Annotated in this window: 50 protein-coding genes (1 of these 50 cut by a window edge); 18 read left to right on the top strand and 32 right to left on the bottom strand. The window is 40.5% G+C overall.

What is annotated here, in order from left to right; all coding sequences use genetic code 11:
* Window positions 1-1,440 precede the first annotated feature (1,440 nt).
* Window positions 1,441-3,579, bottom strand: coding sequence for a thioredoxin domain-containing protein (locus HCN54_RS05740; RefSeq protein WP_167596919.1), 2,139 nt, complete (start codon window positions 3,577-3,579; stop codon window positions 1,441-1,443).
* Between the two features lie 200 nt (window positions 3,580-3,779).
* Here HCN54_RS05740 and HCN54_RS05745 point away from each other — a divergent pair, with 200 nt between their 5' ends.
* The 3 genes from HCN54_RS05745 to HCN54_RS05755 all read left to right on the top strand — a co-directional run bounded on the left by HCN54_RS05745 (window position 3,780) and on the right by HCN54_RS05755 (window position 7,846).
* Window positions 3,780-4,580, top strand: coding sequence for a 2Fe-2S iron-sulfur cluster-binding protein (locus HCN54_RS05745; protein ID WP_167596920.1), 801 nt, complete (start codon window positions 3,780-3,782; stop codon window positions 4,578-4,580).
* 98 nt (window positions 4,581-4,678) lie between these two features.
* Window positions 4,679-5,671, top strand: a complete 993-nt coding sequence (locus HCN54_RS05750) for an FAD binding domain-containing protein (RefSeq protein ID WP_167596921.1) — start codon at window positions 4,679-4,681, stop codon at window positions 5,669-5,671.
* 15 nt (window positions 5,672-5,686) lie between these two features.
* Entirely contained in the window at window positions 5,687-7,846 is a 2,160-nt protein-coding gene (locus HCN54_RS05755; RefSeq protein ID WP_167596922.1) for a xanthine dehydrogenase family protein molybdopterin-binding subunit, read from the top strand.
* A gap of 205 nt (window positions 7,847-8,051) precedes the next feature.
* On the opposite strand, the gene HCN54_RS05760 is transcribed toward HCN54_RS05755, so the two are convergent.
* The gene (locus tag HCN54_RS05760; RefSeq protein WP_167596923.1) at window positions 8,052-9,080 is read right to left on the bottom strand and encodes an XdhC family protein; all 1,029 of its coding nucleotides are present in this window, start codon (window positions 9,078-9,080) and stop codon (window positions 8,052-8,054) included.
* Between the two features lie 215 nt (window positions 9,081-9,295).
* On the opposite strand from HCN54_RS05760, the gene HCN54_RS05765 reads away from it, so the two are divergent.
* From HCN54_RS05765 to HCN54_RS05780, 4 genes are all read left to right on the top strand, one after another.
* On the top strand, window positions 9,296-11,137 hold the full coding sequence (locus HCN54_RS05765) for a glycoside hydrolase family 15 protein (protein ID WP_167596924.1): 1,842 nt from the start codon (window positions 9,296-9,298) through the stop codon (window positions 11,135-11,137).
* Between the two features lie 64 nt (window positions 11,138-11,201).
* Window positions 11,202-12,323, top strand: a complete 1,122-nt coding sequence (locus HCN54_RS05770; protein ID WP_167596925.1) for a formylglycine-generating enzyme family protein — start codon at window positions 11,202-11,204, stop codon at window positions 12,321-12,323.
* 92 nt (window positions 12,324-12,415) lie between these two features.
* Window positions 12,416-13,465 (top strand): family 43 glycosylhydrolase, encoded by a 1,050-nt coding sequence (locus HCN54_RS05775; RefSeq protein WP_167596926.1) that lies wholly within the window; start codon window positions 12,416-12,418, stop codon window positions 13,463-13,465.
* A gap of 93 nt (window positions 13,466-13,558) precedes the next feature.
* A complete protein-coding gene (locus HCN54_RS05780; protein WP_167596927.1) occupies window positions 13,559-14,776 on the top strand; it encodes a multidrug effflux MFS transporter in 1,218 nt (405 codons plus the stop codon).
* Window positions 14,777-14,825: 49 nt separating this feature from the next.
* On the opposite strand, the gene HCN54_RS05785 is transcribed toward HCN54_RS05780, so the two are convergent.
* The 3 genes from HCN54_RS05785 to HCN54_RS05795 form a co-directional block, all read right to left on the bottom strand.
* On the bottom strand, window positions 14,826-17,348 hold the full coding sequence (locus HCN54_RS05785) for a M14 family zinc carboxypeptidase (RefSeq protein WP_167596928.1): 2,523 nt from the start codon (window positions 17,346-17,348) through the stop codon (window positions 14,826-14,828).
* A gap of 195 nt (window positions 17,349-17,543) precedes the next feature.
* On the bottom strand, window positions 17,544-17,918 hold the full coding sequence (locus HCN54_RS05790) for a PUR family DNA/RNA-binding protein (protein WP_072982319.1): 375 nt from the start codon (window positions 17,916-17,918) through the stop codon (window positions 17,544-17,546).
* 67 nt (window positions 17,919-17,985) lie between these two features.
* Window positions 17,986-19,743, bottom strand: coding sequence for an ABC transporter ATP-binding protein (locus tag HCN54_RS05795; protein ID WP_167596929.1), 1,758 nt, complete (start codon window positions 19,741-19,743; stop codon window positions 17,986-17,988).
* A gap of 235 nt (window positions 19,744-19,978) precedes the next feature.
* On the opposite strand from HCN54_RS05795, the gene nusB reads away from it, so the two are divergent.
* The 3 genes from nusB (at window position 19,979) to yajC (ending at window position 21,843) form a co-directional block, all read left to right on the top strand.
* Complete coding sequence (gene nusB / locus HCN54_RS05800) at window positions 19,979-20,926, top strand: transcription antitermination factor NusB (RefSeq protein ID WP_072982315.1); 948 nt, start codon at window positions 19,979-19,981, stop codon at window positions 20,924-20,926.
* A gap of 148 nt (window positions 20,927-21,074) precedes the next feature.
* Complete coding sequence (locus HCN54_RS05805; RefSeq protein WP_072982313.1) at window positions 21,075-21,539, top strand: DUF1573 domain-containing protein; 465 nt, start codon at window positions 21,075-21,077, stop codon at window positions 21,537-21,539.
* A gap of 10 nt (window positions 21,540-21,549) precedes the next feature.
* Window positions 21,550-21,843 (top strand): preprotein translocase subunit YajC, encoded by a 294-nt coding sequence (yajC, locus tag HCN54_RS05810; RefSeq protein WP_167596930.1) that lies wholly within the window; start codon window positions 21,550-21,552, stop codon window positions 21,841-21,843.
* Window positions 21,844-21,969: 126 nt separating this feature from the next.
* Here yajC and HCN54_RS05815 read toward each other — a convergent pair whose 3' ends face one another.
* The 5 genes from HCN54_RS05815 to HCN54_RS05835 all read right to left on the bottom strand — a co-directional run bounded on the left by HCN54_RS05815 (window position 21,970) and on the right by HCN54_RS05835 (window position 25,542).
* Window positions 21,970-22,800, bottom strand: coding sequence for a ferritin-like domain-containing protein (locus HCN54_RS05815; RefSeq protein ID WP_167596931.1), 831 nt, complete (start codon window positions 22,798-22,800; stop codon window positions 21,970-21,972).
* Window positions 22,801-22,826: 26 nt separating this feature from the next.
* Complete coding sequence (locus HCN54_RS05820) at window positions 22,827-23,555, bottom strand: ferritin-like domain-containing protein (protein ID WP_167596932.1); 729 nt, start codon at window positions 23,553-23,555, stop codon at window positions 22,827-22,829.
* A 320-nt stretch (window positions 23,556-23,875) separates the two neighbouring features.
* Window positions 23,876-24,490, bottom strand: coding sequence for a M15 family metallopeptidase (locus HCN54_RS05825; protein WP_167596933.1), 615 nt, complete (start codon window positions 24,488-24,490; stop codon window positions 23,876-23,878).
* Between the two features lie 14 nt (window positions 24,491-24,504).
* Entirely contained in the window at window positions 24,505-24,786 is a 282-nt protein-coding gene (locus HCN54_RS05830; protein ID WP_072982305.1) for a DUF3817 domain-containing protein, read from the bottom strand.
* A complete protein-coding gene (locus tag HCN54_RS05835) occupies window positions 24,787-25,542 on the bottom strand; it encodes a YqaA family protein (RefSeq protein WP_410503580.1) in 756 nt (251 codons plus the stop codon).
* Here HCN54_RS05835 and HCN54_RS05840 point away from each other — a divergent pair, their 5' ends adjacent.
* A complete protein-coding gene (locus HCN54_RS05840; protein ID WP_167596934.1) occupies window positions 25,543-26,262 on the top strand; it encodes an SDR family oxidoreductase in 720 nt (239 codons plus the stop codon). It abuts the gene before it with no gap.
* Window positions 26,263-26,422: 160 nt separating this feature from the next.
* On the opposite strand, the gene HCN54_RS05845 is transcribed toward HCN54_RS05840, so the two are convergent.
* On the bottom strand, window positions 26,423-26,803 hold the full coding sequence (locus HCN54_RS05845; RefSeq protein ID WP_167596935.1) for a hypothetical protein: 381 nt from the start codon (window positions 26,801-26,803) through the stop codon (window positions 26,423-26,425).
* A 253-nt stretch (window positions 26,804-27,056) separates the two neighbouring features.
* On the opposite strand from HCN54_RS05845, the gene HCN54_RS05850 reads away from it, so the two are divergent.
* The 5 genes from HCN54_RS05850 (at window position 27,057) to HCN54_RS05870 (ending at window position 32,964) form a co-directional block, all read left to right on the top strand.
* Entirely contained in the window at window positions 27,057-28,586 is a 1,530-nt protein-coding gene (locus tag HCN54_RS05850; RefSeq protein WP_072982860.1) for a DEAD/DEAH box helicase, read from the top strand.
* A 122-nt stretch (window positions 28,587-28,708) separates the two neighbouring features.
* Complete coding sequence (locus HCN54_RS05855; RefSeq protein WP_167596936.1) at window positions 28,709-29,425, top strand: DUF2490 domain-containing protein; 717 nt, start codon at window positions 28,709-28,711, stop codon at window positions 29,423-29,425.
* 24 nt (window positions 29,426-29,449) lie between these two features.
* Window positions 29,450-29,770: a hypothetical protein gene (locus tag HCN54_RS05860; RefSeq protein WP_167596937.1), complete on the top strand. Its 321-nt coding sequence runs from the start codon at window positions 29,450-29,452 to the stop codon at window positions 29,768-29,770.
* 179 nt (window positions 29,771-29,949) lie between these two features.
* Window positions 29,950-32,358 carry a TonB-dependent receptor gene (locus HCN54_RS05865; protein ID WP_167596938.1) on the top strand — a complete coding sequence of 803 codons (2,409 nt, stop codon included), beginning with the start codon at window positions 29,950-29,952 and terminating at the stop codon, window positions 32,356-32,358.
* Window positions 32,359-32,376: 18 nt separating this feature from the next.
* Window positions 32,377-32,964 carry a type 1 periplasmic binding fold superfamily protein gene (locus tag HCN54_RS05870; RefSeq protein WP_167596939.1) on the top strand — a complete coding sequence of 196 codons (588 nt, stop codon included), beginning with the start codon at window positions 32,377-32,379 and terminating at the stop codon, window positions 32,962-32,964.
* A 121-nt stretch (window positions 32,965-33,085) separates the two neighbouring features.
* Here the strand turns inward: HCN54_RS05870 and HCN54_RS05875 are convergent, their stop codons facing one another.
* The 3 genes from HCN54_RS05875 to HCN54_RS05885 all read right to left on the bottom strand — a co-directional run bounded on the left by HCN54_RS05875 (window position 33,086) and on the right by HCN54_RS05885 (window position 38,831).
* Window positions 33,086-33,952, bottom strand: a complete 867-nt coding sequence (locus HCN54_RS05875) for an RNA polymerase sigma factor RpoD/SigA (protein WP_009780064.1) — start codon at window positions 33,950-33,952, stop codon at window positions 33,086-33,088.
* 137 nt (window positions 33,953-34,089) lie between these two features.
* Window positions 34,090-36,609, bottom strand: coding sequence for a transglycosylase domain-containing protein (locus HCN54_RS05880; protein ID WP_167596940.1), 2,520 nt, complete (start codon window positions 36,607-36,609; stop codon window positions 34,090-34,092).
* A 386-nt stretch (window positions 36,610-36,995) separates the two neighbouring features.
* Window positions 36,996-38,831 carry an SLC13 family permease gene (locus HCN54_RS05885; protein WP_167596941.1) on the bottom strand — a complete coding sequence of 612 codons (1,836 nt, stop codon included), beginning with the start codon at window positions 38,829-38,831 and terminating at the stop codon, window positions 36,996-36,998.
* Window positions 38,832-38,972: 141 nt separating this feature from the next.
* Here HCN54_RS05885 and HCN54_RS05890 point away from each other — a divergent pair, with 141 nt between their 5' ends.
* Together HCN54_RS05890 and HCN54_RS05895 are read left to right on the top strand one after the other, a co-directional pair.
* On the top strand, window positions 38,973-39,572 hold the full coding sequence (locus HCN54_RS05890; RefSeq protein ID WP_167596942.1) for a Crp/Fnr family transcriptional regulator: 600 nt from the start codon (window positions 38,973-38,975) through the stop codon (window positions 39,570-39,572).
* 91 nt (window positions 39,573-39,663) lie between these two features.
* Entirely contained in the window at window positions 39,664-40,407 is a 744-nt protein-coding gene (locus HCN54_RS05895; protein ID WP_167596943.1) for an SDR family oxidoreductase, read from the top strand.
* Window positions 40,408-40,548: 141 nt separating this feature from the next.
* On the opposite strand, the gene HCN54_RS05900 is transcribed toward HCN54_RS05895, so the two are convergent.
* The 18 genes from HCN54_RS05900 to HCN54_RS05985 form a co-directional block, all read right to left on the bottom strand.
* The gene (locus HCN54_RS05900) at window positions 40,549-40,923 is read right to left on the bottom strand and encodes a DUF308 domain-containing protein (protein WP_167596944.1); all 375 of its coding nucleotides are present in this window, start codon (window positions 40,921-40,923) and stop codon (window positions 40,549-40,551) included.
* A complete protein-coding gene (locus tag HCN54_RS05905) occupies window positions 40,907-41,368 on the bottom strand; it encodes a hypothetical protein (protein WP_167596945.1) in 462 nt (153 codons plus the stop codon). Before HCN54_RS05905 ends, HCN54_RS05900 begins: the two co-directional genes overlap by 17 nt.
* 128 nt (window positions 41,369-41,496) lie before the next feature.
* Window positions 41,497-42,336 carry a flagellar motor protein MotB gene (locus HCN54_RS05910; RefSeq protein WP_072982283.1) on the bottom strand — a complete coding sequence of 280 codons (840 nt, stop codon included), beginning with the start codon at window positions 42,334-42,336 and terminating at the stop codon, window positions 41,497-41,499.
* Window positions 42,337-42,588: 252 nt separating this feature from the next.
* The gene (locus HCN54_RS05915; RefSeq protein ID WP_072982281.1) at window positions 42,589-43,041 is read right to left on the bottom strand and encodes a peptidylprolyl isomerase; all 453 of its coding nucleotides are present in this window, start codon (window positions 43,039-43,041) and stop codon (window positions 42,589-42,591) included.
* Between the two features lie 131 nt (window positions 43,042-43,172).
* Window positions 43,173-44,744, bottom strand: a complete 1,572-nt coding sequence (lepB, locus tag HCN54_RS05920) for a signal peptidase I (protein WP_167596946.1) — start codon at window positions 44,742-44,744, stop codon at window positions 43,173-43,175.
* A gap of 51 nt (window positions 44,745-44,795) precedes the next feature.
* Window positions 44,796-45,494 (bottom strand): 4-hydroxy-tetrahydrodipicolinate reductase, encoded by a 699-nt coding sequence (gene dapB, locus HCN54_RS05925; protein ID WP_167596947.1) that lies wholly within the window; start codon window positions 45,492-45,494, stop codon window positions 44,796-44,798.
* A 3-nt stretch (window positions 45,495-45,497) separates the two neighbouring features.
* The gene (locus HCN54_RS05930; protein ID WP_167596948.1) at window positions 45,498-46,088 is read right to left on the bottom strand and encodes a DUF5683 domain-containing protein; all 591 of its coding nucleotides are present in this window, start codon (window positions 46,086-46,088) and stop codon (window positions 45,498-45,500) included.
* Window positions 46,078-46,983, bottom strand: coding sequence for a ParB/RepB/Spo0J family partition protein (locus HCN54_RS05935; protein ID WP_167596949.1), 906 nt, complete (start codon window positions 46,981-46,983; stop codon window positions 46,078-46,080). Before HCN54_RS05935 ends, HCN54_RS05930 begins: the two co-directional genes overlap by 11 nt.
* 2 nt (window positions 46,984-46,985) lie before the next feature.
* Window positions 46,986-47,753, bottom strand: a complete 768-nt coding sequence (locus tag HCN54_RS05940) for a ParA family protein (protein ID WP_072982271.1) — start codon at window positions 47,751-47,753, stop codon at window positions 46,986-46,988.
* 274 nt (window positions 47,754-48,027) lie between these two features.
* Window positions 48,028-48,912 (bottom strand): SDR family oxidoreductase, encoded by an 885-nt coding sequence (locus HCN54_RS05945; RefSeq protein ID WP_167596950.1) that lies wholly within the window; start codon window positions 48,910-48,912, stop codon window positions 48,028-48,030.
* 21 nt (window positions 48,913-48,933) lie between these two features.
* A complete protein-coding gene (scpA, locus tag HCN54_RS05950; protein WP_167596951.1) occupies window positions 48,934-51,021 on the bottom strand; it encodes a methylmalonyl-CoA mutase in 2,088 nt (695 codons plus the stop codon).
* A complete protein-coding gene (locus HCN54_RS05955) occupies window positions 51,014-52,375 on the bottom strand; it encodes a methylmalonyl-CoA mutase subunit beta (RefSeq protein ID WP_167596952.1) in 1,362 nt (453 codons plus the stop codon). The genes scpA and HCN54_RS05955 overlap by 8 nt, the downstream gene beginning before the upstream one ends.
* The gene (locus HCN54_RS05960) at window positions 52,368-52,658 is read right to left on the bottom strand and encodes an FtsB family cell division protein (RefSeq protein ID WP_072982858.1); all 291 of its coding nucleotides are present in this window, start codon (window positions 52,656-52,658) and stop codon (window positions 52,368-52,370) included. The genes HCN54_RS05955 and HCN54_RS05960 overlap by 8 nt, the downstream gene beginning before the upstream one ends.
* Before the next feature lie 61 nt (window positions 52,659-52,719).
* The gene (gene udk / locus HCN54_RS05965; RefSeq protein WP_167596953.1) at window positions 52,720-53,328 is read right to left on the bottom strand and encodes a uridine kinase; all 609 of its coding nucleotides are present in this window, start codon (window positions 53,326-53,328) and stop codon (window positions 52,720-52,722) included.
* Between the two features lie 217 nt (window positions 53,329-53,545).
* The gene (locus HCN54_RS05970; RefSeq protein WP_167596954.1) at window positions 53,546-53,959 is read right to left on the bottom strand and encodes a DUF6691 family protein; all 414 of its coding nucleotides are present in this window, start codon (window positions 53,957-53,959) and stop codon (window positions 53,546-53,548) included.
* Window positions 53,959-54,516 (bottom strand): YeeE/YedE family protein, encoded by a 558-nt coding sequence (locus tag HCN54_RS05975; RefSeq protein WP_167596955.1) that lies wholly within the window; start codon window positions 54,514-54,516, stop codon window positions 53,959-53,961. The genes HCN54_RS05970 and HCN54_RS05975 overlap by 1 nt, the downstream gene beginning before the upstream one ends.
* A 154-nt stretch (window positions 54,517-54,670) precedes the next feature.
* Window positions 54,671-56,809, bottom strand: a complete 2,139-nt coding sequence (locus HCN54_RS05980; RefSeq protein WP_167596956.1) for a glycoside hydrolase family 97 protein — start codon at window positions 56,807-56,809, stop codon at window positions 54,671-54,673.
* Between the two features lie 168 nt (window positions 56,810-56,977).
* Window positions 56,978-57,671 carry the 3' portion of a DUF1593 domain-containing protein gene (locus HCN54_RS05985; RefSeq protein WP_167596957.1) on the bottom strand. The gene runs 731 nt beyond the window's last position, so 694 of the gene's 1,425 nt are visible here — the last part of the coding sequence; its start codon lies beyond the right edge, outside the window; its stop codon occupies window positions 56,978-56,980.

Consider the following 57,671-nt stretch of genomic DNA (forward strand, 5'->3'; position numbering starts at 1 on the left):
GCAAGCCTATGCAAACTCTTCTCGAACTATGCCAAACCCTGCAATTCTATGCACAAACAGCTGATTTTTTGTAAGGGGTTTCGGGTTAAAGTTTGAGAGAGGGGTTGTACAAGATTGCGGGATTGTGTGAATGTCCTAGCGTTGAATTGAGTAGTATTAGGTTTTAATGGTGTTCCTTACTTTTCTTTGCTTGTCCAAAGAAAAGTAACAAAAGAAAAGACCCCCTTGCTTAGGAATTTTTTGCCTTATCAGGCAAAAACCGCTTTGTCAGCTCCGCGTCGCTATCGCTCCTGTCCTTCGGAGCTTCTGGCAGCTATTCTGAACCAAGGGAGTTTTGGATTCGTGTAACCCTTCGGGTATGAGTAATTTGTCTTTTCCCTTTATTCTATCCTCTTTTTTTCTCCCGTCTATCCACCGCAAATTGAAGACTGCTACTGCAAACTGTTACTGCTTACTGAATAAGAACCGGCCTACTTTTTACATCTGTAGTAAAACAAGCAAAGCCTGCAGCGATGGGTGCGGAGGATAGCCTAGCGCAGCGGTTTGCTATCCGCGGGATAAAGGATTTGCGTAGTTTTCAAGGATGTAAAAATAAGCCTAGACTTTTTTGTTTCTTTTTTGGGCGATGCAAAAAAGAAAGGAAAGTTGAATAGAAGTTTATTTTTTCAATTCATGTTTGTTCATTTTCTTTACTCGTCTAAAGAAAACGAACCAAAAGAAACGACGCCTTTTGGATAGGTATTTTTTGCTATCGCAAAAACCTCAAGCGCATCCCTAAATTTCTTCCAAGGCTTCAGAAATTCTTAACGGGATGCCCTTGCTATACTGACCAAAAGGAAATTAAACCCTTCGGGTATGGGTGTTGTGATTTTTAAATGGAAGAGGAATCAAACTCCCTTCTCTTGCGGGAGAAGGGTTGGGGATGAGGGGTTTTGATGCAGTGCGCACCAGATGCGATTTCTCGACTGCGCTCGAAATGACAAATGGGTTCAAAATGATAAATGGATTCAAAAGCTACTTTTCTGTGTAACCCTTCGGGTATGTAAATGCTCAGTCATCTCGAATAGTCTCGACAACTATCGGGAAGATCACACAACAAGCTAACAGAAGGGCTGGGGATGAGGGCTTTTGATGCAGTGCGCTTCAGATGCGATTTCTCGACTGCGCTCGAAATGACAATACGTACTACTAACACGCGATACAATTCCCAATCTTCATTGGGACAAGCAGCGCGAAAACATTGGGAGAGGTAACTTGATCGAAATAACAAAAGCGTCATGCTGAACTAGTTTCAGCATCACATCACAGGGAGAAATACTGAAAACAGTAAACCACAAACAAAAAACTGCAAACTGCTACTGCCAACTGTTGATCCGTCTTTCCTCTCTGTTCTATTCTCTTTATTCTAACATCTAACGTCTCAAATCTAAAGTCTAGAATCTAAAACCCAAACCCCTCCACAACTTCTAATTGTTCTAAAGCTTGTGCTACGGTGGTGACGGGAAGTTTACAGGCGCGGCCTTCGCAGACGTAGATATAGGTTTTTTCGGGTACAAAGCGTGATTCAAACAGTGCGAGCTCGCTATCTACGGTAGTGCCTATGAGCAGGCGGTTGGCCACCGGTTGTCTGCTAAATTCGTCAATGCGTTGTACGGCATCAGGACCTACTACGGCAATTTCATAAAAAGGATAACTATGCTGTACGGCCAGGGCAAGCCATTGGGTATAACTCCAGGGCTGCTCTTTTAGGTTGTCGTGCATTGCCAGAAGCATCGCTTTGGCCTGCTCAAGATAGGCGGTGTTGTAATTGAGATGCCCCAGTTTAAACAGTAATTGCGCCAGCAAGGCATTGGCCGAGGGTTGCACGCCATCATTGGTCGTGATGATGTTCGTGATGAGTTCGTCGCCGGTGTTAAAGGTATAAAAGGGCGAATTCGCGTCTTTAAAATTTGTTTGGATATCGTTGATGAGTTGGTTTAGGTTTTCCAGATACTCCGTATTTGTGGTACTGCTATATAGGTCCAGGGCAGCTTGACTCATAAACACATAATCATCAAGAAATGCCGGTGCTATATCGCTATGGGCTTTATACGAATGCATTAAGGTTCCGTTTTTGAAAGCATTTTGCATTAAAACCGAGTAAAGCGCTTCAGCTTGTTTAAGATAATCGGGTTGCTCAAAACTATGGGCTGCGGCCACCAAACCGGAGATCATCATCGCATTCCAGGGAACGATGATCTTATCATCGGCACGCGGCAGGCTTCGGGTACTGCGCATCTGTTGCAATTCGCTTTTCCATTGGGTGATGAGTTGGGCTAAATGTGCAGCAGAAAGCTTATGCGTTTCGGCAAAGGCTGCATCGGTTTGTGTAGGGAAGAGGTGTAGAATATCGGTCTCAAATCGAGAGAGCGGCTCTTTGGTATAATAGGCGTCAAAAAGTTCCTTTTCGGTAGTAATGTCGCTCTCCAGTTGATTGGCATTATACAGGTAATAGCCTCCTTCTTTGCCATCACTGTCGGCATCCAGAGCGGCGATAAAGCTGCCTTCTTTCGTTTTGAATTGGTTGTTGAGAAAAGTGATGGTTTCTTCTGCGCGTTGGCGGTAGATGGGTTTGTCAAACAAGGTATAGGCTCTGGCATATACGCTTATAAGTTGGGCGTTGTCTGACAGCATTTTCTCAAAATGCGGAATCTTCCACAGCGGGTCTACGCTGTATCTAAAAAAACCTCCGGAAACGTGATCATACACGCCGCGCATTGCAATGGCATCAAGGGTTTGCTCTAAAAAGGCTTTAGATTTCGCATCTTGAGTAAGGCTCACATAATCGAGCAACAGGCTGAGATGCGCAGGAAGCATAAACTTTTCAAAACCCTTACGCCCTCCATTTTCCATATCCCATTCTTGTTGGTAGGTGTTGAACAGAGTTTCTATAAGCTGCGGCCGGTACTGCACGCTGGTATTTGCCGCAGCCTGCTGTTGTTCTTCTTGAATTCCGGTAGTGAGGCGCTGCGCAAAAGCAGCCGCTTGTTCGGGTTTTTCGGCATAGGTTTTTGATAAGCTGTTGAGCAGCTGCAGCCATTCTTCTTTTTTATGGTAGGTGCCGCCATACAAAGGTTTTCCATCGGGTAACACGATCACGTTCAGCGGCCAACCTCCTTTGCCCGTGATGAGTTGTACCGCTTTCATATAAACTTGATCTACATCAGGTCGCTCTTCGCGATCTACTTTGATATTGATAAAGTTCTGGTTCATCACCTGCGCCACATCTTCCTGCGAAAAGGTTTCTTCTTCCATCACGTGACACCAGTGGCACGACGAGTAGCCTATACTCACCACGACCAGTTTGTTTTCTTTTTTGGCTTGGGCAAACGCCGCATCACTCCACGGTTGCCAGTCTACCGGATTGTGCGCGTGTTGCAACAAATACGGACTCGTTTCTTCTATAAGTTTGTTGGTGTATTTATGGGTTTCCTGAGCTGTAAGTATAGAAGTAGCCAGCAGCACAATGAGCAATGGAAGAAAGAAACAGCGACGCATAGGTTTACGATTAAGATTTAAAATTTCCGTATTAAAACTCATTTAGGCAAATCTTTAGGCTTGAAAGTTTATGACTTTTTAGGGATTTTCTTAAGAATGTTTTGGGAGCAGTGTAAAGGCCGGTGGCGACTATTATTGATATCTTGAAGACTTAAGGCTCGAAAACTGGCGTATTTAAAGGTGTACCGAATCTTTTGGTCTTCTTGATCACGCTAAAAACCGAAAAACTTCAACAGTAAACTATGAAAAAACAAAAAGTACATCAACCGCTAAAGGAAGCTCAACTCACTGATGATGAAGTAGAAATTCTAGATCAGCTGGGCATCTTTGGCGATTCGCGCCGAAAGTTCTTAGGGCAGATCTCTGCTGCCAGTATGAGCGTTATGGCTACGCCGTATTTCTCTTCAGAATTGCTTGCGCAAACCCAAGCCGGAACCTCAAAAGACGATTTAGACGCCTTATTGAACAAGGTTGAAGTGAATCTACAAGTTAACGGAAAGCAAAATCCATTAACACTAGATTCCCGTACTACCTTGCTTGATGCCTTGCGCGAGCATTTACAACTTACCGGGACCAAAAAAGGTTGTGATCACGGACAATGTGGAGCGTGTACGGTAATGATAGATGGAAAGCGTAAACTCTCTTGCTTGACGCTTGCAGCAACGTGTAAAGACAAAAAGATCAAGACCGTTGAAGGTCTGGCCAATACTGCCGGTTTACACCCTATGCAAAAAGCCTTTTTAAAGCATGATGGCTTTCAATGTGGCTATTGCACCCCGGGACAGTTGTGTTCATCGGTGGCTTTATTAGACGAGGCTAAACAAGGAGAGGCCAGTTATGTCACCAGAGATTTTACAAAAGTGACCACCAACCTAGACCTTAGCGAAGAAGAGATCAGAGAGCGGATGTCTGGTAATATCTGTCGTTGTGGGGCTTATAACAACATTGTACAGGCTGTGAAAGAAGTGCAAAGCGGGGTTGAGGAGCAACCGAAATGGCGCTTTGCTAGTCTGGCTGAATTAAAAGAAGCCGGAGAACAGTAAATGAGTTCGTATACGCATACGAGAGATTTACAATCAAATTTTAGGTGGAGCCCTAGAGCAGTATTCCTTCGGTTACGCCAACAAACTAAAAAGTATTTATGAGACCTTTTAATTATATAGAAGCTAAAACAAGACAACAAGCCTTAGCAGCCGTACAGGAACAAGAGCACGCCAAATATCTGGGTGGAGGAACCAATCTGGTTGACCTGATGAAAGAGGATGTAGAACGCCCTGAATATTTGATCGAGGTGGCCGATCTTGATAATGATACCATCACCTCAAATGCCGTGGGCGGACTCACACTTGGGGCGGCCCGAAGCAATGCTGCAACTGCAAATCATCCTGAGGTACGCAAGCAGTACCCATTGCTATCGATGGCGATGCTTTCGGCAGCAACTGCACAGATACGCAATATGGCCACCAATGGTGGGAATCTGTTACAGCGCACGCGCTGTCCTTATTTCTTTGAGACTTCCATGCCGTGCAATAAACGCGAACCGGGAAGCGGTTGCGGTGCACTGGATGGAGCCAATGCGCAGCATGCGATATTTGGTTGGAGCAAAAGCTGCGTTGCGACACACCCTTCAGATATGTGCGTGGCACTTGCCGCGCTGGAAGCTATGGTAACTGTGCAAACCCCAGACGGTAGCGAGCGGACTATTGATTTTTCAGATTTTCACCGTTTACCGGGCAAACAACCGGAATTAGACAATACCCTTGAACCTGGCGAACTCATCACAGCGATCGAACTGCCTAAACCCCAGTTTACGCAACACTATCATTATTTAAAGATCCGGGAGCGCTCTAGTTATGCTTTTGCGATTCTTTCGGTAGCGGCAGGTTTAAAAATAAGAGGTGGTGTGATCACCGATGTTGTTCTGGCGATGGGTGGCGTGGCACATAAACCCTGGAAGCTTACCGCAGCAGAAGATTATTTAATAGGAAAAGAGCCTACTACGGAGAATTTTGAGGAAGCCGCACAATTGGCACTTGCCGATGCCCGCACACTAGAACACAACGCGTATAAAGTCCCTATGGGAATTAAAGCCATTGTACGTACCCTAGAACAAGCCTATTCAAAAGAAGCCTAACCGAAAAACAACATTATGAATTTAGATACATCAAAAGGAACCGGAAACCCAATAGATCGGGTAGAAGGGAAGCTTAAAGTTACCGGAATGGCGAAATATGCCTCGGAATTTAAGGTCAAGAATCTGGTCTATGCACAAGGGATCAACAGTACGATTGCTAAAGGTCGCATTACTGGCATTGATACCGCGGAGGCCGAAGCACAACCGGGCGTGCTTGCCGTGATCACCTATAAGAATGCAGAACGCTTGGCACAATACGATAAAGATTTACACCCGTTATCTACTACAAGTATTCAACCGGTATTGCAAAGTGATCAGGTGCATTACTACGGAGAATATGTAGGACTTGTGGTTGCTGAAACCTTTGAACAAGCGCAATACGCCGCAAGATTGCTAAAGTATACGTATTCGCAAGAAACGCCGGATATTGACTTTGAAGATTCAAAAGGAAAGGCATATACTCCCACGGAGCAGTCTGATTACAGCAGAGGTAATGTTGCTGAAGGTCTTGCGGAGGCTGATGTTACGTTAGATGAAACCTATATTACGCCCATAGAACATCACCATCCTATGGAACTGCACGCGATCATTGGTTCGTGGAATGGCGGCAATGTACAAGCCTACGCCAGTCAGCAAATGATCGATAACGCAGCAACCACCATTGCCGACACCTTTCAGATCGATAAAAAGAACGTACGGGTAATGTCGCCTTATGTAGGTGGTGGCTTTGGTTCTAAACTCGCAGCCAAGCAGCACGTGATTTTGGCGCTTATGGCCTCTAAAGCTATTAATCGCCCCGTGCAACTGACGGTTTCGCGTAATCAAATGTTTACGAATACTAATTTGCGTCAGCGTAATGAACAACGCATTAAAATAGGTGCAAAAAGCGACGGAACCTTAACTGCGCTTTCGCACGATACGCTTTCGCACACCTCAACCTATGAGCAATATCAGGAGGCCTGCGGGACGGTTACTAAGATGTTATATAAAACGCCTAACAACAGTGTAACGCACCGCTTGATGCCAATGAACCTGCAAACCCCCTTTGCAATGCGGGCTCCGGGAGAGGCTACAGGAAGCTTCGCACTCGAGTCAGCTATGGATGAAATGGCTTTCAAATTAAATATGGATCCCATTGCCTTTAGAATCAAAAATGATACGCAGGTAGACCCCAGTAACGGCAAACCTTTTTCCTCACGCTTGCTGAACGAATGTTTGCGTCTGGGGGCTAAAGAATTTGGATGGGAAAACCGCCCTCAGAAACCCGCATCAAAGTCTGAAGGTAATTGGCTGGTAGGTTACGGGGTCAGCGCAGCTTCCCGACGCGCACCTTATATGAAAACTTCGGCGAAAGTCATACTGGAGTTGAAGAACGATACCGTTTGGGCCACCTTACAAATGGATGCTACCGATATAGGTACCGGTAGCTATACGATCTTGGCGCAGACCGTTTCAGAATATTTGGATATTCCGGTGGAGCAGGTAGATGTGGAATTAGGAGATTCTGAATACCCCGTAACGCCCGGTTCGGGAGGTTCTTGGGGAGCTGCTTCGTTTGCTAATGGGGCTCGTGCCGCGTGCGAACAAGCACTAAAAGACTTAAAAGATAAAGCCGGTGAAACTGCCGCCACGACTACTGTTGCTTTAATGAAAGCCGCGCAATTAAGCACTTTGGAAGCCGAAGGCACTGCAGAACCAGACGAAGAGTATAAAGCGCACAGTGTGTTTTCTTTTGGAGCCAATTTTACCGAAGTGTGGGTTGATAAAGATACAGGTGTTTTTCGCATCAAGCGTATGCTTAACGTTGCAAGCTGCGGAAAAATCCTAAACCCTAAAACGGCATTCGGGCAGATCATAGGAGGTTGTGTGATGGGGGCAGGAATGGCAATTGCCGAGCGTACAGAAGTGGAGCCTAATTTTGGGAACTTTATCACCCGGTCGTTTGCAGATTACCATGTACCGGTAAATCTAGATATGGCAAATATTGATGTGGTGTATCTTCCCGAAGAAGATAAGATCGCTAATAAAATGGGGATCAAAGGTATAGGCGAACTTGGGATCACGAGTGTTGCGGCTTCTATTGCAAATGCAGTGTTCAATGCAACCGGAAAGCGTATGCGCGACCTTCCGTTAACGCCGGAGAAGATGATTGTAAAAAAAGAAGAAGCAGCTTAACGCTTTCTAATTTCAATATTGAAACGTCCTGTAGCTTAATTGTTGCAGGGCGTTTTTTTGACTGCACTATATGCTAAACTTTGTGAGATTCGGCGTGAGATTAAAGGTTTACCTTCAGCGCAAATCGCATAGGTTTGCAACGAAGTTGTTTATGAGCTATGCCCAAACCAATACGAGTTTAAGGCAGCTTGTTAAGTTCGACAATTTAAACTTCTTTATGAATACTTCCTATTTTATCACGCAAAGAAGAAACCTCGCGTTTGCGTTTTACAGCGAGTATTTCTGCGAGTACCGATAATGCAATTTCTTGCGGAGTGATGGCACCAATATCTATTCCCGCAGGGCCGTAGATGCGATCAAGTACCGTGGCATCCAGATCTGGCTTGTAGTCTATGAGTTCGTTAAACAACTTTTCTCTACGCTTTGAACTACCTAAAATGCCTATATACTGCGGCTGCTTATCCAAAATATTAACTAAGAAGTTGAGGTCTGTTGCATAATTATGGTTCATCAGCACCACAGCAGATTCAGCATCGATGTGTAAACCCGATGCTTGTTCCGGAAGCAGATGCAATACTTCTTGTACATCCGGAAAATTCGCTTTGGTTTTGGGATCTTTAGGAGAGGCGATCACACGCACATCCCACCCCATCTGAGCACCTAACGTACCCAGTTGTACCGCATCGTGTTCGGCACCAAATAAAAACAACTGAAAAACCGCAGGCAAAACCTGAGTAAAGGTCTCAACCTTTGTTGTGGATTGCACCTTTTCTTCAATAGAAGATAAGGCTAAGGTTTCCTCGTTCGCTTTTACAACAGTACCTAAGGTTTGTACAACAGCTTCGGTATCTTTAACAAAATAGGAAGTGAGCTGTAGGTCCTTACGTTGTTTAAGAATATTAGTCAGCTTGTTGTAAATGCTTTCATTGATCTGTAAGGGTTCTATAAGAATATAAAGAATCCCTTCACAGCCCAGCCGGTACCTACCGTCGTAGGTCATCATTTTGGCTTTGCCGGTTTCAAATACCTCTTGTGCTTGAAAAAGCACTTCCTTTTCAACACACCCGCCACTAACGGCACCGGTCATTGTACCATTTTCAGCAATGAGCATACGCACACCCGGTTTACGATAAGATGAACCGTCAAGAGCCACCACACTGGCCATAACACAAGCCGTGTTGGTTTGAAAATACGTATAAGCGGTTTGAATAATGGTACGGAATTCGTGTGTCATAGCTAAGGCTGAAATACAAAGTTAGGCATAAAGTATGCTTTAAACGTAAATGAGCATTGTCCACGAGTGCTAAACTTATATTAATTGCAAGTCCGGGCATTCTAAAGTGCCACGCGGTCTAAGTTTTACCTTTATTTTAATAAAAAGCCCTGCGTTTATCTGTAAATTTTCAGATTGAGAATGATTCCAACAAAAAAATAAGCAGTACAAGTTTTATGAAAGAGCACAGCGGTTATCCCGGTATAGAAAGTTATGGTGTAATAGGAAATTGCCAGACCTGCGCGTTGATCCAGCGGGAGGGCAGTATCGACTTTATGAGTTTTCCGGAATATGATTCGCACTCGGTTTTTGCAGCTCTTTTAGATCAGCGCAAAGGCGGAAGTTTTAATACGCCTCCGCAAGCGCCTTATGCAAAGTGTTTTCAGGAATATATACTTGATACCAGTTTGCTTACCACACGCTTTCTTTCTGATGATTATAATGTGGAGTTTACAGACTTTATGCCTATTCAAGCAGATGGCAGTGCTGAGGTCAATCAGTTAGTTCGTAAAATCAGCCTTATTCGCGGAAACCTTGATTTTGATCTTATTCTTGAGGTGCTGATAAACTATGGCAAACTCACTACCCACGTTGAGGTTATTGATGAGTATACCCTGATTTTTAAAAATCAAGAACACGCCGATGCCTTGAAAGTACGGGCAACGCTGCCCATTACAGCGCAAGGAAGTATTAAAAAAAGCTTTGCCTTAAGCGAAGGGCAGGATGCTTATTTTATCATAGAGAGCGCCGATGCCCCAGCTTTAGATCATACGGTTGAAGATGAAATAGCATGTTTGGAAAACAAGTTGCACGCAACGCTAAAATTCTGGCATCAGTGGATCAAGACGTGTAACTATCACGGCGATTTTGCCGAACATATGAAACGCTCGGCCATTACCTTAAAATTATTGACCAGTGCCAAATACGGTTCGACGGTGGCGGCACCTACTTATGCGTTGCCCGAGGAAATAGGCGGTGATAAAAACTGGGATTACCGGTATGCCTGGGTGCGGGATGCCGCATTCACGATGTACGCTTTTATGCGTCTAGGCTTTCTGGAAGAAGCATCACAATTTATGAAATGGATTTACGACCGTATAGATATCGACATCAACGGCGGGGTAGAATTACAAATTATGTACCGAATAGACGGAAGTCGGGACCTTGAAGAAGAGGAGCTGGATCTGGAAGGGTACAAAGGCTCGAAGCCTGTGCGCATTGGGAATGCGGCCACCAGCCAAATACAATTAGACGTTTTTGGGGAGTTGATGGATACCATTTATCTGTTTGATAAGTACGGTCAAAATGTGATGTACAGCTTTTGGCAGAATGTAGAAAAGCTGATTGATTATGTGTGTAAAAACTGGCAAAATGCAGATCACGGTATTTGGGAAGTGCGTGAGGTAAAACGCCATTACCTTTTTTCAAGGTTGATGTGCTGGGTGGCTTTAGACCGCGCGATTCGCTTGGTGCGTAAGCGATCCTTACCAACCGATGTCAGCACTTGGGAGAAGAACAGAAACCTTATTTTTCAAGATATTTATGAAAATTTCTGGGATGAGGAATTGCAAAGCTATGTGCACTTTAAAGGAGCCAAAACTGTAGATTCATCACTATTGATGATGCCTTTAATGAAATTTATTAGTCCGTATGACAAGCGCTGGGTAAAAACCTTAAAAGTTATCGAAGAGCAGCTGATCGTTGATGATGTTTTGGTATACCGAAACTTGCACGATAGCATTCCGCATAAGGGAGATTCCGCAGAAGGATCTTTTACCATTGGTTCTTTTTGGTATATCGAGTGTCTTTCTCGAGGGGGAGAGATCGCGAGAGCAGAACGCTATTTTCAAAAGCTGATGAGTTACGGGAATCACCTCAAACTCTTTTCGGAGGAATTGAGTCCGTCTGGCGCGCAGCTGGGGAACTTTCCGCAGGGATTTTCACATCTAGGATTGATCAGTACGCTGTTTTCAATAGATCGTCAAAAAGGTCAAAATACATTTGTTTTAAAGCAATAAGTCTACCTGAATTGACCAATGAGCACACTTTACGAATGCTTAAAAACTCGTACTTTTGGTTACTATGAAAGACCTCAAAGTAAGAGCTTGTATTGCGATGACCATTGCAGTTCTCGTAGTATCCTGTAAAGAGCGGGCAAGCGATAAAATAAATGCCGCAACAACTTCAAAAGAAGTTACTCAGAAACCACATCAACTTCTCGTAGCCCAACCCGATAGTCTAAAAACTCCGGAAGGCATGGTTTGGGTTTCGGGAGTAGAATTTACTCAAGGAGCTGGTGCAGGAGATGCTTTGGCTCTGCCTCGTGAAAAGCCCGCTCATCCTGTGGCAGTAGATGGTTTTTTTATAGACCAAACCGAAGTCACCAATGCAAAATTTCAAAAATTTGTGGACGCAACCGGCTACGTTACCCTAGCAGAACGCCCGGTAGATTGGGAAGCGATGAAAAAGACCTTACCACCGGGAACGCCAAAACCGGCAGACAGCTTGCTTCAGCCGGGCTCGCTGATCTTTGACCGCAGCGTGCAACAGGTTACAGACCTAAACAATTATACCCAATGGTGGGAGTGGAAGATAGGAGCAAATTGGAAGCATCCGCAAGGACCGGAGAGTACTATTGAAGGAAAAGCAAATTATCCTGTGGTTCACATAAGTTATGAGGATGCTTTGGCGTATTGCAAATGGGCCAACAGGCGCCTGCCTACCGAAACCGAATGGGAAGCTGCGGCACACGGTAAACTGCCCGGCGGAATATATACTTGGGGAGATGATGCAAGCGCCTTACCAGAAAAAGCCAATACCTGGCAAGGAACTTTTCCTACTAGAAATTCAGATGAAGACGGGTATGCTTACGCGGCTCCGGTAGCTTCGTACGCTCCCAATTCTTTAGGCATTTATGATCTGTCTGGGAATGTTTGGGAGCTTACTCAAGATTGGTTTTCTACACGCTATTATCAAGAAGTAGCGGGAAGCAAAAGTATCAATCCGCAAGGTCCGGTGGAAAGCTACAACCCCGAAAATCCTTACCAACCCGAAAAAGTAATTAAAGGTGGTTCGTTTTTATGTGACGATTCCTATTGCGCCAGTTATCGTATCTCTGCGCGTATGGGCCAAGCCTTAGAGTCGTCTTCAGATCATTGCGGTTTTAGAACGGTAGCGGATGTACGGATGCTTCAAGCTGATTAAGATATACACAGCGGTGGCGTTTATTATTTAAGAAAATGATTTCGTATACTTGTAAGTTAAATGTAGAATTAACACTTTTAATTATACTTAATATGCGATCTATTTATACATTGTCCTTGACCCTTTTGCTGCTCATCGTGAGTTCTTGTAAAGAATCACAAGAAATGACCGAAGCAGAAACGCTTTCAGAAGAAAAAACTACTTGTACCGAAATGCTCTATAATAATCCCATAGTGGGGCAGCGTGCTGATCCTTGGGTTTACAAGGATAGCGATGGAACTTATTATTTTATAGCCACTGCACCCGAATATGATCGTATTGAGATCAGAAAAGCCAATACCATTAATGCTCTGGGTACCGCTGAACCGCAAGTGATCTGGACGAAGCACGAGACCGGTAAAATGGGACATCACATTTGGGCACCTGAATTACACAAAATAGATGGAAAATGGTATGTTTATTTTGCTGCGGGTGAAGCCGAAAATGTTTGGAACATCAGGATGTTTGCGCTTTCTACCAATGCTGCAGATCCTACACAAGGCAATTGGGTAGAAGAGGGGCAGATCGCTACGAAGCGGGATTCGTTCTCTCTTGATGCGACCACTTTTGAACATAAGGGAACCCGTTACTTGATCTGGGCCCAAAACGTACGAGAAGGTGAGAACACTTCGCTGGTAATGTCTGCGATGGAAAACCCAACGACCTTAACTGGTCCTGAAATTATTATCACCGATCCTGAATACGACTGGGAACGTATAGGCTATAAAGTAAATGAAGGTCCGGCAGTATTGAAGCGCAACGGAAAGATCTTTGTAACCTATTCAGCAAGTGCTACAGATGCTAATTATGCAGTGGGTTTGCTCTGGGCTGATGAAGATGCAGACCTTATGGATGAGGCCTCCTGGAATAAATCAGAAACTCCGGTTTTTACTACCAATGCAGACGCACGACGTTTTGGTCCCGGCCACAACTCGTTTACTAAAGCCGAAGATGATACTACCGATGTGATGATCTATCACGCCCGAGTTTATGAGCAAATACGCGGAAACTCGCTATACGATTTTAACCGTCACACCCGCGCAAGAGTCCTAAAATGGGATGAAAAAGGCTTCCCTGATTTTAGACAAGACCAGCGCGACTAACTTTTTTGATATAAATCAAGGCATTCCTATGCCTCGCAGGAGTTTGTTTCTCTTGCGAGGCTTAACTTTGCGCACTTATTTAATTTTAATTTTATGAGTGAAGTAAAGACAAGAAAATCCCCCGGCTTAATATTAATTCTTGGTTTACTTACGGCTTTAGGCCCTATCGCAACGGATATTTACTTACCGGCCTTTGAAGATATCGCGGTAAAGCTTAATACACACATCAGCACGATTTCTTATACGCTCTCGAGCTTTTTTATCGGGCTTTCTATCGGGCAACTCATCTACGGCCCGATGCTAGAACGTTTTGGCCGCAAAAAGCCCATATACATAGGTCTTGTTATTTATTTTCTCGCTTCTTTAGGTTGTGCATTATCTGCTGATATTTATATTTTAATCGGTTTGCGATTCTTTCAAGCAGTAGGTGCCTGCGCGGGAATGGTAGCTGCTCGTGCTCTTGTACGCGATCTTTTTGAAGATAAAGAAGTCGCTCAGGTATTTTCTCTGTTGATGGTCGTTGTGGCTGTATCGCCTATAATAGCACCAACTTTAGGCGGATTGATCACCATTCAGCTGGGATGGCGTTGGGTTTTTGCCAGCTTGAGTATTCTAACGCTCTTGGTTTTTATAGGTTCGTATTTTAAACTTCCGCACGGAAAACCTGCAAATCCACAACATTCTTTACGCTTGAAGCCGGTTTTGAAGAATTATAGAGAAGTACTACTTGATAAACAATTTGCTGTATATGCGATCTCGGGCTCTATTGCTTATGCAGGAATCTATTCTTATCTCAGCGGGTCGCCCCACATTTATTTAGAATTGTTTGCGGTCAGTAAAACTGAATATAGTATCATTTTTGCGATCATCGCTGCGGGTCTAATCGGTTCGAGTCAAATAAATAATCTGATCTTAAAGAAGAAGGAAACCGCGCAGGTGGTACCTTTGGCTCAAGTTTTTCAGTGCTTACTATCAGTGGCACTAGTTGCGATTAGCTATTTTGAAGTAGGTGGATTGTACTTAACCACTGTTTTGATCTTTCTGTATATGTGCTGTTTGGGCTTTATCTTTCCTAACGCATCGGCCTTATCGCTTGTGCGCTTGGGCCATACCGCCGGAAATGCTTCGGCGATGTTAGGAGCGATACAAATGGTAATGGGTGCTATCGGTTCGGCTTTAGTGAGTTATTTTCAAGCACGTACAGATCTTGCGATGTATTTGGTGATGTGTAGTGTGGCATTCTTAGCCTTCGCACTGCTGATTTCAGGAACCAAAAGTTTAAAGTCGGCTTACCATCTGGCGGAAAAATAAAAGCCCCGTTTTCACGAGGCTTTGTCTTTCAATTATTTCAGTAGAAGAATTACATCTGATTACTGAAGAAAATACCATTCATTAAAAGCTTAGAAGTCCCGTACCAGAAGGCTCTAAAGTTGGTGTTGTCTGTAAAGATCAGCACTTCACCACGTCCTGAAGATTGGTGTACAAAAGGGCGTGTGCCTTTGATGGCTTCGTAGTTGATGGGACTAATGTATCCCGCTGCAAGCGGCTCTTCGGTATATAAAATAGGGTTCTTATAACTAGTCTCGTCAGCTTCGATAAACAAGGTGGTGTCTCTAAACAAACTGATGGCTGCATTATCATACCCAAAAGCGATAGGGTGAGAGCGATCAAGCTTGGCGCTAAAGATCGCACCGCCAATCACCTGAGCACCATTAAAGTCACTGCGTTGCTCAAAAGTGACCTCTTTCGCCGGATTTTCGGTTTCTACTTCTCTAAAATCAACTAATCCCTGACGTTTGATCCAGCGCGCGGCATTTTTAAAGCCTATAAGCGTTCCGCCATTGCGCACCCAAGCAGCGATTTTATTTCCTGCCGACTCGTCTAAACCGCCACCCCAGCCGCTGGTAGGCATAATAAGCGTGGTGTATCGTGAAAGGTCTGTTCTGCTAAAATTACGGGTATCGAGTTTAGTAATGCTGATGTCAAAACGGGTGTCGAGCAGGTGCCAGATTTCGCCCGCATCATAGGATCTGATGCCATCGCCCACGAGCAACGCGATCTTTTGAGGCTTTAAAGCTTCAAATTTGCGACTTCCAAGATCGATACCTTCGGTCAAACCGGTTTTTACAGGATCAATACTTAAGTGTGAGGCTTTAGCGACATCATCTAAAAATGCCTGAAGGTCGGCTGCATTCAAACTTTGATTTTGAACAGGAATCATCACGCTTCCGTAGTCATAATCGATTCCACCAACGCTAAAGGGTTGTAAGGCCACTTTAGCACGGATCCCTTTATTCAAGATCTTATTAAGGGCTTTAGGCGCATAATAATTTCCCCACGGCAATATATATGCATACTCGCTGCGAGATAAGCTAAGCGGTGTTTGCAAGGCAACGCTGTCTATTTTTGTACCTGCAATACTCGCCGGAGCGCTGTCGCTAAAATCTAAGTTGAAGGCTAGAGGAAAACTCCAAGCCGAAATATCATAAAACAAGCTGTCTTCAAAAGTGGTACGTTTTTCAAACATTCCCTTTAATAACCGGCTGTGTTTTTGTGTTTTGGGAACCACATAACTACTCTCAGTATCAAAACTCAAGTCTTTAGTAGTATAGTTTTCTGAAGGTTTGTACACTGCAATTTTATGGCGCTGTAAAAGTTGTGCAAGATGAGCAGCCCGCGCCGGATCGTTTTTACTCCCGAAGATATAAGCGTCTTTTCCTGCTTCATTTCTGCTATTTACATAAAAGTCACGTTGATAATCCAGCATCTTTTTACGCATACCTTGTGCGGCGGCAATGGTAGAAAGAAAAGCGGTAAACTGATTGCGTATCGTAAACGGAAAAGTTAGGAGTCCGTTATCAGTTTCCTGAACGTGACCTCGCGAACTTGCTTGCTCAAAAAGAATTCCTACACTCCCGTTGATATCCGGAAAAGTAGAGCCTTTACCGTAGTAAAAGTCGTCATAATCCTCTTCTGTATAGTAAAATGAACCGATCTTATCAAAAGCGGCGGCGTGGTATTTACCAATTTCTGCAGTGAGCTCTTGATTGAGTTTTGGTGTCAAAGGATGCGTACGGCTTTGAATCCCCGGCTGAAAGAAAAACGAGGAGTTGCTTCCCATCTCGTGATGATCTGTCAAAATATTAGGGTACCACTCGTGAAAGGTTTTAATGCGCACTTGAGATTCCGGTAATTCTGCCGGAAGCCAGTCTCTATTAAGGTCAAACCAATAATGATTGGTACGACCGCCCGGCCAGATCTCGCTGTATTCGCGATCTTGAGGATCGGTGGTTAAGTTTTGGTTTTTATTGGTATTTGCCCAATATGAAAAACGCTGTAGCCCATCAGGATTAAAGGAAGGATCAAATAGAATAACCACATCTTGGAGCATTGCATCAATTTTAGCTCCTTGCGCCGCTGCCAGATAATAAACGGCAAGCAAACCGGCATTAGAACCGCTGGGCTCATTACCGTGAATACTCATACCCTGGTAGGTTACAATTGGCATCGTTTCGGTATCCAGATTGGCGGCGCCACTTTCGGTAAGGGCGTGATGTTCTTTTTTAATTTGTGCTAGATTGGCGTGATTTTCAGGAGAAGTGATCGTGAGCAGCAACAAAGGTCTGCCTTCATAGGTAGTGCCTCTGTTCTCAATAGTTATACGATCTGAAGCCGCTGCCATCGCGCGCATATAACTCGCTAAAGCGTCGTGGCTCACGTGCCATTCTCCCGGCACATAGCCTAAAATCTCCTGCGGTTTTGGGATCTCAGGATCGTAGGTAACATCATCAGGCAAGTAGTAATCCAGCGATGGGTGCATCACCTGCGCGGTGGACTGAAAAATTGTAAAAACTAAGAAAAGATGGAGTAGGAGTTGTTTCATAGAATAGTATATAACTTTTAGTATGGTTTTAAATATATCATTTTTTAAAAGAACTGCTTTTGATAACCACTGTACACAAGATTTAAATTAAGCGGATTTCTTCTCGCTACAAATCGTGTATTTTACGATATTCTTAAAATCAGGGTATAAAAAAAGCCGCAAACTATGCGGCTTTAAAATCTTGGGATTTGATTTTTAAATATCGTCAAAACTTACATCAGTAAAAGCTTTTGCCGATTTGCCTTCTAATACAGGCTCTTTATCTTCTTCTTTAACGTAATCACTCTGGTGACGCTCGCTGATGACTTCTTCTCCTTTTTCATCAAGAATGTAAGCAGTCATTTCATTTAAGATCTCAGAGAATCCTTCAAAATCTTCTTTATAAAGGTAGATTTTATGTTTTTTGTAGTGAAAGGAACCATCATCATTTGTGAACTTTTTACTCTCAGTAATGGTTAAGTAGTAATCTCCCGCACGTGTAGAACGTACATCAAAAAAGTAGGTGCGACGACCTGCTCTTAACACTTTCGAGAATATTTCATCATTCCCCTTCATTTCATTATTGCTCATAATCTATGTTTAGTTAATACGCTTTATACTTTCAAAAATGGAAAAAAATTAAATGGTGTACAAAATTTTATTCCATTTCTTTTTCGTCTAATTGTTTTCGGTAGAGTTCTTGATAATATCCCTCTTCTGCGATAAGATCTGCGTGGGTTCCGCGTTGAATGATCTCACCTTCTTCTAGAATGATAATTTTATCTGCATTTTTTGCGGAAGAAATACGGTGGCTTACTAAAATCGTGGTTTTGGTTGCAGCCACTTTTTTGAGATTGCTCAGGATTTCTTCTTCGGTTTCAGTATCAACTGCCGAAAGGCTATCGTCAAAAAGTAAGATCTGCGGATCTTTAATAATTGCTCTAGCAATTGAAACACGTTGCTTTTGACCGCCACTGAGCGTAATACCTCGTTCTCCTAAAATAGTATCATATCCTTTTGAAAAATCTACGATATTGTTGTGTACCACAGCATCTTTTGCAGCCTGAATCACTTGCGTATCAGTAGCATTGTTATTACCAAACTTGATGTTCTCTTTGATACTGTCGCTAAACAAAAAGGCTTCTTGCGGTACATAACCTATGCTGGTACGCAGGTCTTTAAGATTCAATTGATCAATAGGCGTGTCATCTACGGTGATCACTCCGCTTGTAGTGTCGTACAAGCGACCAATAAGCTCTAGAATAGTTGATTTTCCTGAACCGGTCTTACCGATGATCGCTAGCGTCTCGCCTTGATTTACTTCAAAAGAAACTTCTTTAAGAGCAGTTATGTTGGTATCCTCGTAGGTGAAAGTAACCTTATCAAACTTGATGCTTCCGTTTACCGGTGTGTGGGCTTCGGTTTTGTTTACGATTTCGGGCTTTTCTTTTAGGAATTCGTTGATGCGTTTCTGAGAAGCTTCGGCTTGTTGCACCAAAGAAGTGATCCAGCCCACAGAAGCTACCGGCCACGTCAACATATTGACGTAGATCAGAAACTCAACAATGACTCCCAGGTCAGGAATGCTTCCGTCTATATATTTTTTTCCACCTATATAAATAACCAGCAAGTTGCTGACCCCAATAAGAGCGATCATCAACGGAAAGAAGAAGGCTTGCACTTTGACAAGATCTAAGTTCTTTTCTTTGTTGGTTTCGCTGAGCTTTTCAAAATTCTCATAGGTTTGAGGCTCGATACCGTAAGCTTTGATCACACCGATACCGCTGAAAGATTCTTGCGTAAATGTACTTAAATGCGACAGGTATTGCTGTACGATGGTACTGCGTTTATGAATAAGTCGGCTCAATTGATAAATTGCCACAGAAAGAATAGGCAAGGGGATGAGCACGTATAACGTAAGTTCCGGGGCCGTATAAAACATATACGGAATCACGGTTGCAAAAAGAATGACAGTAGTTACGCCATACATAATAGCGGGACCTAAGTACATACGAACTTTGCTGACATCTTCACTAATACGGTTCATCAAATCTCCTGTACGATTCTTTTTGTAGAAGCTAAGCGACAGATTTTGGTATTGATCGTACACTTCGTTTTTGAGATCAGCTTCCATATAACGTGAAACCACGATAAACATCTGGCGCATCAAAAAGGTAAAAAAGGCCGAAAGCAGCGCCGCACCCAGAAGTAAAAACAGCGTCATCAGGAGTTGCTGCTTGAGTTCGCTTAAATCCCCACCATCACTAATGTAATTCTCCACATATTTGATCATATCGCCCGAAAACTTAGGCGTGAGAATGGCAAATATGCGTGCCACAAGTACGATGAAAAAGCCTAGAATAAGCTTCCATTTATACTTTTTAAAATACTTATTGAGATGCTGAAGTTCTTTCATAGTATGCAATTGGGACTGCGCTAAAAAGCTGAAAAGGAGATTAGCTTAGCGAAGCCGCGCAAAGATAAGCGATTCGGCTTGAATAGCACGGTTTAGATTTTTTATATAAAAGTCTAATTATGCTGTTAGAAAAATCATTTAAAATGTATTTTTGCATCGATTTTGTCCAAACGGGCAAACTGGCTGGTTAGCTTGAATAATACGAAACCCAAATAACCAAAAGTTCTTTTGAATTATGCTTAACAGAAGGCACATTCGCGTAAAAGTTATGCAGGCATTGTATGCGCTGCATCAATCAGAACAACCTGATCTACTAAAGGAAGAAAAGTTTTTAAACGCGAGTACTGCTCAAATGTATGAGCTGTATCTTACGATCGTAGATCTGCTTGTAGAGATACATGCACACGCTAAAGACATTCTGGAGCGCTCTCAGCAAAAAATGCTGGCCACAGAATCTGAGAAGAATCCTAATCTTAAATTTGTAAACAATCCGGTGCTGGTTAAGCTTTCGGAAAACGAATTACTGCAAAAAGAACTTAAAAAAGCTAAACTCAATAACTGGAGGTTAGATAATGAGTATGTTGTGTTGCTTTACAACGAACTCATCGCAAGTGATTTTTATGCGGAATATATGGCCTCTGAAACTAGCGATTTTAAAACAGATCGTGATTTTGTAATCGACTTTTTTACTGAATTTGTAGCGCCTAATGATAAGCTCTATGATTATTTGGAAGACTACCGTTTAACCTGGGTAGATGATCTTCCTGTGGTTAATACCACAATTGTAAAGCGTCTGGGTAAGATCAAGCCTAATTCTCCTGAAAGCACCATTTTGCCTAAACTGTATAAAGATGAAGAAGACCGTCAGTTCGCAAAAGATTTATTATTGCGTACTGCCCGTAATGACGAGGAGTACGAAGCTGAAATTTTAGGTAATACGCCAAACTGGGATCAGGACCGTATTGCGACACTTGATAAAATATTGATCAAGATGGCTTTGTGTGAATTTCTAAGATTCTCTTCGATCCCTGTGAAGGTTACTATCAATGAATATTTAGAATTGTCTAAAGAATACTCAACGCCTAAGAGTAGCATTTTTGTAAATGGTGTTCTGGATCGCTTGGTTAAAAAGTATAAAAAAGACAATAGGCTCAATAAAGCCGGTAGAGGTCTTATTGAATAAACTTGAATAAACGATTTATACAATATCTAGATCAACTATAATTAGGCTTGTTGGCATACGTACACTGCACCTATTTTCCTGATAAAGCCGGCATACTAGGGTATGGATTAAAATTGTATTTTTGGAACTCTAAAAAAGTAATAGAATTATGAAAAAAGTATTTTTAGCAGTAGGTCTTGTTGCTGCAGTAGCATTTACGTCTTGTAAAGACAATGCTTCAGACAAAGTAAAAGGAGAAAATGTAGAGATGGCTGCAACTCGTGATGCAGATGCTACTGTTTTCCCAACTATGGAATTTGAAGAGAGCGCTTATGACTTTGGTAATATCGCGCGCGGTACTGCTGTAGAGCACGTTTTTAAATTTAAAAATACCGGTAAAGCACCCTTAGTAATTGTAGATGCTACAAGTACTTGCGGTTGTACAGTACCTAGTTATCCTAAAGAGCCTATTCAGCCAGGAGAGACCGGAGAGCTTTTAGTAAAATATAATGGAAGTGGTCTTAACGCTGTAACTAAAATTGTTACTGTAAAATCAAACACTGAAAAAGGATCTGAAACCGTAAAAATTACCGCATTTGTACAATCGGCTGAAGGACCGGCTGTAAACGGATAAGCATTTATAAATGGAACAAATTACAAGTTTTTTACCTATTCTTTTGATGATCGCCGTGGTTTATCTTTTTATGATACGCCCGCAGATGAAACGTCAAAAGGAAGAGAAAAAATTCGCTGAAGAATTAAAAAGAGGAGATCGTGTCATTACCAAGAGCGGTCTTCACGGAAAAATTTTAGATTTAAATGATGCTACGGTGATCTTAGAATCAGGAGCCGGTAAGATGAAGTTTGAGCGTACTGCACTCTCTCTGGAACTTACCAAGAAACTGAACGAGCCCGCCAAGGTTGAAAAGAAAAAGTAATAGTTATACAATACTGTATACATAAAAAACCTGATGGAAACCCATCAGGTTTTTTTATGCGCTAAACTAAAAATCCCTTACCGTATGACCGGTAAGGGATTGGTATTTATAAAAAGAAACTAAGTCTTATGATTCTATAAATAAGCTTGCAATTGTAACCGCTTCGTCCCTCGTTAAGATTTCGTCATAGGCTTGTGTTGCAGCATCCATTGTGAATGGAGATCCAGAACCTAAGGTCGTTACATCTACACCGCCTTGTGAGATATTATCTTCACCGTTATATACAGCTTGTGTAGCTTCCGGCATACCGGCACCTCTTTGATTACCAGTGATCCATCCTTCAAGACCTCTTAACCTTCTGATCTCAGAAGCGTGACGTGCTTCAACAGAATGTATTTGTAAAGCTGCTGTTAATACGCCGGCGCTTCCCATTAGGTTTGCAGCCTGCCCTTTATAAGCACGTACTCCTGTATCTTCAAAGGCTTGCGCTAAGGCTAGTAATTGAGCATATGCAGTAGCTTGCCCGGCACCGTTTTCATTAAATGGGTCAAATGCACCACCAACAGTAAAATCAAAAGAAGGTTTAGCTACAGGATCTGCGCCTGCACCTTCAATAGCTGCTGTTAAAAAGTCTACGTGTTGCGATTCGTGCTTAGAGATCTGTTGATAAATTGCCTCTGCTTTAGCATTGCTAGAAAGTACCCCAGAGTCTAAAGCCATTGCATAAAATTCGTCTTCAAGATATTCTAAGGTAAGTGCTAAATTAAGTACACCAACAACATCACCAGAACTTTGTGCCATCGCTTTATTAGAAGCGGTAGCAAGCCCAAATGGAACTGCGGCAAGTGCTGCTTTTTTACCAATGCTTCCTAACTGGCCAAACATAGCCCGTCTCGAAGTCATAGGTTCTTGCATTTTATCTGTAGTAAATTCGTCTAGAAATTTTATTAAATTCATTGTAGTAAGTTTTTAATGGTTAGTAATTACGCTCCCGGATTGTTATAAGTAAACGGCGTTACGAAGAATCCGCCTGCTGCAGAAATAACTTCCTCAGGTGAAGCTGCTAAGTCTAGGCCGTTGCTATCGATGATATCGTCTCCGGCAAAAGCAGTATAATCTGCGCTTCCGTTTATAATAGAGCGAATTGCCGCCGCGTGGCGTGCTTCAACAGAAACAATTTTTCCTGCTAAGGTAAGATACACCGCAGTCTGAATGTATTGACCAGCACCATTGTATGCGCTTACTCCTGTATCTTCAAGAACTCTTGCAGTTCCTAAAACAGAGTCTCTATCGCCAAAATCTACACTGCTAAAATCAAATTCTAGATCAGCAGTCAATTGCTGCTCCGTAGGTACATTTGCACCAATTGCAGCTTTAAAGAACTCACGGTGATTTACCTCGTGATTATAAAGGTCTAATAAGATGGCTTTTTCGTCTGCTGAAGCGCTGGCATAAAATGAACCATTAACAACATTAGTATAAAATGCAGCCTCTAATTGTTCTAGAGCGTATGCGTAGTTTAAAACACCAACGTCACCAGTACCTAGGTCAAAGGTTCCGCCGCCCATCATATTGCCATTGTCATCATCATCGCTACAAGCAGCTAATAATAAACTAGAACCGGCTAATGCAAGACCGCTTACTTTTAAAAAGTTTCTGCGGTTTCTACCAACAGTTTGAGTTTTTACCTCAATCGATTTTTTCTTTTTCATAATTTGAGTTTCTTTGGTTATTAATACTTATTGAAACTTACGTGGAAAAAGAGAGTAGGGTTTTCCTAATGTATTTCTTTAACAAAGATTTGGGAGTAATGCTACCAAATAGTCTATGTTTTAAGAATAATTATGGATGTTGAATAAAGCTACGTAAACACTTCATTAAGAGAAAAATGTGAAGAATATGTTGGCTTATTAGAAGAATTAAAATTTATCAATGTAAAAATTGAAAATTTTAAAATAAAAAAACCGAATCATTGTAAAATCATTCGGTTTTTTTAATCTATGTGTTTTCAGCTTTTGGAGAAAGATCGTGATCAATCACATTCAAAGTCAAAATCTATGATCTCAAATCCATAATTCTTTTTGTAGTTAAAATGCCACCATTCTGTACGAATCGTTTGAAAGCCAAAACGCGTCATTCCTTCCTGTAACAATTTGCGATTGTCTAACACTTCTTGCGGCAAAGAGGTATTGTCTATATGTGCTTCCCTACCGAAGAAATCAAAATCGGTACCCATGTTAAGCGGTGTGCCATCTAATTTTTCAAGACTGAGGTCAACCGCGGCACCGCGATTATGTACGGAGCCCGAAGTATAAGGGTTGGCAACATATTGCGCGTTAGGATAGACCGCCCACATTTTCTTTTGAGCGCTAACGGGTCTATAGCAATCGTATAAAACAATGCGATATCCTTTTTCGCAGAAATAATGATTAGCTTCCTTGAGCGCGGCTGCTACTTCAGGTCTGAGATAGCACGAAGCACAATCGTAAAAAGCTTCTTTTAAAAAATTATTGTCTGTTGCGTAGCGTATGTCGTATGTAAAACCATCAGCGAGGGTATCAATTTTAATAAGAGGAACTTCAGCTTGCTGTGCAAATGCAAAACTTCCTAATAGAAAAAATACCGAAGCTAAATATGATTTTACCATAACAGAACTAGATTTTAAGCTTGATTTTTAAGATACTTACGTTCCATCCAGAAGGTGCCAAATGGGATTACAGAACAGATCAAAACAATAAATAGCGTTTTAAAGTTCCATTTTAATTCAAATTTGACAAGTATCGCCATAACGACATAGAGAAGAAACAAAATGCCGTGAGCCATACCAATAATCTGGTTAGGACCCGTTTGATCAAAAATATACTTCAAAGGCATTGTAACAAAAAGAATAAGAAGAAGAGAAACACCCTCTAGTATACTTAAAATCTGAAAAGCTTTAATCATTTAAACTAAATTAAAAATAGCTGCACCATAAATGGCAAAACGCACAAAACGCAGCAAACCAAATAAAAGGTAATTGATAAATGGGTATTTAATCATCCCCGCAGCCATACTGCTGATCGCAAAAGGAACAGGTAGCACAGCACCTACAATGATAAGAAATCCGCCCCATTTACGGGCATTTTTAAGATGCTTTGCCATCTTTACTTCTAAATAATCGTGTACTGCAGGAATACGCGTTGAAGCACGGCCCATAAAATAACTGATGATTCCGCCGGCATAAGATAATATCGCGATAAGTGACAAATAGAGAATAGGATCTGGCATTTTATCACTCCATGCAATAAAGATCTCCGGTGGAATCAGGCCTAAAATACTTTCTGAAATAAAAAATACGGTGAGTACCCAAAAAGGAGGGAAGGTATCGGTCATTTTGACCAGCAGCGCGTTGATATCGATAACAAAATAATGTATCGCTAATAAAGCAGCTACAAATATGATAACCGGCGTAAGTGCTTTTTTTAAACTTCCGCCTATAAAAGAATAGAATCCGGTAAATTTATAGTACTGGTGTAACAGACGGATTCTTGATTTTTTCTTTGTTTTGCTCTCTTGCGCCATTAATTTTTTTGCAAATATACCGCTTGAAAAACCTGTTGAAAAATTGTTTCTGCTAATATTTTTATAAATAGCCAGATTTAGCAAAATTTTAAAGAAAGCTGCGTGGGTGTTGGGCTGAATAAGCCTTATTTTTAACATATGGAGAAATTTAAAAACAAAGTCGCCCTCATTACCGGAGGGACCAAAGGAATAGGTAAAGGAGTTGCTGAAGCTCTTCTAGAATTAGGAATGAATGTAGCCATTACCAGTAGAACACTTACTGCTGCAGAAAAAGCAGCAGAAGAACTAAACAAAAGCGGAAAAGGTAAAGCGCTTGGTGTAAAAGCTGATGTGCGCTCGATGGAAAGTCAGGTGCAAGCAGTAGATGCTGTTTTAAAAGAATTTGGCCAAATTGATGTATTGGTCGCTAATGCCGGTTTAGGTCATTTTGCGAGTATTACTGATTTGACTGCAGATGAATGGCAAGAAACCATTGATACCAACTTGACCGGAGTTTTCTATAGTGTGAAAGCTTGTCTCAACGAACTCAAGCGTTCTAAGGGGTATATTTTTACCATATCTAGTCTGGCAGGAACGAATTTCTTTGCAAATGGCTCTGCTTATAACGCGAGTAAATTTGGTTTAACCGGCTTTACCCAAGCTATTATGCTAGACCTGCGTCAGGATGATGTTAAGGTGTCAACCATTATGCCGGGATCTGTGGCGACGCATTTTAACGGTAATGAACCTACTAAAGAAGATGCTTGGAAGATTCAAAGCGAAGATATCGGGGAGCTGGTTGTAGACTTATTGAAAATGAATCCGCGTACGTTGCCAAGTAAGATTGAAGTTCGCCCTTCAAAACCACCCAAAAAGTAAACGAGATTCTATAGCAATAGGTTTTAAGCGTGCAACTTTAGTAGGTGCGCAAATTCAACTGAGATAGATTCAATAAAAAATCGGGAGTGTTTTAAACACTCCCGATTTTTTTATTGGTACAGTCAAAGGGTTATGACTAAGATATAAGTTTTCAATACGATTAATGCTCTTCAGCATATTCTTGCATTGCTTCAACGTAGGCTCTTAGATCTAAACGATTGACCTTATTTTCTGGTTCAGCAAGCAAGTTTAAAAGATATAGCAAACTCTCTGCAGGACTTGAGGTCACTTCGGTTTCTTCAAACTCATCTTCATATCCTTCTACCGGCTCCTCGTCAGGAATCGCGATGTCAAAGGTTTGATATGCTTCGATATGTTCAAAAACAAGACGTATTGTTTTTGCTAATAACGGGCGCTTTTCTTCAACTGCATAGGGTCTAAGATTTTGTAAATCTTCGACAACAGTATTGGTAATAATACCATTTTGCTCAACGTCGCCTATGAGCTTGTTTATAAGTTTTATCGCTTTTGGATTCTTCAAAATGATGTTTTTTATGTTGCCACAAAGGTAACAGATTAGGTATTTTTTACTGAAAGACTTTGCTAATTTTTTTCAGTTTTAAGAGGGCATAATTGGTGTTTTTATGAGCCTTTTAAAATTAAGAGTAATACTAAGCGTATTTTTTTAAAACTTATAATCTAAATTATCAATCATGTAATTCTTAAATCAAACTTTCGATAAGCCCTTAAAATGCCTTATTTTTGCAAAATTGAACCTTAAACAAACTTCACTTTTGAGCGAAAAAGCATCAGCGCAAGATAACGGCAACGGAAAAGAACTGTATAACTATCAATTAAATGACCTTGATAAGATCTTTAATTGTATGGAGGAGGAGTCTGATGACTTCAATCTCCTGTACCAGCTGCCTACCGGTGGTGGAAAAACAGTGATCTTTTCTGAAATCGTACGTCGCTATATTAAAGAAAAACAGAAAAAAGTAGTCATTCTTACACATAGAATTGAGCTTTCTTCTCAAACTTCAAAAATGCTTAAAAGTTTTGATGTGCCTAATATGGTCATCAATAGTAAGGTAAAAACCCTTGAAGGCAACGAGGATTACATGTGTTATGTAGCGATGGTAGAAACGCTTAATAACCGTCTTCAAGATGAGCAAATTGATATCAACGATATTGGGCTTGTAATTATAGATGAGGCGCATTATAATTCGTTTAGAAAGCTATTTAGTTACTTTAAAGATGCTTTTATTCTTGGAGTGACAGCTACACCTTTAAGTTCTAACGTTAAGTTGCCGATGAAGGATAACTACCGTAAGCTTATTATAGGTGAAAGTATAGGCTCTCTTATTGAAAAAGGCTTTTTGGCTAAAGCCAATATGCATACGTATGATGTAGGTTTAAAAACGCTACAAGTAGGGATCAATGGGGATTACACGGTAAAGTCTTCAGAAATTCTTTATACCAATCACAGCATGCAAGAGAAGCTTCTTGCAGCGTATGAAGAACGCGCCAAGGGTACAAAAACGCTTATTTTTAATAACGGGATCAATACCTCACGCTACGTTTATGAAACCTTTAGAGAGGCGGGTTATGATGTAAAGCATTTAGACAATACGCACACCAATAAAGAACGAAAGGAAATTTTAAAATGGTTTAAAAATACTCCCGATGCTATTTTAACTTCGGTAAGTATTTTGACAACCGGTTTTGATGAACCTAGCGTTGAAACCATTATTCTCAATCGTGCGACACGTTCGTTGACACTTTATTTTCAGATGATCGGTCGTGGTTCGCGTGTTCTACCAGACAAGAAGACCTTTGAAGTTATTGATCTGGGGAACAATATGGCACGTTTCGGGTTATGGGATGCTCCAATGGATTGGAATGATATTTTCTTATACCCTGATTTCTATCTTGAAAATTTGGTGAGCGACGAGGAAATTGAGCGCAATTTTGAATACGTGATGCCACCTGAACTTCGTGCTCAGTTCAGTAATAGTGAGTCCATTGAATTTGATATCAAAAAGGAATACGAAGATGTTTTTGCCAAAGGTCTGAAATCAAAAGAAGCGCTTGAGCGTTCTATTGATCAGCATGCGCGTATTATTTTTGAGAATACTGAAGATGTTTTTGATGCACGTATTCTTGCCCGCGAACTTAAGGAAGAGATTCAATACCGTATTCGCTTGTATTCTTACTGCATTATGAAGAATACTAAAAATTACAAAGATTGGTTAGAAGAAGATTATATGCGTAAATTGAGACTCAAACTCAGTCAGATGTATGCTAATATTCCTGCTCAGTAAACTACCTCTGGGCAAGCTCACGAGGATTATTTTACACACTGATTTTTAATTTTGAGGCATTTTGATGGCTTTTGGGAAGATGTATTTTTTCCATTTGCATCGCTGAAAAAGCACCAATTCTTATGCACAGCAGTACGCAAAGCTATTATCTGACATTTCTTTTAGTTATTACCTCTTTTTTGCTTTCTTCGGAAAGTAATGCGCAACGTGGGAATCACGAACTGGGCGGGTGGTATATGTACTTTTTTGAGACAGATTTCGGCCAAAGCAACTTTGGAATTATGGGAGATGTGCAGCATCGTAGTTTTAATGTTGCTCATGATTTTCAACAATTCATTCTACGGGCAGGTTTATCTTATAAGTTTAAGAATTCATCTTTAAGAGCTGTCGCGGGTTATTCTTTTTTCAATAGCGGAACTTTAGGCCCCAGCAATGCTCAACTCATTGAAAATCGCTTGTATCAAGATCTAATTTGGACCAACGCCTTATTTGAAGGTCGCATCGCGCTGTTGCATCGCATCAGGATCGAAGAACGCTTTATAGAAAATCAGGACTTTAGATCCCGATACCGTTATTTTCTAAATGCAAAGCTTCCGCTGAACGCCCAAAAAATGGGACCTAAAACTTTTTTCGCCTGGACGGCTGCCGAGATATTCGTGAATGGCGAGAAAAATATAGGCAATGGTCAATCTGTAAACCTCTATGATCGCACGTGGTTATTTGGTGGTTTAGGATACCAGTTTAGCAAAAGTTTACGGTCAGAACTCTCTTATATGCGTGAAATCACCGAAAACCGGACTAAAGGACAGTTAATTTTAAGTTTTTTTCACACTTTCTAAGAATCTAAATTATAGTTTTGCCCTATGATTTTAAAAAGTAAAACTTCAAAAGCCGGAATCAGCTTATTGCTGGTCTTGGCTCTTTTTGCTTTTAAAATTGTAGATCTTCATAATTATACGGCTAAAAAAGACAGAGATTCGGGGCATTCCTATCACGAACTTTGTTTGATGGGGGACAACCATAAACAGCATTTAGATTTTGTGCTTCCTCCGGTTTTTGAGATAGAGCAGGATGAGATTTTCGTTTATCTCAAAAAGCCTCAGACTTTTAGCAACACAAAACGGTTTTTTCTTTACATAGAAAAAAACCACCTCAATAAGGCGCCTCCCGCGCTTATCAGTTAAGCTTTTTCGATAGCTTATCGTATTTCAATTGTCCACAGTGTAGTGTGCGATTCCGTGGTTATTTAATTGCGTTGTTCTTTCAATTTTAGATGAGAGCCATCCAATTGAAATTTCTAAAAATCGAGATTCTTTCTTTCTTATTTCTTAATCACCCTGATTTGGGTATTTGATCTTTTACTATGAACGTATTCCGTTTAGTGCTTTTATTAATTTTTACAGTTCAGCTTCAGGCACAAACTTGTGACTACAGCATCACTGGTGTGGTGCGTGATTTTCACGATGGAAGTGTGCTGGCTAATTCAACACTAAGCGTAAATGGATATGATATTTATGCGTTAAGTGATTTTGATGGAAGGTACACCCTTGATGGATTGTGCGCCGGGACATACGTCATTACGATCACGCATCCGGAATGTGAAGTTGCCGAATTTACGGTGGAAGTGCAACGGGACCTGCAACGGGATTTTAAGTTGGAACATCACACCGAAGAACTCAATGCAGTAACTGTGCAAGGTGAAAATTTAAATCAAGGTACTATATCGGGAAGTCAAGAGGTTTTAAAGTCAGAAGTCTTAGAGCAGTACAGCAACGCAAGTTTAGGGGACGCGCTGCGGGAAGTTCCCGGAGTTTCTTCGCTGAATACCGGAAGTACAGTAGTAAAGCCTGTTATTAATGGTTTACACAGTAGTAGGGTGCTGATCATTAATAATGGTACGAGAATGGAAGATCAAGAATGGGGCGTTGAGCACGCGCCCAATCTTGATATCAATGCTGCCGAAAATGTTACGGTGGTCAAAGGTGCTAGTGCATTACGCTATGGTGGTGACGCCGTAGGTGGAGTAATCGTTACCAATGCACCGAAGGCTCCGGTAAAAGATACATTGTATGGTAAAACTATTTTAAGCGGTGCGAGTAATGGAAGAAGCGTAGGACTAACCACCAGTTTATTGAAAGCTTATAAAAGTGGTTTTTATGTTCAAGGTCAGGGAACAGCTAAATATGCGGGCGATTTGCGCGCACCAGATTATGTACTATCTAACACAGGCTTGAGAGAACGCGACTTTTCGGTGGGATTCGGACTGAACAAATTCACTTACGGATTTGATGCTTACTATAGTTTTTACAATTCAGAAATAGGTATTTTAAGAGCCAGTCATATTGGTAATCTGAGCGATTTAATTCGGGCTATTAATAGCGGAGCACCTGATTACGTGCAGGATTTCACTTATGATATTAATGCTCCTAAACAAGATGTTTCCCATCATTTAGCTAAACTCAGCTTCTACAAACGCTTTGAAAATGCCGGAAAGCTTAATCTGGATTATTCTTTTCAGCAAAACAACCGAAAGGAATTTGATATTCGCCGCGGTGATGATAGTGATAAGCCCTCGCTAGACTTGAGATTGACCACACATACGTTGTCATCAAACTTTCTTTATGATGCCATGGCGGGTGTAGAAGCCAATTTTGGTGCAGAAGTTTCGTATCAAGAAAATTTTCCAGATCCCAATACAGGAATCAGAAGACTTATTCCAGATTATGAGATGTACACTGCAGGCGTGTATGCTACCGCCGATATAGATCTTTCTCCAGATTGGCGCTTAGATGGAGGGATTAGATATGATTTTATGCAGGTAGACGCGCAGAAATATTATTTAAACAGCAGCTGGGAAAGTCGCGGGTATGAAGAGGAATTTGGTGATCTGGTGGTTAGCCGCTCAGATAGTCAGCTACTCGTGAATCCTGTTTTTGATTATCATAATTTTTCCGGGACTGTAGGCGCTCGCTACCGAATCAAGCCTAACTGGGATTTAAAATTCAACTTGAGCAGTGCCTCTCGCGCTCCTAATCCTGCGGAACTTTTTAGTGATGGTTTGCACCACTCTGCAGCGATTATCGAACTCGGTGATTTGAGACTTAATCAAGAACAATCTTATAAAGCCAGTGTTGAATTTACCGGTCAAATTGAAGGTTTAAGCTTTGGGATCAATCCGTATTACAACCATATTGACGATTTTATCATCATGGAACCAAGTGGATTGCAGTATACAAATAGAGGCGCTTTTCCTGTATATCAGTACGGTCAGGTTGATGCGCGATTGTTTGGGGTTGACTTGCGGGCCGCTTACGCTTTTAATGAAAACTTTGATCTGCAAACGGTATTCGCTTACGTAAATGGGCAGGATTTAGAGCGTAACAGACCTTTGATAGATATGCCTGCACCTAATGTAAACACCACCTTAGGATTTCAAAAACCGGAGTGGAATAATCTCAAATTAGGCTTACGTAATCAAAGTGTTTTAAAGCAAACGCGTTTTCCCGATAATGACTTTGAGGTTACTTATATCAATGATGCCGGCGAACAAACCACCGAAAGGGTAGAGGTAAGTCGCACGCCAGAAGCATACAGCTTATTTCATTTAACATCATCTGTTGATTTTGATGTATTTAAACAATCTACATTAACCGTAGGCTTTTATGTAGATAATATATTAAACACCGCCTATCGTGACTACCTAAATCGTCAGCGCTATTTTGCTGATGATCTAGGACGAAACTTTAGAATTCAATTAAAATTAAATTATTAACTCCTAAGTTTTTTATTTATGAAAGCAACTAAATTATTTGCACTGGCTCTTGTAGCCGTAATTGGTCTTAACTCGTGTTCTTCTGATGATGATAACACGCCTGAAGAAATCAATGAAGAGGAAGTGATCACCACAATCACCGTAACCCTTGCGCCACAAACCGGAGAAACTGTCACCTTAACCTCAAGAGATCTTGATGGAGATGGTCCTGACGCACCTGTGATCAGTATTTCTGGGGCTTTACAAGCCGGAATGCTTTACAACGGAAGTGTATTATTAGAAAATGAAACCGAAACTCCAGCAGAAGTAATCAATGAGGAAATTCAAGAAGAGGCAGATGAGCATCAGTTTTTCTTCCAAGCCTCTTCTGACTTAAATGCTGATTTCACCTACACTGATTCAGAAAATACGTATCTAAATAACGGCGTTTCTAACCCTGTAGGTTTAACCTTCAATTTACAAGCAGGTGCCGCTTCTTCTGGAACATTCACGATTACTTTAAGACATGAGCCTTCTAAAGATGCAGAAGGAGTGAGCGTAGGTGATATCACAAATGCTGCCGGAGAAACAGACGTTCAGGAAAGCTTTGACATCGTGATTGAATAATTTAAGACCGTTAACCAATTAACTGCCTTAGAGTTTTAAACGCTTTGGTAGTTATAAATAAAAAAAGCGCTGCAATTGAATTGCAGCGCTTTTTTTATTTTCACTTTTAGGAGGTAAACTCTTATCCTAGATAAGTTTTAAGCACTTTACTTCTAGAAGTATGGCGCAATCTACGAATACCTTTCTCACGTATTTGACGTACACGCTCGCGGCTTAAATCAAACATTTCTCCAATTTCTTGAAGGGTATGAGGCTGTTCGCCACCAAGACCATAGTTTAATTTAATAACATCAGACTCTCGTGGAGAAAGTGTTTCAAGCGCACGCTCAATTTCGGTACCTAATGATTCTTGCATTAAATCTGCATCCGGGTTAGGAGATTCGCCAGATTTTAATACATCATAAAGATTAGAGTCGTTTTCGCCTTCTTTAAAAGGTGCATCCATTGAAAGATTTCGACCTGAGTTTTTCATTGCTAATTTTACTTTAGCGACTGTCATGTCTAACTCTTTTGCGATTTCTTCAGCAGATGGTGGGCGCTCTAAGCTCTGCTCTAAATAAGAAAATGCCTTATTAATTTTACTTATCGTACCAATTTTGTTTAGGGGTAAACGCACCGTTCTTGAATGCTCAGAAATAGCTTGTAAGATCGACTGACGAATCCACCATACGGCGTACGAAATAAATTTAAAACCACGGGTTTCGTCAAAACGTTTAGCCGCTTTAACTAGACCTACGTTACCTTCATTGATCAAATCGGGTAGTTTTAAACCTTGATTTTGGTATTGCTTTGCAACAGATACCACAAAACGTAAATTAGCCTTCGTCAATCGCTCTAGCGCTACTTGATCGCCTTCACGAATACGTTGTGCCAACTCGACCTCCTCATCAGCAGTAATCATATCGAGCTTACTTACATCTTGTAGATAGGTGTTTAAAGATTTTGATTCCCGATTGGTTACCTGCTTGGTGATTTTGAGTTGTCTCATATAAAATTTATTTGTTAAAAGTAAATAGGACGTATTATAACATGGATAAATTTAAAATCAAATTAAAATATCAATTTTATGATATTTTTAGCATTTATCCACTAAAATTATATTATTCCCAAAAAATGAGGAACATCCTAATTCTCCTCATCATTTTTCTTTTTCCTTTTCAAGAACGAAAAAAAGCCTCCGCTAGTATTCTCTTCTTCAACTTCTTCCGTTTCTTCTATTGCTTCATCGCTAATAACAGGTTCATCTTCTGTTCTGATGATAGCACCGTTATCGTCTAGATAAACTTTCTTTATAAATTTTTGTTCTTGTCCGTTGAAAATGGACTCAAAAAATTTAGTAACTCTAGAGGTGCTGTCTTTAACTATAGGAGCACAGCTTAGCGCTTCTCTCACTTCAGAACTTGGTGCCTTAAAGCGTTGCTTAGTCAATTCAGCATAAGTGGTATCTTGATTAAGTTGCTGCATAAACTTTGCGTAAATAGGTAATGCAGAATTTGCACCGGCACCTAAACCTGTACTGCTAAACCCAATTCTGTAATCGTCATTACCCACCCAGCTTACCGCAACCATATACGGTGTTAGGCCTACAAACCAGCCATCTTTGTTGTCTTGAGTGGTCCCGGTCTTACCTGCGATGTCATTTTTTAACTTATACGTGTACCTTAGTCGGGTTGCAGTACCTTCACTTACAGTTCCGCGCATCATTTCTATCATGGCTTGTCGTGTAAAGTTGCGCATCACTGCTTTTTCTGGAACTTCAGGCTCAAATTGAGCTATTGTTTTTCCTGCCCGATCAACGATTTTAGTAATATAATACGGCTTCATAGGTCTTCCGCCATTTACAAAAGAGGTGTAGGCCGAAGCCAGATCACGCATTTTTATTTGCGCCGTACCCAAAGCTAAAGAGGGTACTTGAGGAAGCTTAGAAGAAATTCCCATCCTACGCGCTTGGTTAATCACTTTGCGTATTCCTACATCAATGATCACTTTTACAGCAACCGTATTGATCGAATTACTCAGCGCTCCTTTAAGGGAATAGGAAAGATCTTCACCTTCACCACCGGCATTTGCCGGCGACCACTCTTTATTATTAAAATAATAAATTTCCTGAGCGCCGTCGTAGTAGGTGCAAGGATCCATCTCTTGTTCTAGAGCGGTAGTGTAAACAAAAGGTTTAAATGTAGAACCTACCATACGCTCGCTTTGACTCACGTGATCGTACTTAAAGTTTTCAAAATCGATTCCGCCTATATATGCAAGAACGCCACCGGTTTGTGGATCTAAAGCCACAAAACCACAATTGAGCAATGATAAGTAGTGCGCTAAGCTGTCTTTAACCGAAATATCTTGTGTGGTCTCGTCTGTATTCCAATCAAAAATTTTGCGTTTTTGCTTGAGGTTGAGCGAGTCCTCTAATGCTTCAGGCGAAATACTATCTTTTACTAAACGTTGATAATACGGAAGCTTTTTAAGACTTGGTTCTAATACCGAAGCGCGTTTCCAAGGAGCGTAATTCCCGTAAGCCTTCTCATATTGTGCTTGAAGCGCTGCCATATGTTCCCGCATTCCTGCTTCGGCATATTGCTGCATGGTTTTATCTAAGGTGGTATGTATGGTTAAACCATCTTGATACAGGTCGTACGAAGAACCGTCTTCCTTCTTATAATTTTTCAAAAGGTCTTGCGCTTCGCGACGAATAAGTTCTCTAAAATAGGGAGCAACACCTAGATCGGTACGTTTTTGATAGCTCAACACAATGGTGTCGCGTTCCATCCCCACAGTGTCTCGAGGTTGCAGGTACTTATAACGCAACATCTGATTGATAACCACATCACGACGTTTTTTAGCACGATCAGGATAAACTCTGGGATTGTAACTGTTATTCGCTTTTAAAGTTCCCACCAGAATAGCAGCTTCATTGAGCGTTAAGTTTTCGGTGTCTTTATTAAAAAATTTCTGACTGGCGCTTTCTATTCCGTAGGTGTTATCAGGAAATGGAACAGTGTTTAGATATAAATTGATGATTTCATCTTTGGTATAAACATCTTCAACACGCTGTGCGATGATGAACTCCTTGAACTTTGAAATTACTAAGTTGAAAGCCCCAGATCCTCGTCTTCCGTAGATGTTCTTTACCAATTGTTGCGTGATGGTGCTTCCACCTCCGGAGGAATCATCTTGCATTAACAAGGTTTTAAAAAATACACGCATTAAACTCACTTTGTCAACGCCATCGTGTTTGTAAAAGCGAGCATCTTCGGTAGCAATAAGCGCATTTTTTAGATGGGAAGGAATCTCATCAAAACCTATAGGGCGGCGGTCAAAAATATAGTATTTACCTATTACTTTTCCATTACGATCAACAAGCTGAGTAGCAAGCGATTGCTCTAGGTGACTTAATTCATACTTTGAAGGAAGTGATCCCCAAACTCCAACATAAATACTGAAGAAAAACAAGGAGAATAAGAAGAAAAGAGACCCTAAACCTAATAGTGGATAGCGCACCCATTTTTTCTTAATTGCTGAATTGAATTTTAAGGTTGCAAAGCGAAATCCTATTTCTATATATTTTAAAGTTTTTACAAAAAACTTTAGCGCTTTACTTTTTAACTCGGTCAGATTGCTATTTCCTAGGGGATTTTTCATAAAGAAACAAATGTACATGTATTTTATGCCCTCATCTATATAGCTTTAGATTAGTTTAACAACTATTTTAAGGATTTGCTGTAACAAAAAATGACCTTGTGCGTCTTACTTGTATAACATCAATCAAGAAGTTCTTTTAAATTATGAATTGTGTTGAAACTTCGTTCAGGCTTGGTCTGAATGGTGCTTCAAATCGATTGGCGAAATACATCCTCAGGATGTGTTGTTGCCGGTTTAAATCTACATTCTAATTTATATATCAATCACAAAACGAGCGGTTATCTGATTCTTTTAGATAGCTGCTTTTTTTATTAGTGGTCTTCAAGAATTAGTATCGCTAAAAATTTATTTATTAAGATTCTTTCCTAAAGTTTGCCATACTACATTTACAACAAGGTTGATAGGAGTAAGGTTGCAGCGACGCATAGAATGATAGACAGAATTCCGCCTATTATAAAAAAGTGCTTAAAACGGTAGATTCCCAGATTGTATATTAGTGTATTGGTTTGATAACCTACCGGAGTAAAAAAGCTGAAGTTTGCCGCAAACATCACAGCGAGTATAAATGGCTTGGCCGGTAGATCAAGACCTGCTGCGACTGAAATGGCTATGGGAGCCATGATTACCGCAGTAGCATTGTTAGAAATACTACCGCTCAAGATCATCGTGATCATAAATAAAGCAGCGAGAATAAACAGATTATTCTTTCCGTCAAAAAGGTTCAAGAGCTGTTCAGAGAGCCAAAGATCTGCCCCGCTATTGGTCATCGCCACACCTAACGGAATCATTCCGGCGAGTAGAAAGAAAATTTGCCAGTCTACCTTATGATAAATTTTGTTCATCTCAAGACTATTGGTTGCCAAAAGCAAACCAATTCCCGTAAGTGAACTCGCTAAAATACTGAGCAATCCTGAAGCAGCCATCGTTACCACGGCCACTAAAATGGCTGCTGTGATATACATTCTCTTTGGATTTTTAGTATTAGAAGATTCGTGCATTTTTAGGATCACAATCCCTTCAAGGCGCTCTAAAGTATTGAGTTCGGTTTGTGTGATCTCTAAAAGAATACGATCGCCGGGCTTGATGCGAATTTGATTTAAATCTTTCCTGATCAGACGCTCGGTGGTATTTCTGATGTTTTTGCGTTTTTTAATGGCGATGGGCAGTGCACCTTCTAATTTGAGTCTTTTAAGGTTGTTAAGCGTATTCCCTATAAAAGCAGAACCCGGAAGTACTAAAACTTCAACCAGCTGAATTTCTTGTTTATCGCGCTTGGTATCTGATTTGTCCTTGTCGGCAACTTTGGTCTCTTCAGTTTGTTCCTTTTTACTTCTTAAGGCGCGTTGGGTTAAATGTTCTTCAGCGGAAATTCGTTCTATATTTTCCAGATCAGCCATAACCACAAGCCTATCGTTTTCAGCAAGAGTAATGTATTTTCCCGGAGCATTGGTGACTACGCGATCGCGTATGAGTTTCAGGAGCGTAACATCTGTGTCTTTAAATAAAAAGGTGTCTTGAATAGCTTTACCTATCAAAGGAGAATCGCCGTTAATGGTAAGTGTGGTAATTAGATTATCGATCTCATAATCTGTTTCTAATCCTTCAGAAACATTTTTTTTCGGTAGAAATTTTGATCCAATTGTTACTACAACCACGCCAATGAGTAGAAAGATGACACCAAACCAAGCAAATTCAAAAAAGCCTAATTTTTCCACCCCGCGATTCTGAGCAACAGAATTAACAATTAGGTTTGTAGAGGTTCCCATCAGCGTGCAGCTTCCGCCTAAAATACCTGCGAAAGAAACTGGTAATAACAATTTACCCGCAGCAACGCCATAACGCTCAGATAGTTGAAAAATGATTTTTATAAATACAATGACCACGGCAGTTGTGCTTATAAACGAACTGATACTTGCCGTAATGATCATAAATGTTGGGATCAGCAATATAAGCGGGATGATGCTCAAGCGTTGCAAACCTCTCGTAAACCAAGCGATCACTCCATTATCTTCAAGCGCTACGGCGATGATCATTAGGGCAAGAACGGTAATGGTCGCTGTGTTTGAGAATCCGCTAATGCCTTCTTCGGGAGTAACCAGGCCGGTAAGCATTAAAGCGATAATGATGAATATCGCTATTTTATCAACTGGAAATAATTCAGTTACAAAAAGGAAAATGGTTATTCCTAGAATGATAAAAACTTCAATAATTGCAAGATCCATAAATGGTGTTAAGAATAAGGTCTAAATTTAGTGGGAAAGAACACAGCATCTTGCCAAATATTCTATAAACAATTATAGATTTGATGGGAAAACAATTGCTAGTAAATCTATAAATTAAGGCTGAAATGGCCACAATTAGCTATGTATAAAGTCTTAAGGAAGCATTTGGAGCGTGTTATTGAAATTTCAGATCAAGAATTTGATGAATTCTGTAGTTTATTAGTGCTTCGGAAACTGCGTAGAAAAGAACTTCTAATTCGTCCCGGGGATCGCGTTACTTCAGAATTTTATGTGGTTTCGGGGTGTTTACAAGCGTTTCATACTTCAGAAAATGGCGATCAATCTATTTTGCAATTTGGAATCGAAGATTGGTGGGTGAGTGATTTTGAAGCTTTTTTTAATGAAACACCGGCACGTTTAAGTGTAAGTTGTATTGAAGATTCAACGGTGCTAGAATTGAATAAAGAAATGCTCGAAGAACTTTACAAACGTATTCCCAAGTTTGAGCGATTTTTTAGAATAAAACTAACCAAGGCTTTTGTTGCGCTCTATTCAAGAATTCAAAACGGTTTAGAAAAAAACAGCACCACGCGATATCTGGAATTTTGTGAGACTTATCCGCATATAGAACAGCGCGTACCTAATTATAAAATTGCCAGTTATTTGGGGATTAAGCCAGAATCGCTAAGCCGCATTCGAAAAGAGCTTGCAGAAAAGGAAGCTAGTATTAACAAGGCTTAACAACATTAGTAGATTCTTAACAGCAAAGGATAACATAGGTCAATGAACTCAAGATAGGTGTATTTGTAGCTTTACAAAAACAAAAATTATTATGAGTTTAGAGAACAAAAACATTATTGTAACGGGAGCTTCTAGTGGAATTGGTGAAGCTACGGCCAAAAAATTAGCTGCAGCCGGCGCTAATGTGGTAATCACAGCGAGACGTACAGAGCGTTTGAATGAATTGAAAGATGCAATTGAAAAAGATGGTGGAAAAGCACTTGCGATCACTGGAGACGTTACCAGTAAAGAAGATTGGAAAAGCATAGTAGAGCAGACGCACAACAATTTTGGAAAAGTGGATGTCTTGGTAAATAACGCCGGACTGATGCCTTTATCCTTCGTTGAGAATTTAAAAACTGATGAATGGGATAAAATGGTAGATGTTAATATTAAAGGAGTGCTTAATGGAGTTGCTAGTGTAGTTCCTGATATGAAAGAGACAAAAGCGGGTCACATAATCAATATTTCATCTGTTGCAGGTAGAAAGATTATGCCGGCAGGGGCAGTGTACTGTGCTACCAAATATGCAGTAAGAGCGCTAAGCGAAGGAATTAGATTAGAAATGGGACCAAAGTATAATACAAAGGTAACTTCTATTGAACCTGGTTTTGTAGCGACAGAACTGACCAACACGATCACAGACGACGATGTAAAAGATATGATGTCTCAATTTGAAGATTTAACTCCGTTACAAGCGAGTGATATTGCGGATTCTATTTATTACGCATTGACGCAGCCAGAACATAGTAGTGTCAATGAAATTTTGATCAGACCAACTAATCAAGATTTATAAGATCTGCAAATTCGAACGTGTTGAATAAGTAAGAAGTCCGGCGCAAGTCGGACTTTTTTTATAGTGATGATGCAAATTATAATTGCTGAAGCTACCTAAAAATAATTATTAGTGTGGAACGGATGTGATGGGGTAGAATAACTAGCAGATAAAGGCGATATTAGAAAGTCCAAGTAGGCCTAAAATCAAAGCAATAAGACCAATAATTACCCGATACGGATTTAATACACCGGCGGCTTTATTGAAGAAGTTTTGAAGCGAAGGATGATTTTCAAAAGTGCCTCCTAGAAGTGCTAACCCGGCCAATACCGCTACGATATCCCTAAATGTACAGAAGGGCCTAAACAAGAACCAAATTCCTAAAATCAAAGCTATGCCGCCAATAACCGCTGCGAATGGTTTTAAAGCACCGGCGATTTTAGCAAAAAGTTGCGTACTGCCGTCCCATTTATCTAAAGTGTTAATAGCAAGTAATATTCCTGCACAAATTAGGGCAAGCTCATAAAGAATTATCATTGTACAGCTGTGTTAGTTTATCAAAATCGTTAGCGGGTTCAAGAGCGTTTTGCTCTCGTATAAAGTTAACGGCTTCCAATAAACTATCAAAAGAAAAAATATCGCCTTTGTAGAAAAAACGTTCAATAACCAGATTGTAAATAGCTGTTTTTCGATAGGTGACTACTGCAAATATTTTAAAGAGTTGACGCTCATTTAGGAATCTTAGCCAATCTTGAGGTTTGATGGCATAATCGTGTATTCGGTTTGAGATATAATTGATCTGCCCACCAGTACCATAAAACTGTTGACCTACACGTATTACTTCCGAAGCTTTGTTCCAGTCAAAAAGTTCACCTTCATTTATTTCTGAAATAATGAAGTTGTCAAAAAAGTAAAAAGTACCAAAACTAAAGCGATGTTCTTCACGTATAAAATCAATTAAAGGGGAGTCTTCAACACGCATAGATTAAATTTTTCTTTTTAAAGTAGAAAAAATACGAGGTTTCCGAAAACGTTTAACTAATTAATACGTTTTACTTCTAAAAAAAACCGCCCTAAGGCGGTTTTATACAAGTAATTAGATTTTAAGGCTTAGTCCGTGCTGCTTACCATAGATAAAAACTTATCTAAGTTTGGCAGAATGACAATGCGTGTACGTCTGTTTTTTGCGCGATCTTCTTTAGTTGCGTTATCTACTAGTGGTAAATAGCTACTACGACCGGCTGCAATAAGTTTGGATGGATCTACATCATATTTATCTTGTAGCTCTCTGATGATTGCTGTAGAACGCTCTACAGAAAGTTCCCAGTTATCTTTGATATAAGCTCCAGGTTTTACCGTTTGATCATCGGTATGGCCTTCTACCATCACCTCAATTGCCGGCTCAGAATTGATAACATCAGCTAAACGTTGTAACAAACCGTCTGCTTTGTTGCTCACGCGATAACTTCCGCTGTTAAAAAGAAGCTTATCAGAAACATTGATCATTACTACAGTTTCGTCAATATCAACTTGAATATCTTCATCTTCTCCTACCGAATTGTCTAAATTCTTTTTAAGGTTATAGGAAATAGCCAAGTTCATAGAATCCTCCAGACTTTTAGCCTGAGAAAGTTCATTTTGATCTACATTTCTTAAGGTCTGGCGCATTTTGTCTTTTGTGCTTTCAGACATAACAGCTAGATTCTCTACCAGATCAAGCTTTTGATAATTATCATCTCTAAGCGAATTAATTTTGCTATTGTAGTCAGCAACACGGTTTTCTATAGCGCTGTATTTAGCTTCAAGTTCTTCCTTTTCAACTTGAGTTTTAGTAAGTGAAACTCGTGTATTATCGTATTTAGTTTCTAATTCGGTGTATTTCTTTTTAGAAACGCACGATACTGTAAGTATGGTCGCACCTACTAGTGCAACAGTATTCATTGTTCTCATTTTTCATAAATTTAGTTAGACCTTAATAACAGAGGCGCGCTAAATTTATTTTTTTAAGAATGCTATAATTCTGTTAAAACCAAAATTACAAGGAGATTTAAATCACTAAAAAAGTCCGTAAACATTGATGTTTACGGACTTTCGAAATAATTATTTACGGGAGCCGCTAATGGAAATATTCCTGGAGGCTCACTTCTAATTTAATGCTTGTATTTAACTAATATTTCTCAGACTTGGTTGCCCTGAGGTAGTTTACTTAATATCTACAACCTCAAGCTCAAAGATCAAGTCTTGTCCTGCAAGTGGGTGATTGGCATCAATCACGATACTTTCGTTGCGTACTTCGGCAACACGTAATTGACGCTCAGTACCGTCAGGATTTTTAGCAACTAATCCCATCCCTACTTGAGGATCAATTTCCTGCGGAAGGTCGGCCTTTGGTACTTCTTGAAAAAGATCTTTACGAACTTCACCATAAGCTTCAGCCTCAGGGATCGTGATCGTTTTCTTTTCACTTACTGTCATATCAATTAGGCCTTTTTCAAAACCTGGAATGATCTGACCTTGACCCAATTGAAATTCAAGCGGTTGCTTATCTACCGAACTGTCAAAAATCTGACCATTGGTTAATTTTCCGGTATAGTGTACTTGAACCGTATCGTTATTTTTTACTGAACGTTGTGTATTTTTTTCCTGTGTTTCCATAGTGCGGAAGCTATAAAACAGAGGAGGCAATACCTAAGCAATTTTGTTAAAATAAAAATTTTTACGAGTTCAAAAAAGAAAAGCATCAAACCTTTACGATTTGATGCTTTGTGCTTGATTTTATTTAGAAATTAGGACTTCGCTTTTCTGATCTTTATCACTTTTGAGATCACAAAATAAGCCACCAGTGCAATAATAAAGTAAATAAAGTAGGAGACCGGCTTGCCATCACCACCTACGGTCGTAAATAAACGTTCCCAACGAATTTTTTCCATAATACCAGTGCCATTGCTATCCCAACTAAACCAGATGAATACCGGTTTACCTACAATATGATTTTCAGGCACAAAACCCCAGAATCTACTGTCTTCACTATTGTGACGGTTGTCACCCATCATCCAGTAATAATCCTGTTTAAAGGTGTATTCTGAAAGGGGTTCTCCATTAAGCAGCACTTGATTTCCTTCTACTGAAATTTCACGCGTTTCTCCCATTTCTTCGCCTTCATAAACTTCGATAAGACGTTTGTAAAGCGGAAGGTTTTCAACAGAAATAGGTGTGGTAGTACCTTTCTTTGGAATATACACTGAAGCGATCTGATCTCTATTTCCTAAGCTGGCATTTCCTTTAGGAAAGATTGAAGGATCTTTTTGGTCAGTTCCGGCGATAAGTTTTTCTAAAGAAGCAACATTAGGATGGTTGCGGAAGCGCTCTGCATTTTCAGGAGTAATGGCTTGAGTAGCAAATTGTGTAGAATTATAAAATTTCAGATTACTGATCTTGTATTGATCATAAAGATTTTTTGCGTTAAATCCGCCTCCTTTTGCGGTTCCTTGATAACTATATTGCAGTTGAGCGCGACCCGGCAGTTCTAGCGGATTGTTATTAACATAAACCTTACCGTCTACAACTTTTAAACTATCCCCCGGAAGTCCTACCGCACGCTTTACATAATTAGATTTTTTATCAATGGGTTTATGGTAATACTTACCGTCATCTAAGCCATAAAAGCGATTTACCGTATCTACCGGCCAACTAAACACCACAATATCACTGCGCTCAATATCCTGAAACCCTGGAAGTCTAAAATAGGGGAGATGTGGCTTATCTAAGTACGATTTTATCCCTAATCCCGGAATGGTGTCGTGAACCATCGGGAAGCTAACAGTGGTCATTGGCGTACGCGCACCGTAATGAAATTTACTTACAAAAAGAAAATCCCCAATCAGTAAAGTACGTTCTAAAGATCCCGTAGGAATCGTAAAAGGTTGCATTACATAAGTGTGCACAATGGTTGCAGCAACTACGGCAAAAAGTATAGAGCTTACCCATTCTCCAAATGCACTTTTAGCAACTAGAGAACGCTCTGTTTTATAGGTTACGGGCGCCGCATAGTTTAAATAATATAGGTAAAAGCCTAGAGTAATGATCACAAGTAGCGTATCGGTTGTTGAGTTTTTACCAAAGCTACGCGCTGTTTCAACCCAGATTACAGGAAACATAATGAGATTAACAATGGGTATAAACAATAAAATGGTCCACCATTTTGGGCGACCAATTATCTGCATTAACACGATCGCATTGTAAACAGGAATGATTGCTTCCCAAGCTTGACGTCCTGCTTTTTTATAGAGTTTCCAGGTGCCTAAAAAGTGGATTACCTGAACCAACAGGAAAAATAAAAACCATTGCATCATTGTCATGGGTCTACGAGTTTTGTTGTATCTGTCTGAGTTTTACGTGTGATGTTACGGTTATGATAGATTCAAAACATCTTTCATACTGTACACGCCGGTTTTGTCTTTAAGCCATTCTGCTGCGATGATTGCACCTAAAGCAAATCCGTTTCGGTTATGTGCTTTATGTTCAATGGTGATTTCATCTACTTGGCTTCCGTAATTGATGATGTGTGTTCCAGGAACTTCACCTTCACGTTCTGCTTTGATTGATATTTTATCATTCTCTTCAGCATCAAGAACCCAATCTGTTTTATCAGAGTGTTCTAAAATACCTTCTGCAAGAGTTATGGCGGTTCCGCTAGGAGCATCCAACTTGTGAATATGGTGCACTTCGGTCATCGAAACATTGTAGTCTTTAAGACCCTGCATCATTTTAGCAAGCTGTTTATTAAGTTCAAAAAAGATGTTTACGCCTACGCTAAAATTTGAAGCGTAAATAAAGCCACCATTATTCTTCTTGCAAAGTGCAACCATCTCATCATAGTGATCGAGCCAGCCGGTAGTCCCCGAAACCACAGGAACATTGGCATTCAGACACGCCGAAATGTTAGCAACGGCAGCCGTTGGCACACTAAAATCAATGGCAACTTCGGCACCATTAAAATCATAATCATCATTGGCGTCAATGGTTTTTACGATCTCGTGACCACGTTCTTGTGCAAGTTTTTCAATGGTTTTTCCCATACGGCCGTAGCCAAGAAGGGCAATCTTCATAATCTAAAAAGTATAAGTTATACGCATCCCAAAAGTGTTTGAGAAGTCAAATTCGTTGCGTTCCATAAAAGGGGCGAAGCTCAGCCGATCTTCAACCTCATATTGAGAGAGATGAGCGTCAACATTGGCCTCTAAGATCTGTAACACATAAAGACCTGCGGAAATTAAAATCGCAAGTTCTTTATTTCTGCGGTAGAAATCCTGAGCGCGCAGCAGCTGATCTTCGGTAAATAATTCGGTTCTATTGCCGTCTTCATCTACGATCGTAAATTCATCAATTCTACCGGCAATACGGTCTTTGTACGCGCTTCGATACTGCTGAAAAAGGTCGTGATTATACACTGCAATACCTACACCTGTACCTAAAGCTCCATAAACAATAGGGATCTTCCAGTAATCTTTATTGTAGGCTTGACCCAAACCGGGAAGAACAGCAGCATAAAATGCAGCCTTAGCCGGTTTTAATGCGTCGTATTCTTGAAAAGCGGCGTCTATTTCTTCAGCTTCGATCTGAGGTTCTTCTTCAGGAGTTTCCTGACTGAAACTGAAACTGAAAACCAGTAGGGCGGCAAGAATTATAAGTTTATTCGGCACCAGATATTAATTTTTTTAATCGCTTGAAATCTTCTTCTGAAGAAAACGGAATAATTAGTTTTCCATTGCCTTTTGAAGCTACTTTAATATCTACTTTAGCCCCAAAATAAGAAGCAAACTCTTTTTTTCCTTCCTGAATAAATTCAGGCACTTTGGTTTTTACCGGAGTAGCTTTACCAGATTTTTTTCCTTCTTTATAATTCTTTACAAGCGCTTCCGTTGCTCTAACTGATAAAGAATCCTGAATAATTTTTTCGTAAATATCGAGTTGGTCTGAAGTATTCTCGATATTGATCAACGCACGCCCGTGACCCATAGAAAGAAAACCGTCACGCATACCGGTCTGGATGATCGGGTCTAATTTCAACAAACGCAAATAGTTAGCAATTGTAGATCTGTTTTTACCTACACGCTCGCTCATTTGCTCTTGAGTGAGGTTGATTTCTTCAATTAAGCGCTCATAAGAAAGTGCGATCTCAATAGGATCAAGATCTTCTCGCTGAATATTTTCAACAAGCGCCATCTCAAGAGATTCTTGATCATTGGCGATACGTATGTATGCAGGGACGGTCTCAAGACCAACTAATTTTGAAGCTCTAAAACGGCGCTCTCCAGAAACCAGCTGATATTTACCAAACTCAATTTTGCGTACGGTTATGGGCTGAATCACCCCAAGTTCTCTAATAGAGCTTGCTAACTCTTTTAAAGCATCTTCATTAAAACTGCTTCTAGGCTGAAACGGGTTAACTTCAATATTGGCGAGTTCGAGCTCTACAATATTACCAACAACCTTATCAGCGCCCTTGTCTCCGGCAGCTTTAATATCATTTTCCGGATCTTTCAAAAGTGCCGAAAGTCCTCTTCCCAAAGCTTGTTTTTTAACTGCCTTAGCCATAGTTATGCATCATTTTTTGTGATTATCTCTTGAGCTAAACTTAAGTAATTTGCTGCTCCTTTACTGCCGGCATCATAATTAATAATGCTTTCCCCATAACTCGGAGCCTCGCTCAGGCGTACATTTCGTTGAATGATCGTATCAAATACCATCTCATCAAAATGCTTTTGTACCTCTTCAACCACTTGATTCGAAAGACGTAGTCGGGAATCAAACATAGTCAGTAAAAGCCCCTCAATATCTAAAGATGAATTGTGTATTTTTTGAACACTCTTAATTGTGTTTAGAAGTTTACCCAACCCTTCTAATGCAAAATATTCACACTGAATAGGAATGATCACAGAATCTGAAGCAGTAAGTGCATTTAGCGTTAAGAGCCCTAAAGAGGGTGCACAGTCGATTAAAATATAATCGTAGGTATCTTTGAGATGTCTAATAGCGCGGGCTAGCATATACTCTCGCTGATCCATATCAACCAATTCGATCTCGATTGCTACCAAATCAATATGCGCCGGAATCAAATCTAGATTAGGAGATTCGGTTTTCATAATGGTTTCTTCAGCCTTACTAGAATGTTCCAGCAGCTGGTAGGTACCCATTTCTATCGTCTCAACATCTATACCCAATCCTGAGGTAGCATTGGCTTGCGGATCTGCATCAATTAAGAGTACTTTTTTTTCAAGCACGCCCAGTGAGGCTGCGAGATTGACAGAGGTCGTAGTTTTACCTACACCACCTTTTTGATTAGCAATAGCTATTATTTTGCCCATAGATTATATTGAGGTATTGTTGTGCGAAAATACGATTTATAACCCGCAATAAAAATGCTTTTTGTTAACAGGTTTCAATTGGTTTTTGTACAAAACTCATGAAAAAATTGGTCAAAAAGGTAAAACCTTGCCATTCTTTTAATTACTGCAAAAGCGCTTTAATAGGATCAAAAATCCTCTGATTTTATCACCACTTCAATAGCCACCAAGATGCCTTGTGGCAGTTGGACGATTTTTGGTTTGGTCTATCTTTTTTTATTAAGGACGAAAACTCTTAAGACTTGTTGCGCTTGGCTTTAACCATAGCTTCCAATTGGTCCCATAATTCTTCGGGAATATCTTGTAGTAGGTTGAATTGCCCTGCACCTTCTAACCATTCACCACCATCAATAGTGATGACTTCACCATTTATATAGGCCGAAAAATCAGAAGCCAGATAAGCTGCCAGATTAGCCAATTCTTGATGATCGCCCACGCGTCTCAGAGGTACTTTTTTTGAAAGATCAAATTTCTCTGCAAGATCTCCCGGAAGTAAGCGCTCCCAAGCACCTTTAGTAGGGAAGGGGCCTGGTGCGATCGCATTTGATCGAATGCCATATTTTGCCCATTCTACAGCAAGCGAACGCGTCATCGCTAAAACACCGGCTTTTGCTGTTGCGCTTGGCACTACATAAGCAGAGCCCGTCCAGGCATAGGTAGTGACGATATTCAAGATGGTTTTGTTTTCTTCTTTTTTGTCAATCCAATGTTTTCCAAAAGCCAACGTGCAGTTTTTACTTCCTTTTAAAACAATATCTATAACCACATCAAAAGCATTTGCTGAAAGTCTTTCGGTTGGAGAAATGAAGTTCCCTGCGGCATTATTCAAAAGGACATCAATACTACCAAAACGGTCTAAGACAGCATCACGCATCGCAACGACTTGCTCATAATCACGTACATCACATTGCACCGGAAAACAAGTGCTGCCGGTTTCTGATTCTAAGGCTTCAGCAGTAGTTTGCAGCTTTTCTAGATTTCGAGAAGTTATAGCAACCTGAGCGCCTAATTCTAGAAAGTATTTGGTCATGGCTTTTCCCAGACCGCTTCCGCCGCCGGTTACCACAATTGTTTTTCCTTGAAGCGCATCGTCGCGCAGCATTTTATTTTTAAAATTCATAGCATTTATGATTTAAGCGTGTTAGTCTTCAAAAGTTTTTAGCAGAATTTCTAAAATCGAAATCGCCGCTTCACTAATTTTTGATCCGGGTCCGAAGACAGCAACTGCACCTGATTGAAATAGAAACTCATAGTCTTTACGTGGAATCACACCTCCTACAATTACCATAATATCTTCGCGATTTAATTGCTGTAACTCTTTGATTACTTGCGGCACGAGAGTTTTATGTCCGCCGGCTAATGAGGAAACGCCTAAAATATGCACATCGTTTTCTACGGCTTGTTTGGCGACTTCTTTAGGAGTTTGAAACAGCGGAGCGATATCTACATCAAAACCTACGTCAGCATAGCTTGTGGCAACGACTTTAGCCCCGCGGTCGTGGCCGTCCTGTCCCATTTTTGCGATCATTATACGCGGGCGACGCCCTTCTAAAACGGCAAACTCATCAGCTAACTGTTGGGCTTTTTTAAAAGCTTCATCATTTTTAATCTCTTTGCTATACACTCCGCTAAATGATTTGATCTGTGCCTTGTAGCGCCCAAAAACGGTTTCAAGTGCAGCAGAGATTTCTCCCAAAGTTGCGCGTTTTCGTGCAGCCTCTACGGCTAAAGTTAATAAATTACCTTGTTCTGATTTTGCACAATCGGTTAGCGCTTGGAGTGCTTGAGTTACCGCTTTTGAATCTCTCGAACTCTTAACACTTGCGAGACGTTGCAGTTGGTTTTCTTTTACAGCCGCATTATCAACTTCTAGAGTTATGAGTTCATCTTCTTGATCTAGTGCAAACTTATTGACACCTATGATCACATCTTTACCGCTATCAATTCGGGCTTGTTTACGGGCAGCGGCTTCTTCTATTCGAAGCTTCGGAATCCCTTTTTCTATGGCTTTGGTCATTCCGCCAAGGGCTTCAACTTCTTGAATAAGATCCCACGCTTTGTGTGCTATTTTTTCCGTTAATTCTTCAACATAATAGCTTCCCGCCCAAGGATCAACTGTTCTGGTGATCGCTGTCTCTTTTTGAAGATAAAGCTGGGTATTTCGTGCGATACGCGCCGAAAAATCGGTGGGTAGAGCAATAGCTTCATCTAAAGCATTGGTGTGTAAACTTTGAGTTCCGCCAAAAACTGCTGCTGCTGCCTCAATGGTGGTTCGCGCCACGTTGTTAAACGGGTCCTGTTCGGTCAAAGACCAGCCACTGGTTTGGCAATGGGTTCTTAACGAAAGGGATTTTGGATTTTTAGGGTTGAATTGCTTTACGATCTTTGCCCAAAGCATTCGCGCTGCCCTCATTTTTGCGATCTCTTCAAAATGCTGCATTCCTATTCCCCAAAAGAAGGAGAGGCGCGGAGCAAAATCATCGATTTTTAAACCGGCGTCAATTCCAGTCCTAATGTATTCCAGTCCGTCTGCTAGGGTGTATGCCAATTCAATTTCAGGAGTAGCGCCGGCTTCTTGCATATGATATCCAGAAATGGAAATGCTGTTGAACTTAGGCATATTTGCTGAAGTGTACTTGAAGATATCAGAAATAATGCGCATTGACGGTGCAGGAGGGTAGATGTACGTATTTCTTACCATAAACTCCTTAAGAATATCATTCTGAATGGTGCCCTGAAGTTGTTCAGAAGGGACGCCTTGTTCTTCAGCTGCCACGATATAAAAAGCCAGAATAGGAAGCACCGCACCGTTCATCGTCATCGAAACACTCATTTTATCAAGCGGAATCTGATCAAAAAGCAACTTCATGTCTTCAACGGTATCGATGGCAACACCGGCTTTCCCCACATCACCTTCTACGCGCTCGTGATCGCTGTCATAGCCACGATGTGTTGCCAGATCAAAAGCTACAGAAAGCCCTTTTTGACCGGCCTTCAAATTGCGGCGGTAAAATGCGTTGCTTTCTTCTGCTGTTGAAAAACCCGCATATTGTCTGATCGTCCAGGGCTTGCGCACATACATCGTACTGTAAGGTCCTCGCAAATATGGTGGAATTCCAGCAGCGAAATCAAGGTGTTCCGGAGCTTTATGTTCAGGTCGTATATTCTCAACAGATTCTGCCTTGAACATAGGATTGATGCTTAGATGTTGAAGGTTTTTTCTACTCATCTTTTAATCTTTTTTGTTCCAACTGTTCGGCAAGTCGTTTGGGAATAATGGGCTCGAGTAAGGTTTTACGCGGATTGATCTTTACAAAGGGATAAAGTTCGAGCTCATCGTTCATTTTATCGATGCTGTTGATATAAGCATTTGTGCCTACTAAAATCTTTTGCTGATCATCAAAAGCCTTTTGCTCTTTACCGGCAGCTTCTTTAATCTTCTTCTGAATTTTACCTTCGATGAGTTGGGTTACAAATCCGCCGCCGGCTTCGATCTCTTTAAAAAGTACTAGAGCCTTTTCGGCGAATTGTTTTGTAAGATTTTCTATGTAATAAGTTCCATCAGCCGGATTTGTTGTCTTGTCAAAATGACTTTCGTTCTTAAGAATTAAAAGTTGATTGCGAGCAATACGCTGACCAAAATCATTTGTTTTATGATAAACAGCATCATAAGCGATATTGCAAATAGCATTTGCGCCACCTAGAATGCCGCTCATAACTTCGGTGGTGGTGCGCAGTAAGTTTGTGTTGTAGTCGAAGAGCGTTTTATTGCGTTTGCCGGGAACAGCCAGAATATGACAATTTACTTGGAGTCCGTATTCCCGTGCTAAGGTTGCCGCAAGTAGGCGCAGGGCACGCAGTTTAGCAATCTCAAAAAAGTAATTACTACTTAAAGCAATTTTAAATGTAACCTGCTGATTTTTTAAAGTTTCACCGAAATGATTAAAGTATTCATTTAAGTTTGAAAGTGCGTAAGCAAGCTCTTGAATGACTGTGGCTCCAGCATTGTGATAGAGGCTTACATCTACACCTATAACGTTATCGTTTTTGCTATTTAAAAAAAGCTTTTCCAGAGCTTGATGATCTTCTTTTTGGGAAGCATACCAGTTTCCGGAACGGGCAAGATTGCCAAGAATATCGAGGTTAAGATATACGGTAAATCCTTTTGCAGCAGCTTGCGCTATCAAGGTTTCACAAAATGAAACGTCTAAAAAGCTAAAATTAAAATAGAGTACTAATGACTCCTGAGGCAAATGCGCTAAAAGCAATGCACTATCAAACGTATTGTTGGCTTTAAAATAAATTGCTTCTGCGCCTTTAGTTAAAGCACGGCTAGCAGTAGCAGCAGCGGTTTGAGGGTTAAGGATAAAAATTTCTTCAACACAAGACCAGTTTTCCGGTTGCCCGGGAATAGGTAAAACTTGTGTTTCTTCCCGGTGATAAAAGGGTTTTACCGAAATGCCTTCAGGAGCATTCCAGACTAAAGTTTCATTATATTCTGCTCCATCCAGATCGTACTGGATCTTTTGCTTAAAGGCTTTGGCTGAGACCGGAGGAAATTCAGAAAAAAGGGGTTTACTCATCGTCTTTAGTTTTTAGGCTATCTTCATACTCAATGATGAATAACTCTTCGTTTTCTTTTTTCATATAATATTCTTCACGAGCAAAACGCTCTAATTCTTCAGAGTCTTTCAATTTATTGATCTGATCCCGATCTGATTTTATTTCTTGTTTAAAGTAGGCGCGGTTACCCTCAAGTTTATCGATCTCGTCATTAAGTTCTTTGTGAATAAACCACGAATTAGTATCAAAAAATACCATCCAGATCGTAAAGATCACTAGAATGAGCACGTATTTATTTCCCAAAATACGAAACCACCTTTTTTGACGAAGCTTTTTTAACAAAGACAAATCAGCACAGATTTAATTAAACCAAACGTTGATTGATAATACTACGAACGATATCTATCGCAACGTTGTTGTAGCGGTTATAAGGTATGATAATATCTGCATATTCCTTAGTAGGTTCAATAAATTGTTGATGCATCGGTTTTAACGTCGTTTGATATCTTGTTAGCACTTCATCAAGATCACGACCGCGCTCGGCGATATCGCGCTTTAGTCGGCGAATAAGACGCTCATCAGAATCTGCGTGTACAAATATTTTGATGTCAAAGAGTTCGCGTATTTCAGGATGGGTAAGAATTAAAATACCTTCAACGATGACCACCTTCCGCGGATGCGTGATCACTTTATCACTTGTGCGGTTGTGTTTCACAAAAGAATACACGGGCTGCTCAATCGTTTCTCCCTTTTTTAGTTGCTCAAGATGCTTGCAAAGCAATTCAAAATCAATGGATTTAGGATGATCAAAATTGATCTTAATGCGCTCATCGTAAGATAAATGTGAGTTGTCGCGGTAGTACGAATCCTGAGAAATAACCGTCACTTCACCCTCGGGAAGTTCTTGTACAATTTGATTTACAACAGTGGTTTTACCGCTTCCGGTACCCCCGGCGATTCCTATGATAAGCATACGTTTAAATTTGTCGCAAAAATAGGAAACTTACTTGATAAAAGCGGCTACATAAATCCTCAATAGGCTTTAGTAGCAAGTTTCAGAATACTAATAATTTAGCTTTAAAATCTATCGTGCGAACTAAGCATTTATTGTGAATAGTACAGAATCCTGATGGAAAACTGCAATGGCTTACCTCAAAATCCAATGCTGTTATAACTTGTCAAAATTTTACTTAATGTGGAAGTTTGTGTTTGATCAAACCGTATACAAGAGTGCCGAGTAAAGCCCCTAGAATAACGAACATAATTGAAACATAACCGGCACCTGTAAGCACATACATAGGTCCAGGGCAAGCTCCTGCTAATGCCCATCCTAAACCAAACAGTACCCCGCCAATGGCGTAACGAGCAACACTCTTGTCTTTAGGTTTTAACCGCATTTCTTGACCGCCAAGCGCTTTTAGGTTGAATTTCTTTATAATCTGAACACCAATTACGCCCAAAACCAGCGCCGAACCAATGATGCCATACATATGAAAAGCACCAAACGCAAACATTTCAAAAATGCGAAACCAAGACGCGGCTTCAGATTTATACATTACTATTCCGAAGAAGGTGCCTATGAGGAGATAAATGATTGTTTTCATTATGCAAATATTAAGGGGAAAATAAGATGGATCATTATTAAACCACCGGCAAAGAAACCAATGACTGCAATAAGTGATGGTAATTGTAAATTGCTCAATCCAGAGATAGCGTGGCCTGACGTGCATCCGCCGGCATAACGCGCACCAAAACCTACCAGAAATCCACCGATGATGAGTATGAATAGATTTTTAGGATCGCTTAAATTCTCTAAACTGAAAAGTTCTGTAGGAAGATATGCGTTTCCAGCGCTTTCTATTCCATAAGTTTGAAGTTTAGCAACTACATCTTCGACGATAGTCACCGTATTATCTGACAGATACTGAGAAGCAATAAAACCTCCCAAAAGAGCACCTAACATCACGGTTAAATTCCAGCGTTCTTCTTTCCAATTAAATTTAAAAAAGTCTGATTTTTTACCCGCTCCTGCAGCTGAGCAGAGTGTACGCAGATTAGAAGACATTCCAAATTGCTTTCCTACAAAGAGTAAAACAAACATGGTCAGGGCAATAAGCGGACCTGATACATACCAAGGCCAAGGATCGTAAATCCAATTCATATACTAGGGAATTTTAAGATATTTTATTAAATCTAGAGTCGTACAAAGAACTCTAAACTTGCGCTGCTGGTACGTAACAAGAGTTACATTGGTTATTATAAATAAGGAATGTCCTTACCTAAGTAAAGACATTTCTTGAAATACTTGAAATCTGCTAGTTTTGAGAAATTAAACTCATTGCAAATCCACCACCCGAAGCCATCGCGATGTCTAGCGAAGTGGTACGATCTACTTGTAGTGTTTCAATAGCATAATCCTGCGGATTGTTTTCCCAATCAGCTTCCGGGCCATCTTTATAGAGTTTGGCCTCATAGGTCTTCCCAGCTTCCAGAAAATCAAAATCTATTGTAAAATCACGTATATTTTCGTCGGTGATTCCGCCTACAAACCAATTGTCAGTTTCTCGTTCTTGTCTTGCAATCACCACAAAATCCCCAACTTCACCATCAAGCACTTTAGACTGTTGCCAATCTACACCTACATCTGATATAAACTGAAATGCCGGATGCACTTTGCCGTCTACCATATAATGCTCAGGAAGATCGCAGGCCATCTGAATCGGACTATAAATCACCACGTATAATCCAAGCTGATGCGCCAAAGTGGTGTTTACGCGATTCTCTTTTTTATAATCGTCAAATTTGATATTGAATACACCAGGTGTAAAATCAATTGGTCCGGAAAGCATTCGTGTAAAAGCGACCGTAGGTAAGTGTGCCGGCGGATTGCCACCGTCTGAGGCCCAAGCATTGAACTCTTGACCACGTAAACCTTCACGAGCAATTGCGTTAGGATATGTTCTGCGTTTTCCTGTAGCTTTGATAGGTTCGTGCGCATTTACTGCAATTTTCTTTTTTGCTGTTTCGTCTAAAACTTTTTGATAATGTTTTACCATCCACTGCCCGTGATGGTATTCTCCTTTAGGAATAATCTTTCCTACATAACCTGTTTTTACCGAATTGATTCCATTAGCCTTCATAAAATCATAAGCGGCATCCATTTGTTTCTCGTAGGTTAGGGGAGCAGCAGAGGTCTCGTGATGCATAATGACCTCAACACCTTTGTCTTTTGCATAAGCCATTACCTCGTCGAAATCATAATCAGGATAGGGCGTGATAAAATCAAAAACGCCTTCCCGGTCGTCTGTATTGATCCATTTGTCCCAACCGGTATTCCATCCTTCTACAAGCAATCCTTTAATGCTGTTTTCAGAAGCAAAATCAATATATTTTTTGGCATTTGCTGTAGTAGCACCGTGTTGAGAAGAGCCTTTTTCGCCCACCGTGAAGGTGTTCATATCCTGAGTGCCTTCCATATCCCAGGTAGATTTGCCAATGTGCATTTCCCACCAGATCCCGACATATTTCATTGGAGTAAAGTAATCAACATCTCCTAACTCATTAGGATCGTTTAGGTTTAAGATCATTTTTGATTCAATCAAATCACCGGCTCTATCAGCTATCTGGATCGTACGCCAAGGAGTATTGAAGGGTACTTTAATTTGAGCTTTTCCACCCAGACGTTCAGAGCCTACGAGTTCGCTTATCATTTTATGTTCAGACTGACTGACCTTTAAAGTCATCCCGGCATAATCTGTAAGATCAGCTTCGTGAAAACTCAAATACAAACCGTCTGCTGTTTTCATCGTGACCGGTGTGTTCACTGCGTTTTCTGGAATATAACTCGCATTGAGGTCAGGGTTATTTGCTTTAGCAAGAGCATCAATCTCAGAGAATTTTGTTTCGCTATACAGATGCTCATAAATATCCCAATCTCCCGGAATCCACCACGTTTTATGATCACCGGTCAGGTTAAACTCCGTGTTTTCATCTGCAATAATAAATTCATCAAGATTTTCTTGTTCAGGGAACTCATATCTAAATCCAATACCTTCATTATATGCCTTAAAGTGAATGTTGAGTTTTCGTTTATTTTCAGAAGTTTCCTGTAAATAAATGATCAGCTCGTTATAGAGATTACGCACTTCTGATTGTTCTCCCCAAGGCATTTGCCAAGTTTCGTCAGCAGCGCTAGTTTCAGTCTTAATAATCTCGAAATCTTCCGAAAGCGCGTCAAGATCCTTAAGGTCAAAACCCATTGCAGAAGTATCGACCACCACAACACCATCGTGAGCGATCGTATAAGTAGGTTTGCCTGCTTCAGTGAGGCTGAAAGTAACTGTGTTCTTTTCATCAGGTGAAGAAAGACTGTAATCTTCTTTAGATTTTTGTTCTTCACAGGAGCTCATAAAAAGCATTGTAAAGATTACGAAGGTGTAACTTAGTTTGTGCATAGTATTAAATTCAAAAGCTATTATCAAGTAAAATTTTTCGGTTAAAAACCGAATAAGCAGTTTTCAATCGAATGCGAAAAAGCTGAAAAAAGATAAGTTATTTTAGTGATTTACTAAAATATGGGAATACACTATGCCTGAATAGCAATAAGGTTTCTATACAACTAGCTATTCGCTGATTGTAATAAGAATACGTTTATAACGTGTAAGAGTAGGCGTTCCTGAATCGTTTACTTCGCAGATTATGTGAAGTGTATCGCCTATTTCAACGTCGTGTGGAATTTTAAAAATAAACTTTGATTTTTTTGAACCGGTAATCGTTTTACCGGAATAAGTATCGGCCTCGTTATAGTGCCACCAGTTGAAATGAAGTTGATCACCATCTGGATCTATGCTTTGAGAAGCGTCGAATTTAAGTGTAGCTCCAGCCTTAGTCCTTACTGATAGCGCTGATTTTTTTAGTTTAACGATGGGATGATGATTAGCAGCGTCAAAGGGTTTAACACACCAATCTGCTCGTGCAGCAAAATCATTTTGAACACTTGGCAACCATCGCCATATTGGTTTAAAATATGCTGTTCTGATCTGTATATCTTCCGGAGTTGTTTTATGTTCTAAAAGTTTTGACCAACTATTTTCAAAACCCCACTGTTTTGTAGGTCTGGTAAACGATGTGTCTGGTAGGGGATCCATCCAGACATTATTTCTAACCTTGACATAGCGCCCTCCCCAACCACCAAAATCTGGAGAATCTGTGCTATTTAGACCATTTGGGATTGTATGTAAAAAAGCCGGGGTATCGCCTTCAGCATTGAAGACACCTTGGTTATTTTCGTAAGCATTACATAAAGCACCGTGTCCC

The sequence above is a fragment of the Leeuwenhoekiella sp. ZYFB001 genome, from assembly GCF_011784865.1.
Lineage (GTDB): Bacteria > Bacteroidota > Bacteroidia > Flavobacteriales > Flavobacteriaceae > Leeuwenhoekiella > Leeuwenhoekiella palythoae.

Excerpts from the sequence above, each read along its gene's own strand:
- HCN54_RS05915 (WP_072982281.1), bottom strand. The coding sequence starts at position 43,041 with ATGGAAACACAGGAAAAAAATACACAACGTTCAGTAAAAAATAACGAT.
- HCN54_RS05975 (WP_167596955.1), bottom strand. The coding sequence starts at position 54,516 with ATGAATTGGATTTACGATCCTTGGCCTTGGTATGTATCAGGTCCGCTT.
- HCN54_RS05770 (WP_167596925.1), top strand. The coding sequence starts at position 11,202 with ATGAAAGACCTCAAAGTAAGAGCTTGTATTGCGATGACCATTGCAGTT.
- HCN54_RS05765 (WP_167596924.1), top strand. The coding sequence starts at position 9,296 with ATGAAAGAGCACAGCGGTTATCCCGGTATAGAAAGTTATGGTGTAATA.
- HCN54_RS05870 (WP_167596939.1), top strand. The coding sequence starts at position 32,377 with ATGAAAGCAACTAAATTATTTGCACTGGCTCTTGTAGCCGTAATTGGT.
- HCN54_RS05890 (WP_167596942.1), top strand. The coding sequence starts at position 38,973 with ATGTATAAAGTCTTAAGGAAGCATTTGGAGCGTGTTATTGAAATTTCA.
- HCN54_RS05885 (WP_167596941.1), bottom strand. The coding sequence starts at position 38,831 with ATGGATCTTGCAATTATTGAAGTTTTTATCATTCTAGGAATAACCATT.
- HCN54_RS05790 (WP_072982319.1), bottom strand. The coding sequence starts at position 17,918 with ATGAGCAATAATGAAATGAAGGGGAATGATGAAATATTCTCGAAAGTG.
- HCN54_RS05905 (WP_167596945.1), bottom strand. The coding sequence starts at position 41,368 with ATGCGTGTTGAAGACTCCCCTTTAATTGATTTTATACGTGAAGAACAT.
- HCN54_RS05745 (WP_167596920.1), top strand. The coding sequence starts at position 3,780 with ATGAAAAAACAAAAAGTACATCAACCGCTAAAGGAAGCTCAACTCACT.
- scpA (WP_167596951.1), bottom strand. The coding sequence starts at position 51,021 with ATGAGTAGAAAAAACCTTCAACATCTAAGCATCAATCCTATGTTCAAG.
- nusB (WP_072982315.1), top strand. The coding sequence starts at position 19,979 with ATGCTTAACAGAAGGCACATTCGCGTAAAAGTTATGCAGGCATTGTAT.
- HCN54_RS05785 (WP_167596928.1), bottom strand. The coding sequence starts at position 17,348 with ATGAAACAACTCCTACTCCATCTTTTCTTAGTTTTTACAATTTTTCAG.
- HCN54_RS05875 (WP_009780064.1), bottom strand. The coding sequence starts at position 33,952 with ATGAGACAACTCAAAATCACCAAGCAGGTAACCAATCGGGAATCAAAA.
- HCN54_RS05840 (WP_167596934.1), top strand. The coding sequence starts at position 25,543 with ATGGAGAAATTTAAAAACAAAGTCGCCCTCATTACCGGAGGGACCAAA.
- HCN54_RS05935 (WP_167596949.1), bottom strand. The coding sequence starts at position 46,983 with ATGGCTAAGGCAGTTAAAAAACAAGCTTTGGGAAGAGGACTTTCGGCA.
- HCN54_RS05820 (WP_167596932.1), bottom strand. The coding sequence starts at position 23,555 with ATGAAAAAGAAAAAATCGATTGAGGTAAAAACTCAAACTGTTGGTAGA.
- yajC (WP_167596930.1), top strand. The coding sequence starts at position 21,550 with ATGGAACAAATTACAAGTTTTTTACCTATTCTTTTGATGATCGCCGTG.
- HCN54_RS05940 (WP_072982271.1), bottom strand. The coding sequence starts at position 47,753 with ATGGGCAAAATAATAGCTATTGCTAATCAAAAAGGTGGTGTAGGTAAA.
- HCN54_RS05835 (WP_410503580.1), bottom strand. The coding sequence starts at position 25,542 with ATGTTAAAAATAAGGCTTATTCAGCCCAACACCCACGCAGCTTTCTTT.
- HCN54_RS05775 (WP_167596926.1), top strand. The coding sequence starts at position 12,416 with ATGCGATCTATTTATACATTGTCCTTGACCCTTTTGCTGCTCATCGTG.
- HCN54_RS05825 (WP_167596933.1), bottom strand. The coding sequence starts at position 24,490 with ATGGTAAAATCATATTTAGCTTCGGTATTTTTTCTATTAGGAAGTTTT.
- HCN54_RS05900 (WP_167596944.1), bottom strand. The coding sequence starts at position 40,923 with ATGATAATTCTTTATGAGCTTGCCCTAATTTGTGCAGGAATATTACTT.
- lepB (WP_167596946.1), bottom strand. The coding sequence starts at position 44,744 with ATGACAATGATGCAATGGTTTTTATTTTTCCTGTTGGTTCAGGTAATC.
- HCN54_RS05895 (WP_167596943.1), top strand. The coding sequence starts at position 39,664 with ATGAGTTTAGAGAACAAAAACATTATTGTAACGGGAGCTTCTAGTGGA.
- HCN54_RS05780 (WP_167596927.1), top strand. The coding sequence starts at position 13,559 with ATGAGTGAAGTAAAGACAAGAAAATCCCCCGGCTTAATATTAATTCTT.
- HCN54_RS05755 (WP_167596922.1), top strand. The coding sequence starts at position 5,687 with ATGAATTTAGATACATCAAAAGGAACCGGAAACCCAATAGATCGGGTA.
- HCN54_RS05815 (WP_167596931.1), bottom strand. The coding sequence starts at position 22,800 with ATGAATTTAATAAAATTTCTAGACGAATTTACTACAGATAAAATGCAA.
- HCN54_RS05855 (WP_167596936.1), top strand. The coding sequence starts at position 28,709 with ATGCACAGCAGTACGCAAAGCTATTATCTGACATTTCTTTTAGTTATT.
- HCN54_RS05805 (WP_072982313.1), top strand. The coding sequence starts at position 21,075 with ATGAAAAAAGTATTTTTAGCAGTAGGTCTTGTTGCTGCAGTAGCATTT.
- HCN54_RS05750 (WP_167596921.1), top strand. The coding sequence starts at position 4,679 with ATGAGACCTTTTAATTATATAGAAGCTAAAACAAGACAACAAGCCTTA.
- HCN54_RS05740 (WP_167596919.1), bottom strand. The coding sequence starts at position 3,579 with ATGAGTTTTAATACGGAAATTTTAAATCTTAATCGTAAACCTATGCGT.
- HCN54_RS05860 (WP_167596937.1), top strand. The coding sequence starts at position 29,450 with ATGATTTTAAAAAGTAAAACTTCAAAAGCCGGAATCAGCTTATTGCTG.
- HCN54_RS05830 (WP_072982305.1), bottom strand. The coding sequence starts at position 24,786 with ATGATTAAAGCTTTTCAGATTTTAAGTATACTAGAGGGTGTTTCTCTT.
- HCN54_RS05910 (WP_072982283.1), bottom strand. The coding sequence starts at position 42,336 with ATGAGAACAATGAATACTGTTGCACTAGTAGGTGCGACCATACTTACA.
- dapB (WP_167596947.1), bottom strand. The coding sequence starts at position 45,494 with ATGAAGATTGCCCTTCTTGGCTACGGCCGTATGGGAAAAACCATTGAA.
- udk (WP_167596953.1), bottom strand. The coding sequence starts at position 53,328 with ATGCTTATCATAGGAATCGCCGGGGGTACCGGAAGCGGTAAAACCACT.
- HCN54_RS05980 (WP_167596956.1), bottom strand. The coding sequence starts at position 56,809 with ATGCACAAACTAAGTTACACCTTCGTAATCTTTACAATGCTTTTTATG.
- HCN54_RS05955 (WP_167596952.1), bottom strand. The coding sequence starts at position 52,375 with ATGAGTAAACCCCTTTTTTCTGAATTTCCTCCGGTCTCAGCCAAAGCC.
- HCN54_RS05880 (WP_167596940.1), bottom strand. The coding sequence starts at position 36,609 with ATGAAAAATCCCCTAGGAAATAGCAATCTGACCGAGTTAAAAAGTAAA.
- HCN54_RS05970 (WP_167596954.1), bottom strand. The coding sequence starts at position 53,959 with ATGAAAACAATCATTTATCTCCTCATAGGCACCTTCTTCGGAATAGTA.
- HCN54_RS05760 (WP_167596923.1), bottom strand. The coding sequence starts at position 9,080 with ATGACACACGAATTCCGTACCATTATTCAAACCGCTTATACGTATTTT.
- HCN54_RS05865 (WP_167596938.1), top strand. The coding sequence starts at position 29,950 with ATGAACGTATTCCGTTTAGTGCTTTTATTAATTTTTACAGTTCAGCTT.
- HCN54_RS05795 (WP_167596929.1), bottom strand. The coding sequence starts at position 19,743 with ATGAAAGAACTTCAGCATCTCAATAAGTATTTTAAAAAGTATAAATGG.
- HCN54_RS05945 (WP_167596950.1), bottom strand. The coding sequence starts at position 48,912 with ATGAATTTTAAAAATAAAATGCTGCGCGACGATGCGCTTCAAGGAAAA.